This window comes from Pseudomonas sp. MF08831, from assembly GCF_059862645.1.
This window is the reverse complement of record NZ_JCBCUX010000004.1, coordinates 1-57671: the sequence shown is the minus strand read 5'-3', so window position 1 is coordinate 57671 and position 57671 is coordinate 1. Positions and strand designations below refer to the sequence as shown.

48 protein-coding genes and 1 pseudogene (1 of these 49 running past the window's edge) are annotated in these 57671 nt (G+C 60.1%); 32 read left to right on the top strand and 17 right to left on the bottom strand.

Annotated elements, in window-relative coordinates; translation table 11 throughout:
- The 3 genes from AC19YS_RS09235 to gcl all read right to left on the bottom strand — a co-directional run.
- Positions 1 to 14 carry the 5' end (the start) of a 2-hydroxy-3-oxopropionate reductase gene (locus AC19YS_RS09235; protein ID WP_145165023.1) on the bottom strand. It extends 877 nt beyond the left edge of the window, so the window shows 14 of its 891 coding nt (coding positions 1–14); the start codon lies at positions 12 to 14; its stop codon lies off the left edge, out of view.
- Between the two features lie 175 nt (positions 15 to 189).
- Positions 190 to 972 carry a hydroxypyruvate isomerase gene (gene hyi, locus AC19YS_RS09230; RefSeq protein ID WP_124416852.1) on the bottom strand — a complete coding sequence of 261 codons (783 nt, stop codon included), beginning with the start codon at positions 970 to 972 and terminating at the stop codon, positions 190 to 192.
- Positions 973 to 982: 10 nt separating this feature from the next.
- The gene (gcl, locus tag AC19YS_RS09225; protein WP_179607024.1) at positions 983 to 2758 is read right to left on the bottom strand and encodes a glyoxylate carboligase; all 1776 of its coding nucleotides are present in this window, start codon (positions 2756 to 2758) and stop codon (positions 983 to 985) included.
- 256 nt (positions 2759 to 3014) lie between these two features.
- On the opposite strand from gcl, the gene AC19YS_RS09220 reads away from it, so the two are divergent.
- Complete coding sequence (locus AC19YS_RS09220) at positions 3015 to 3455, top strand: GlcG/HbpS family heme-binding protein (protein WP_106576758.1); 441 nt, start codon at positions 3015 to 3017, stop codon at positions 3453 to 3455.
- Between the two features lie 117 nt (positions 3456 to 3572).
- On the opposite strand, the gene AC19YS_RS09215 is transcribed toward AC19YS_RS09220, so the two are convergent.
- Complete coding sequence (locus AC19YS_RS09215) at positions 3573 to 4031, bottom strand: REP-associated tyrosine transposase (RefSeq protein WP_200623032.1); 459 nt, start codon at positions 4029 to 4031, stop codon at positions 3573 to 3575.
- 209 nt (positions 4032 to 4240) lie between these two features.
- Positions 4241 to 4846 (bottom strand): TetR/AcrR family transcriptional regulator, encoded by a 606-nt coding sequence (locus AC19YS_RS09210; RefSeq protein WP_200623023.1) that lies wholly within the window; start codon positions 4844 to 4846, stop codon positions 4241 to 4243.
- Positions 4847 to 5087: 241 nt separating this feature from the next.
- Here AC19YS_RS09210 and AC19YS_RS09205 point away from each other — a divergent pair, with 241 nt between their 5' ends.
- The 6 genes from AC19YS_RS09205 (at position 5088) to AC19YS_RS09180 (ending at position 15861) form a co-directional block, all read left to right on the top strand.
- Positions 5088 to 6215, top strand: coding sequence for an efflux RND transporter periplasmic adaptor subunit (locus tag AC19YS_RS09205; RefSeq protein WP_500601523.1), 1128 nt, complete (start codon positions 5088 to 5090; stop codon positions 6213 to 6215).
- Between the two features lie 13 nt (positions 6216 to 6228).
- On the top strand, positions 6229 to 9291 hold the full coding sequence (locus AC19YS_RS09200; RefSeq protein WP_106576755.1) for an efflux RND transporter permease subunit: 3063 nt from the start codon (positions 6229 to 6231) through the stop codon (positions 9289 to 9291).
- 4 nt (positions 9292 to 9295) lie between these two features.
- Entirely contained in the window at positions 9296 to 12421 is a 3126-nt protein-coding gene (locus AC19YS_RS09195) for an efflux RND transporter permease subunit (RefSeq protein ID WP_500601522.1), read from the top strand.
- Positions 12418 to 13830 (top strand): efflux transporter outer membrane subunit, encoded by a 1413-nt coding sequence (locus AC19YS_RS09190; RefSeq protein WP_169368577.1) that lies wholly within the window; start codon positions 12418 to 12420, stop codon positions 13828 to 13830. The genes AC19YS_RS09195 and AC19YS_RS09190 overlap by 4 nt, the downstream gene beginning before the upstream one ends.
- A 606-nt stretch (positions 13831 to 14436) precedes the next feature.
- Positions 14437 to 15342, top strand: a complete 906-nt coding sequence (locus AC19YS_RS09185; RefSeq protein ID WP_124416856.1) for a DUF808 domain-containing protein — start codon at positions 14437 to 14439, stop codon at positions 15340 to 15342.
- Between the two features lie 147 nt (positions 15343 to 15489).
- Positions 15490 to 15861, top strand: coding sequence for a DUF805 domain-containing protein (locus AC19YS_RS09180; RefSeq protein ID WP_200623016.1), 372 nt, complete (start codon positions 15490 to 15492; stop codon positions 15859 to 15861).
- Positions 15862 to 15925: 64 nt separating this feature from the next.
- On the opposite strand, the gene AC19YS_RS09175 is transcribed toward AC19YS_RS09180, so the two are convergent.
- Together AC19YS_RS09175 and AC19YS_RS09170 are read right to left on the bottom strand one after the other, a co-directional pair.
- Entirely contained in the window at positions 15926 to 16714 is a 789-nt protein-coding gene (locus AC19YS_RS09175) for an MlaA family lipoprotein (protein WP_500601521.1), read from the bottom strand.
- Entirely contained in the window at positions 16707 to 18005 is a 1299-nt protein-coding gene (locus AC19YS_RS09170) for a serine/threonine protein kinase (RefSeq protein WP_106576749.1), read from the bottom strand. Before AC19YS_RS09170 ends, AC19YS_RS09175 begins: the two co-directional genes overlap by 8 nt.
- Positions 18006 to 18239: 234 nt before the next feature.
- Between AC19YS_RS09170 and AC19YS_RS09165 the strand changes: the two genes are divergently transcribed.
- Positions 18240 to 18608: a hypothetical protein gene (locus tag AC19YS_RS09165; protein ID WP_106576748.1), complete on the top strand. Its 369-nt coding sequence runs from the start codon at positions 18240 to 18242 to the stop codon at positions 18606 to 18608.
- Between the two features lie 90 nt (positions 18609 to 18698).
- On the opposite strand, the gene AC19YS_RS09160 is transcribed toward AC19YS_RS09165, so the two are convergent.
- Positions 18699 to 20252 carry a glycoside hydrolase family 17 protein gene (locus tag AC19YS_RS09160; RefSeq protein ID WP_500601518.1) on the bottom strand — a complete coding sequence of 518 codons (1554 nt, stop codon included), beginning with the start codon at positions 20250 to 20252 and terminating at the stop codon, positions 18699 to 18701.
- 331 nt (positions 20253 to 20583) lie between these two features.
- Here AC19YS_RS09160 and AC19YS_RS09155 point away from each other — a divergent pair, with 331 nt between their 5' ends.
- From AC19YS_RS09155 to AC19YS_RS09145, 3 genes are all read left to right on the top strand, one after another.
- Complete coding sequence (locus tag AC19YS_RS09155; protein WP_106576746.1) at positions 20584 to 21435, top strand: glycine betaine ABC transporter substrate-binding protein; 852 nt, start codon at positions 20584 to 20586, stop codon at positions 21433 to 21435.
- A 217-nt stretch (positions 21436 to 21652) separates the two neighbouring features.
- Positions 21653 to 21964 carry a DUF485 domain-containing protein gene (locus AC19YS_RS09150; RefSeq protein WP_106576745.1) on the top strand — a complete coding sequence of 104 codons (312 nt, stop codon included), beginning with the start codon at positions 21653 to 21655 and terminating at the stop codon, positions 21962 to 21964.
- Positions 21961 to 23619, top strand: coding sequence for a cation acetate symporter (locus tag AC19YS_RS09145; RefSeq protein ID WP_106576744.1), 1659 nt, complete (start codon positions 21961 to 21963; stop codon positions 23617 to 23619). The genes AC19YS_RS09150 and AC19YS_RS09145 overlap by 4 nt, the downstream gene beginning before the upstream one ends.
- Before the next feature lie 336 nt (positions 23620 to 23955).
- Here the strand turns inward: AC19YS_RS09145 and gltA are convergent, their stop codons facing one another.
- Complete coding sequence (gene gltA / locus AC19YS_RS09140) at positions 23956 to 25245, bottom strand: citrate synthase (protein ID WP_078047629.1); 1290 nt, start codon at positions 25243 to 25245, stop codon at positions 23956 to 23958.
- Between the two features lie 364 nt (positions 25246 to 25609).
- Here gltA and sdhC point away from each other — a divergent pair, with 364 nt between their 5' ends.
- The 11 genes from sdhC (at position 25610) to AC19YS_RS09085 (ending at position 39682) form a co-directional block, all read left to right on the top strand.
- Positions 25610 to 25984 carry a succinate dehydrogenase, cytochrome b556 subunit gene (gene sdhC, locus AC19YS_RS09135; protein ID WP_106576743.1) on the top strand — a complete coding sequence of 125 codons (375 nt, stop codon included), beginning with the start codon at positions 25610 to 25612 and terminating at the stop codon, positions 25982 to 25984.
- Positions 25978 to 26346 carry a succinate dehydrogenase, hydrophobic membrane anchor protein gene (gene sdhD, locus AC19YS_RS09130; protein ID WP_003172805.1) on the top strand — a complete coding sequence of 123 codons (369 nt, stop codon included), beginning with the start codon at positions 25978 to 25980 and terminating at the stop codon, positions 26344 to 26346. Before sdhC ends, sdhD begins: the two co-directional genes overlap by 7 nt.
- 3 nt (positions 26347 to 26349) lie before the next feature.
- Positions 26350 to 28122 carry a succinate dehydrogenase flavoprotein subunit gene (gene sdhA / locus AC19YS_RS09125; RefSeq protein WP_106576742.1) on the top strand — a complete coding sequence of 591 codons (1773 nt, stop codon included), beginning with the start codon at positions 26350 to 26352 and terminating at the stop codon, positions 28120 to 28122.
- 11 nt (positions 28123 to 28133) lie between these two features.
- Positions 28134 to 28838, top strand: coding sequence for a succinate dehydrogenase iron-sulfur subunit (locus tag AC19YS_RS09120; RefSeq protein ID WP_003172807.1), 705 nt, complete (start codon positions 28134 to 28136; stop codon positions 28836 to 28838).
- 261 nt (positions 28839 to 29099) lie between these two features.
- Complete coding sequence (locus tag AC19YS_RS09115; RefSeq protein WP_106576741.1) at positions 29100 to 31931, top strand: 2-oxoglutarate dehydrogenase E1 component; 2832 nt, start codon at positions 29100 to 29102, stop codon at positions 31929 to 31931.
- Positions 31932 to 31975: 44 nt separating this feature from the next.
- The gene (odhB, locus tag AC19YS_RS09110) at positions 31976 to 33208 is read left to right on the top strand and encodes a 2-oxoglutarate dehydrogenase complex dihydrolipoyllysine-residue succinyltransferase (RefSeq protein ID WP_106576740.1); all 1233 of its coding nucleotides are present in this window, start codon (positions 31976 to 31978) and stop codon (positions 33206 to 33208) included.
- Between the two features lie 99 nt (positions 33209 to 33307).
- Positions 33308 to 34744: a dihydrolipoyl dehydrogenase gene (gene lpdA / locus AC19YS_RS09105; protein ID WP_106576739.1), complete on the top strand. Its 1437-nt coding sequence runs from the start codon at positions 33308 to 33310 to the stop codon at positions 34742 to 34744.
- A gap of 202 nt (positions 34745 to 34946) precedes the next feature.
- Positions 34947 to 36113, top strand: a complete 1167-nt coding sequence (gene sucC, locus AC19YS_RS09100; RefSeq protein WP_003233235.1) for an ADP-forming succinate--CoA ligase subunit beta — start codon at positions 34947 to 34949, stop codon at positions 36111 to 36113.
- Entirely contained in the window at positions 36113 to 36994 is an 882-nt protein-coding gene (gene sucD, locus AC19YS_RS09095) for a succinate--CoA ligase subunit alpha (protein ID WP_003172813.1), read from the top strand. Before sucC ends, sucD begins: the two co-directional genes overlap by 1 nt.
- A 418-nt stretch (positions 36995 to 37412) precedes the next feature.
- Positions 37413 to 38726: a branched-chain amino acid transport system II carrier protein gene (gene brnQ, locus AC19YS_RS09090; protein ID WP_106576738.1), complete on the top strand. Its 1314-nt coding sequence runs from the start codon at positions 37413 to 37415 to the stop codon at positions 38724 to 38726.
- A gap of 215 nt (positions 38727 to 38941) precedes the next feature.
- The gene (locus tag AC19YS_RS09085) at positions 38942 to 39682 is read left to right on the top strand and encodes a DUF599 domain-containing protein (RefSeq protein ID WP_119739564.1); all 741 of its coding nucleotides are present in this window, start codon (positions 38942 to 38944) and stop codon (positions 39680 to 39682) included.
- A gap of 102 nt (positions 39683 to 39784) precedes the next feature.
- Here AC19YS_RS09085 and AC19YS_RS09080 read toward each other — a convergent pair whose 3' ends face one another.
- Positions 39785 to 40042 carry a hypothetical protein gene (locus AC19YS_RS09080; protein WP_106576736.1) on the bottom strand — a complete coding sequence of 86 codons (258 nt, stop codon included), beginning with the start codon at positions 40040 to 40042 and terminating at the stop codon, positions 39785 to 39787.
- A gap of 158 nt (positions 40043 to 40200) precedes the next feature.
- Here AC19YS_RS09080 and AC19YS_RS09075 point away from each other — a divergent pair, with 158 nt between their 5' ends.
- The 4 genes from AC19YS_RS09075 (at position 40201) to AC19YS_RS09060 (ending at position 43914) form a co-directional block, all read left to right on the top strand.
- Positions 40201 to 40677: a PaaI family thioesterase gene (locus AC19YS_RS09075; protein ID WP_106576735.1), complete on the top strand. Its 477-nt coding sequence runs from the start codon at positions 40201 to 40203 to the stop codon at positions 40675 to 40677.
- The gene (locus tag AC19YS_RS09070; RefSeq protein WP_106576734.1) at positions 40674 to 41126 is read left to right on the top strand and encodes a PaaI family thioesterase; all 453 of its coding nucleotides are present in this window, start codon (positions 40674 to 40676) and stop codon (positions 41124 to 41126) included. Before AC19YS_RS09075 ends, AC19YS_RS09070 begins: the two co-directional genes overlap by 4 nt.
- Before the next feature lie 89 nt (positions 41127 to 41215).
- Complete coding sequence (htpG, locus tag AC19YS_RS09065) at positions 41216 to 43120, top strand: molecular chaperone HtpG (protein ID WP_200623007.1); 1905 nt, start codon at positions 41216 to 41218, stop codon at positions 43118 to 43120.
- Between the two features lie 65 nt (positions 43121 to 43185).
- The gene (locus AC19YS_RS09060) at positions 43186 to 43914 is read left to right on the top strand and encodes a dienelactone hydrolase family protein (RefSeq protein WP_106576733.1); all 729 of its coding nucleotides are present in this window, start codon (positions 43186 to 43188) and stop codon (positions 43912 to 43914) included.
- A 98-nt stretch (positions 43915 to 44012) separates the two neighbouring features.
- Here the strand turns inward: AC19YS_RS09060 and AC19YS_RS09055 are convergent, their stop codons facing one another.
- Both AC19YS_RS09055 and AC19YS_RS09050 read right to left on the bottom strand, forming a co-directional pair.
- Entirely contained in the window at positions 44013 to 44879 is an 867-nt protein-coding gene (locus AC19YS_RS09055) for a pirin family protein (protein WP_500601513.1), read from the bottom strand.
- A 64-nt stretch (positions 44880 to 44943) separates the two neighbouring features.
- A complete protein-coding gene (locus AC19YS_RS09050; RefSeq protein ID WP_106576731.1) occupies positions 44944 to 45360 on the bottom strand; it encodes an OsmC family protein in 417 nt (138 codons plus the stop codon).
- A 139-nt stretch (positions 45361 to 45499) separates the two neighbouring features.
- Here AC19YS_RS09050 and AC19YS_RS09045 point away from each other — a divergent pair, with 139 nt between their 5' ends.
- The 3 genes and pseudogenes from AC19YS_RS09045 to AC19YS_RS09035 all read left to right on the top strand — a co-directional run bounded on the left by AC19YS_RS09045 (position 45500) and on the right by AC19YS_RS09035 (position 48245).
- Positions 45500 to 46522, top strand: a complete 1023-nt coding sequence (locus AC19YS_RS09045; protein WP_500601510.1) for an amidohydrolase family protein — start codon at positions 45500 to 45502, stop codon at positions 46520 to 46522.
- Positions 46506 to 47390 (top strand): annotated as a pseudogene (locus AC19YS_RS09040) (MCP four helix bundle domain-containing protein); the annotation flags it as partial. The gene AC19YS_RS09045 and the pseudogene AC19YS_RS09040, both read left to right, overlap by 17 nt.
- Positions 47382 to 48245 carry a methyl-accepting chemotaxis protein gene (locus tag AC19YS_RS09035; RefSeq protein WP_500601750.1) on the top strand — a complete coding sequence of 288 codons (864 nt, stop codon included), beginning with the start codon at positions 47382 to 47384 and terminating at the stop codon, positions 48243 to 48245. The pseudogene AC19YS_RS09040 and the gene AC19YS_RS09035, both read left to right, overlap by 9 nt.
- A gap of 176 nt (positions 48246 to 48421) precedes the next feature.
- Here AC19YS_RS09035 and fabB read toward each other — a convergent pair whose 3' ends face one another.
- The 5 genes from fabB to AC19YS_RS09010 all read right to left on the bottom strand — a co-directional run bounded on the left by fabB (position 48422) and on the right by AC19YS_RS09010 (position 55368).
- On the bottom strand, positions 48422 to 49642 hold the full coding sequence (fabB, locus tag AC19YS_RS09030) for a beta-ketoacyl-ACP synthase I (protein ID WP_106576728.1): 1221 nt from the start codon (positions 49640 to 49642) through the stop codon (positions 48422 to 48424).
- Positions 49643 to 49653: 11 nt separating this feature from the next.
- Positions 49654 to 50169: a 3-hydroxyacyl-[acyl-carrier-protein] dehydratase FabA gene (gene fabA / locus AC19YS_RS09025; RefSeq protein WP_003210552.1), complete on the bottom strand. Its 516-nt coding sequence runs from the start codon at positions 50167 to 50169 to the stop codon at positions 49654 to 49656.
- A gap of 249 nt (positions 50170 to 50418) precedes the next feature.
- Positions 50419 to 52320 carry an ATP-binding protein gene (locus tag AC19YS_RS09020; protein WP_119739576.1) on the bottom strand — a complete coding sequence of 634 codons (1902 nt, stop codon included), beginning with the start codon at positions 52318 to 52320 and terminating at the stop codon, positions 50419 to 50421.
- Positions 52317 to 53246, bottom strand: coding sequence for an ABC transporter substrate-binding protein (locus tag AC19YS_RS09015; RefSeq protein ID WP_106576726.1), 930 nt, complete (start codon positions 53244 to 53246; stop codon positions 52317 to 52319). The genes AC19YS_RS09020 and AC19YS_RS09015 overlap by 4 nt, the downstream gene beginning before the upstream one ends.
- A gap of 1 nt (position 53247) precedes the next feature.
- Positions 53248 to 55368: a TonB-dependent receptor plug domain-containing protein gene (locus tag AC19YS_RS09010; protein ID WP_500601507.1), complete on the bottom strand. Its 2121-nt coding sequence runs from the start codon at positions 55366 to 55368 to the stop codon at positions 53248 to 53250.
- A gap of 195 nt (positions 55369 to 55563) precedes the next feature.
- On the opposite strand from AC19YS_RS09010, the gene AC19YS_RS09005 reads away from it, so the two are divergent.
- The 3 genes from AC19YS_RS09005 to sixA are packed head-to-tail and all read left to right on the top strand — an operon-like array spanning position 55564 to position 57393.
- Complete coding sequence (locus AC19YS_RS09005) at positions 55564 to 56589, top strand: NAD(P)H-dependent glycerol-3-phosphate dehydrogenase (RefSeq protein ID WP_106576724.1); 1026 nt, start codon at positions 55564 to 55566, stop codon at positions 56587 to 56589.
- Positions 56590 to 56599: 10 nt separating this feature from the next.
- On the top strand, positions 56600 to 56947 hold the full coding sequence (locus AC19YS_RS09000; RefSeq protein WP_500601505.1) for a DUF4389 domain-containing protein: 348 nt from the start codon (positions 56600 to 56602) through the stop codon (positions 56945 to 56947).
- Positions 56944 to 57393: a phosphohistidine phosphatase SixA gene (sixA, locus tag AC19YS_RS08995; RefSeq protein ID WP_119739586.1), complete on the top strand. Its 450-nt coding sequence runs from the start codon at positions 56944 to 56946 to the stop codon at positions 57391 to 57393. The genes AC19YS_RS09000 and sixA overlap by 4 nt, the downstream gene beginning before the upstream one ends.
- The last annotated feature ends 278 nt before the right edge of the window (positions 57394 to 57671 follow it).

The window sequence follows — 57671 nt, the reverse complement described above, 5'->3', positions numbered from 1 at the left end:
CCGATTTTAGCCATGATCAAAATCCTCTTTTTATTAGGTGTATGGGCCTGGCACGGCCGTCTAAACACAGGACATCCAATGTGGGAGCGGGCTTGCTCGCGAAGGCAGTCTGACACTCAGCATTGATGTCGACTGATACACCGCTTTCGCGAGCAAGCCCGCTCCCACATTTGGTCCGTGTTTGTTCAATCAGATAGCGTTGTGGCTCTTGAGCCAGCCAAGACCCGCTTCAGTCGTGGTCAACGGCTTGTATTCACAGCCGACCCAACCCGTATAACCAATGCGGTCCAGATGCTCGAACAGGAAGCGATAGTTGATCTCCCCGGTTCCCGGCTCGTTACGCCCCGGGTTGTCCGCCAGCTGGATGTGGTTGATCTCATCCAGGTGCGCGGCCATGGTCCGGGCCAGATCGCCTTCCATGATTTGCATGTGATAGATGTCGTACTGCAGGAACAGGTTGGCACTGCCCACCTGCTCGCGAATCGACAGGGCCTGCGCCGTGTTGTTGAGGTAGAAGCCCGGGATGTCACGGGTGTTGATCATCTCCATGACCAGCTTGATGCCCGCGGCTTGCAGCTTGTCGGCGGCGTACTTGAGGTTGGCGACAAAGGTTTTTTCCACGGTTTGGTCGTCAACGCCTTGCGGCCGGATGCCGGCCAGGCAGTTGATCTGGGTATTGCCCAGCACCTGGGCGTAGGCGATGGCCAGCTTGACCCCGGCGCGGAATTCCTCGACCCGGTCCGGGTGGCACGCCACGCCGCGTTCGCCCTTGGCCCAGTCACCGGCCGGCAAGTTGAACAGCACTTGGGTCAGGCCATTGGCGTCCAGGTGCGCCTTGATCTCGGCGGAGCTGAACTCGTACGGGAACAGGTACTCGACCCCCTGGAAGCCGGCATCGGCAGCCGCTTTGAAACGGGCGAGAAAGTCCTGCTCGGTAAACAGCATGGACAGGTTGGCGGCAAAACGCGGCATAGGGTTCTCCTTAATCGAGCAGGGAAATGGCAGTCGGCGCATCGTTGCCGACCAGGGCCAGATCTTCGAATTCGTTGACGGCGTTGATCTCGGTGCCCATGGAAATATTGGTCACGCGCTCCAGAATAATCTCAACAATCACCGGAACCTTGAATTCTTCGATCATTTCCTTGGCCTTGCGCAGCGCCGGGGCGATCTGGCCCGGTTCGAATACACGCAGTGCCTTGCACCCCAGGCCTTCGGCGACGGCCACGTGATCGACGCCATACCCATTGAGTTCCGGGGCGTTGAGGTTGTCGAAGGACAGCTGCACGCAGTAGTCCATCTCAAACCCGCGCTGGGCCTGGCGGATCAACCCGAGGTAGGAGTTGTTCACCACCACGTGGATGTACGGCAGCTTGAACTGCGCGCCCACGGCCAGCTCTTCGATCATGAACTGGAAGTCATAGTCGCCCGACAGCGCCACCACTTTGCGGCTCGGGTCAGCCTTGACCACACCGAGCGCGGCCGGAATGGTCCAGCCCAAGGGACCGGCCTGGCCGCAGTTGATCCAGTGACGTGGCTTGTAGACGTGCAGGAATTGCGCGCCGGCAATCTGCGACAGGCCGATGGTGCTGACGTAGCAGGTGTCTTTGCCGAACACCTGGTTCATCTCTTCATACACGCGTTGCGGCTTGACCGGCACGTTGTCGAAATGGGTCTTGCGGTGCAGGGTGGCCTTGCGCTCCTGGCAGTCGTGCAGCCAGGCGCTGCGGTCCTTGAGTTTGCCGGCGGCTTTCCACTCGCGGGCCACTTCAATGAACATCGTCAGGGCGGAGCCGGCATCGGAAACGATGCCCAGGTCCGGGGTGAACACGCGGCCAATCTGCGTCGGCTCGATGTCGACGTGGATGAATTTGCGCCCTTCGGTGTACACCTCCACCGAGCCGGTGTGGCGGTTGGCCCAGCGGTTGCCGATGCCCAGCACTACGTCCGATTTGAGCAGCGTCGCGTTGCCATAGCGGTGCGAGGTTTGCAGACCGACCATGCCGACCATCTGCGGGTGATCGTCCGGGATCGTGCCCCAGCCCATCAGCGTCGGGATTACCGGGATGCCGGTCAACTCGGCGAACTCCACCAGCAGTTCGCTGGCATCGGCGTTGATCACGCCGCCACCGCTGACCAGCAATGGCCGTTCGGCCTGGTCCAGCAGCGCCAACGCTTTTTCGACCTGGATGCGCGTGGCCAATGGTTTGGCCAGGGGCAGCGGCTGGTAGGCGTCGATGTCGAATTCGATCTCGGCCATCTGCACGTCGAATGGCAGGTCGATCAGCACCGGGCCTGGGCGGCCGGAGCGCATTTCATAGAAGGCTTTCTGGAACGCGTAAGGCACTTGGCCCGGCTCCAGGACGGTGGTCGCCCACTTGGTCACCGGCTTGACGATGCTGGTGATGTCGACGGCCTGGAAATCCTCTTTGTGCATGCGTGCACGCGGGGCCTGGCCGGTGATGCACAGAATCGGGATCGAGTCGGCCGAGGCGCTGTACAGGCCGGTGACCATGTCGGTGCCCGCCGGGCCCGAGGTACCGATGCACACACCGATATTGCCGGCCTTGGTGCGGGTGTAGCCCTCGGCCATGTGCGAGGCGCCTTCAACGTGGCGAGCAAGGACGTGATCGATGCCACCGACCTTCTGCAAGGCCGAATACAGCGGGTTAATGGCGGCGCCTGGAATACCGAAGGCGGTGTCTACGCCTTCACGGCGCATCACCAGGACGGCGGCTTCGATTGCTCTCATTTTGCTCATGGTTTTGGTGCCTCTTGCGTTTTGTAATTGTATACAAGTGGTTTCTGGTCGAAGTGTATTCACGGCGAGCGGGGCAGGTCAATGCATTTTATAAACTGGCCTTTACGCGAGTCTGGATAGCTTTTTTCGACGTATGGAGCCTTTGTGCGGAAATATTGTATACAAAAAATAATTTCATTGTGTTCTATTTGTTTGATCAAGCTTCTGATCAAACAGACTTCAACCCTTTCCCAATAACAAAAGAAGGACGGCACCCATGAGCGCTTTAACCTTGAAACTCGCCACCCAACTGGCCAGCCAGGCCCTCACCGCAGGCCGCACCATTTGCGCCGCGCCGCTGACCATTGCGGTGCTCGACAGCGGCGGCCACTTGGTCACCCTGCAACGCGAAGACGGCGCCAGCCTGCTGCGCCCGCAAATCGCCATCGGCAAGGCCTGGGGCGCGATTGCGCTGGGCAAGGGGTCGCGTTTGCTGGCGTTGGATGCGCAGCAGCGCCCGGCATTTATCGCGGCGTTGAACAGCCTCGGGCAGGGCAGCGTAGTGCCGGCGCCGGGCGGCGTGTTGATTCGGGATCAGGCGGGGGCGGTACTGGGGGCGATCGGGATCAGTGGGGACACTTCGGATATTGATGAGCAGTGCGCGATTACGGCGATTGAGGGGGTGGGGTTGTTGGCGGATGCGGGGGTGTCTGCTTGATTTGAGATGACTGGGCTGGCCCCTTCGCGAGCAAGCCCGCTCCCACAGTTTTGACCGTGTTCACAGATCAAATGTGGGAGCGGGCTTGCTCGCGAAGGCGACGACTCGGTCCCGGCTCTATACCCAAACCGCATCCCACAGCGGATAGTCGCCAACCCGCGTCACCAACCCGGCCCGCAGAGGGTTGGCGACAACATACCTGGCCATTTTCACCAAGTCGTCTTCCTTGCGCAGCGCACGATCATGAAAGCTGGTCTGCCACAGCCGCCCCTTGCGGCCCGTGGCACCGTTCACAGTCCGAGTGCTTTTGGATTTCACCTGGCACAGAAGGTCCCCCAGCGAGCCTTTTTTCAGTTCGATCAGCCAGTGAAAATGGTCAGGCATCACCACCCAGGCCAGGGAGTTAGCCAGCCCTTGGTACTGGGCCAATCTGAACTGCCAGACCACTAGGCGACCGAGGTGAAAGTCGCTGAATATCGGTACGCGTTTGTGGGTGTTGGTGGTGATCAGGTAGATGCGGTTTGGTTCGCTGAACCGCCCAATGCGCAGGCGGTATGAAGTAGCAAGATCAGGCATTCCATGGCCTCTCTTCAGGTGGGGTTCTGAGAGGCTAGATCTCGATGGTAGATGCTGATCTGTAGGCTTTTGGCAGGATGTGTCTGGGAGGGCGCTTTCGCGAGCAAGCCCGCTCCCACATTGGCTTTGCGGCGTTCATACACTGTGTGTCCAGCGCAAAAACCTGTGGGAGCGGGCTTGCTCGCGAATGGCACAGGCGCCGCGGTCTCTCAGTCCGGCTCACACCCCTTAAGCACCAACCGAATAATCGTCTGCGCCGCCGCTTCATAATCGGCGTCATCCAGCTTGGCCTTGCCGGTCACCGCCGATATCTGCCAATCAAAGTCGGCGTAGGTCTGCGTCGCCGCCCAGATGCTGAACATCAGGTGGTTGGGGTCAATGGCGGCAATCAGGCCGCGATCCACCCAGCTCTGGATGCAGTCGATGTTGTGCTTGGCCTGGGCGTTCAGTTGCTCGACCTGCTGGCTGCTCAGGTGCGGTGCGCCGTGCATGATTTCGCTGGCGAATACCTTGGAGGCAAACGGCAAGTCGCGGGAGATGCGGATCTTGGAGCGGATGTAATTGCTCAGCACCACCGCGGGCTCGCCGTCTGGATTGAATGGCGTGGACGCCGCCAGGATCGGCTCGATAATGCTTTCGAGCACCTCGCGGTAGAGGTTGTCCTTGCTCTTGAAGTAGTAATAGACGTTGGGCTTGGGCAGCCCGGCCTTGGCGGCGATGTCGCTGGTTTTGGTCGCGGCGAAGCCCTTGTCAGCAAACTCCTCGCTGGCCGCCCGCAGGATCATTTCTTTATTGCGCTCGCGAATGGTGCTCATAAACCAGGATTTTCCTTGCCAGGACAGGCGGTCGAGCATGGTAGCACCGGCTTGACGCAGCGCTCAAGAATGCCGGCGCAGCCCTTGTACGCCGGGCCTTGCAGCTGACTTTGTCTGTCTTGATGCTGAACGCATTCACGGTAGTACAGGCACAGGCTGGGCGCGCTGCTAGAGTTCAGAGCAAGGACGCGGCCATCCGGGTCTGCGTTCAGTCCTGTATTCGGCGTTCGAGTGAGAAACCGTGGAGAAAAGCAGACGACGTACGTTCGCCTGGGTTGTTGGCGCGTTATTGCTGGTGGCGCTGTTGATTGGCCTGGGCATGCATTTGTTTGGCGGCGCCCATAAAGGCAAGCCCGTGTCCCCCGGCGAACCGGTGGCAGCAGTGCCGGTGGCCTTGCAGGATGTGCCGGTGTACATCGACGCCCTCGGCACCGTCACGCCCACCCGCAGTGTCACGGTGGTGACCCAGGTCGATGGCATCCTCAGCAGCGTGGAGTTCAAGGAAGGCCAGCACGTCAGCAAAGGCCAGGTCATCGCCCGTATCGACGACCGCGCGCTCAAGGCGCAGCTGGCCGTGGCCAAGGGCACCCTGGCTCACGATCAGGCAGTGTTGAGCAATGCCCAGCGCGACCTGGCCCGTTACCGCGACCTGGTCAAAGCCGGCTCCACCAGCCAGCAAACCCTCGACACCCAAGCCTCGCTGGTGCAGCAACAACAAGGCACCGTGGCCGCCGACCAAGGCAACGTACAAAACCTCGAAGTGCAATTGAGCTACTGCACCATCACCTCGCCGGTGGATGGCGTGGTCGGGCTGCGCCTGGTCGATCCTGGCAACTACGTGACCACCGCCAGCACCACTGGCATCGTGGTGATCACCCAGATGAGCCCGGCCACCGTGGTGTTTGCCGTGCCCGAGGATGACCTGGGCGCGATCAACCAGGCCATGTCCCATGGCAGCGTCACGGTGTTGGCCTACGACCGCAACAAGAAATCCCTGCTTGCCACCGGCGCGCTGCTGGCGCTGGACAACGAGGTGGATACCAGCACCGGCACGATCAAGGTCAAGGCGCAGTTCGATGATTCGGGCAATGCGCTGTTTCCCAATCAGTTCGTCAACGCACGGCTCAAGGCCGACACCTTGAGCCAGATCGCCGTGGTCCCGACTCGTGCGATCCAGCACGGCAGCAAGGGCGACTTCGTGTTTGTGGTCAACGGCAACAAGGCCAGCCTGCGCACGATCAAGACCGGCCCGTCCACCGGCGATGTCTCGGCGGTGCTCGACAATGGCGTCAAGGCCGGTGAGCAGGTGATCACCGAAGGCGCCGACAAGCTCGACGACGGCTCGGCGGTGAAGGTCGTCGCCCAGTGAGGAGCTGCCGAGCATGAATATTTCGCGGCCCTTTATCGAACGCCCGGTGGCCACCACGCTGATGATGGTCGCGGTGTTGTTGCTCGGCCTGTTGGGTTACCACTTGCTGTCGGTGTCGGCGCTGCCGGAGGTGGATTACCCGACCATCCAGGTGTTCACCCAATACCCCGGTGCCAGCCCCGACGTGGTCAGTTCTTCGATTACCGCGCCGCTGGAGCGCCAGCTCGGCGAAATGCCGGGGCTCAAGTCGATGAACTCCACCAGCTCGGACGGCGCCTCGGTGGTGACCCTGCAATTTGACCTGTCGCTGTCGCTGGACGTGGCCGAACAGGAAGTGCAGGCGGCGATCAACGCGGCGGGCACCTTCCTGCCGGCCAACCTGCCGTACCCGCCGGTGTACAGCAAGGTCAACCCGGCAGATGCTCCGGTGCTGACCCTGTCATTGACCTCCGACGTGTTACCGCTGACCAAGGTCGAAGACCTGGCCGACACACGCCTGGCACAGAAAATCTCGCAGATCACCGGCGTCGGCCTGGTCACCATCAGTGGCGGCCAGCGCCCGGCGGTGCGGGTCGAGGCCAACACGTCGGCGCTGAACAGCCTCGGCCTGTCCCTGGATGACCTGCGCACCTCGCTCGGTACGGCCAACGTCAACCAGGCCAAGGGCAATATCGATGGCAAGTTTCAGGCCTATTCCATTGGCGCCAACGACCAACTGCAGTCGGCCGAGGAATACCGTGACCTGGTGATTGCCTACAAAAATGGCGCGCCGATTCGCCTGTCGCAGATCGCCAGTTCCACCCAGGGCGCGGAAAACCCCCGCCAGGCGGCGTGGACCAATGACACGCCGTCCATCGTGTTGAACATCCAGCGCCAGCCCGGCGCCAACGTGATCGAAGTGGTCGACCGCGTGCAGCAACTGCTGCCCAAATTACGCGCCAGCCTGCCGGGCACCTTGAAGGTCGCGGTGCTCACCGACCGCACCCAGACCATCCGCGCCTCGGTCACCGATGTGCAGTACGAGCTGGGGCTGGCGATTTTGCTGGTGGTGATCGTGATCTTCATCTTCCTGCGCAATATTGCGGCCACGATCATTCCTGCCGTCACCATCCCGCTGACGTTGATCGGCACCCTGGCGGTGGCCTACGCGCTGGGCTTTTCGCTGAACAACCTGACGTTGATGGCATTGACCATCGCCATCGGTTTTGTGGTCGATGACGCCATCGTCATGATCGAAAACATCACGCGCTACCTGGAGGCCGGCGACACCCCGTTGCAAGCGGCGCTCAAGGGCGCGGAGCAAATCGGCTTCACCATCATCTCGCTGTCCATCGCGCTGATTGCGGTGATGATCCCGCTGCTGTTCATGGGCGATGTGGTCGGGCGGTTGTTCCGCGAATTCGCCATGACCGTGGCGGTGACCATCGTGATTTCGGCAGTGATTTCACTGACGCTGACGCCCATGATGTGCGCGCGCATGCTCAAGTCCAAGCATGAAGAGCGCCGCCCGGACTTCTTCGACCGCATCAACAACCACTACGTACGCGGCCTGGATTGGGTGTTGGCGCACCGCACCTTGACCCTGATCTCGGTGGTGCTCACCGCCGCGCTGACCTTGTTCACCTTGGTGATCATGCCCAAGGGCTTTTTTCCCGATCAGGACACCGGCCTGATCCAGGGCATTTCCCAGGCCTCGCCGACCATCTCGTTTCAGCAGATGCAGGTTGAACAGCAACGCCTGGCCGCACGCATCCTCAAGGACCCGGCGGTGCTAAGCCTGTCGTCCTTCGTCGGTATCGACCAGACCAACCCGACCATCAACCAGGGCAACTTGCTGATCAACCTCAAGCCGCGTGGCGAGCGAGACAGCAGCACCGAAGTGATCCGCCGCCTGGCCGATGCGAATGCCGACGACGCCGGCATCCGCCTGTACCTGCACTCGGTGCAGGACCTGACCCTGGACGCCACGGTGTCCACCACCAGTTACCGCCTGGGCCTGCAAGCCACCGACCCGGATGAGCTGGAGCAGTGGACCACCAAGCTGCTGGCCGCGATCAAGCAAGACCCGATGTTCACCGACGTGCAAAGCCAGGCCATGCAGTTTGGCAACCAGATCAAGCTGACCTTCGACCGCGCCACCGCCTCGCGCCTGGGGATTACACCGCAGGCCATTGACGATGTGCTGTACGACGCGTTCGGCCAGCGCCAGGTCTCAACCATCTACACCCAGCTCAACCAGTACCACGTGGTGATCGCCACCGACCACCCGCCGCGCAACTTGCCGGACTTGCTCACCGGTTTGTACGTGGACATTCCTGGCGGTGGCGTGGCGCCGCTGTCGAGCATGGCGACCCTGGAGGTGGTGCGTTCGCCGGTCACCATCAACCGGTTGGGGCAGTTTCCCTATGCGGATGTGTCGTTCAACCTCGCGCCCGGCCAGACGCTGGGCGCGGCGGTGACGCGGCTGCAGGACATTGAAGCCAAGGTCGGCCTGCCGTTGTCGGTGCAAGCCAATCTTGAAGGTGCGGCGGCGACGTTCCAGGCATCGCTGTCAAACCAGGTGTTTCTGGTGCTGGCGGCGATTGTGGTGGTGTACCTGATGCTGGGCATTCTGTACGAGAGCTTCGTGCACCCGGTGACCATCCTGTCGACCCTGTTGTCGGCGGCCCTCGGCGCGTTGCTGGCGTTGCTGGTGACGGGCACGCAGTTCGACATCATCGGCCTGATTGGGATTGTGTTGCTGATCGGCATCGTCATGAAAAACGGCATCATGATGGTCGACTTCGCGCTGGAGCTTCTACGTGAGGGCGGCTTGAGCCCGGTGGAAGCAATTCGCCAGGCGGCGGAGTTGCGCTTTCGGCCGATTCTGATGACCAGCATGGCCTCGCTGTTCGGCGCGGTGCCGTTGGCGTTGGGCACCGGCATCGGCTCGGAGCTGCGCCACCCGCTGGGCATCGCGATCATCGGCGGGCTGTTGCTCAGCCAGTTGCTCACGCTGTTTTCCACGCCGGTGATCTTCCTTGCCATGCACGGCCTGGGGCAGCGTTTCAGCCGCCGCCCGGTGGCGTTGGAATGATGCGATGAACCTCAGCGCGCCGTTTATCCATCGCCCGATTGCCACCACGTTGCTGGCGGCCGGGCTGGCGTTGTTTGGTGTGTTGGCCTTCAACCTGTTGCCGGTGGCGCCGCTGCCGGAAGTGGACTTCCCGACCATCAGCGTCAGCGCCTCGTTGCCTGGCGCCGACCCCACCACCGTCGCCAGCTCCGTGGCCACGCCGCTGGAACGCCAGTTCGGGCAGATCGCCGGGGTCACGCAAATGACCTCGGCCAGCAGCCTCGGCTCCACGCGCATCACCCTGCAGTTCGACTTGAGCCGCGACATCGACGGCGCCGCGCGGGATGTGCAGGCGGCGATCAACGCCGCGCGCAGCAACTTGCCCAGCGACTTGTCCGGCAACCCGACTTACCGCAAGGTCAACCCGGCCGATTCGCCGATCCTGATCATCAGCCTGACCTCCGACAGTGCCACGCCGGGGCAGATGTACGACGCGGCCTCGACGGTGCTTGAGCAGCGCCTGTTGCAGACCACCGGCGTCGGCGACGTGACCGTGGGCGGCGGCGCGTTGCCGGCGGTGCGCATTGAGCTGAACCCGGACCGGCTCAGCCAATACGGCGTCAGCCTGGAGCAGGTGCGCCAGGTTATCAGCGCCTCCAACGCCAACTTGCCCAAGGGCAACGTGGCGGTCGGCGACCGCTCGTATGGCATTGGCGCTAATGACCAGTTGCTCGACAGCAACGACTACGGGCCGCTGGTGGTCAAGGCCAAAAACGGCGATCTGATCCACATTGCCGACCTCGGCTATGTGCGCGAAGACGTGCAGGACCTGCGCAACTTCGGCCTGTCCAACGGCAAGCCGGCGGTGCTGCTGGTGGTGTTCAAGCAGCCGGGCGCCAACGTGATCGACACGGTGGATGCGGTGAAAGCCTCGCTGCCATTTTTGCAAAGCTCGATCCCGGCGTCGATCAAGCTCAACCTGTTGATGGACCGCACCACCACCATTCGCGCGTCGTTGCATGACGTGGAAGTGACCTTGCTGGCCTCGATCCTGCTTGTGACGCTGGTGACCTTCGGTTTCTTCCGCGACTGGCGCAGCACCCTGGTGCCCGCCGTGGTGGTGCCGCTGTCGTTGCTCGGCACCTTTGGCGCGATGTACTTCCTCGGCTACAGCCTGAATAACCTGTCGCTGATGGCGCTGACGATTTCCACCGGCTTTGTGGTGGACGATGCGATTGTGGTGGTGGAAAACATCATGCGCCACCTGGAGCGCGGCAAGACACGGGTCGAAGCCGCGCTGGCCGGGGCGCAGGAAGTCGGCTTTACGGTGCTGACCATCAGCGTGTCGCTGGTGGCGGTGTTTATTCCGTTGCTGCTGATGGGCGGGATTGTCGGGCGGCTGTTTCGCGAGTTCTCGGTGTCGCTGTCGGTGGCCATCGTCATCTCGATGGTGATTTCGCTGACAGTGACGCCGATGCTCGCCAGCGTGCTGCTGCGCGCGCCCAAGGAAATCCGCGAAGGCAATGAACACCCGGATTCACGCTTTCACCGCTTTTACGACCGCACGCTGGGCTGGGTCATCGAGCACTCGATTCTGATGGGCGGAGTGACGGTGCTGGTGATCGTGCTCGCGGGCGTGCTGTACGTGCTGGTGCCCAAGGGCTTTTTTCCCCAGGAAGACACCGGCCGCCTGCAGGGCAGCATCATCGCGGCGCAGAGTATTTCCTACGGGGCGATGCAAAAGGACTTCACCGAGATCAACCACAAGGTCATGCAAAACCCCAATGTGCAAACCGCTGCCGGGTTTGTCGGCGGTGGTGGCGGTGGCGGCGGGGCGGTCAACAGTGCGCAGCTGTTTGTGCTGCTCAAGCCGATTGATCAGCGCAAGGACAGTGCCGTCGATGTGATCGGCCAGATCCGCCGCAGCCTCGGCGATCTGCCTGGCACCAAGCTGTTTTTGCAGGCCGCCCAGGACATCACCGTGGGGGGCCGACAAAGCGGCGCGCAGTACCAATACACGCTGACTGCCGACGACCAGCAATCCCTGGATGAATGGGTGCCCAAGGTGGTGGAAGTGCTGCACACGTTGCCGCAACTCACCGACTTGAACACCGACCAGCAAGACAACAGTCTATTGGCCAATGTGAGCATCAACCGCGACACCGCCGCGCGGCTCGGCGTGGGCATGTCGGCGGTGGACCAGACGCTGTACGACGCGTTCGGCCAGCGTCAGGTCTCGACCCTTTATCGCGCCGCCAACCAGTACCACGTGGTGATGGAAATCGCCCCGCAGTACTGGACCGATCCTCAAGCGCTCGAGGGTATTTACGTGCCGGCCGGCAACACGGCAGTGGCGGCCAAGGGCACCACCGTCGCGCCGAACCTGACCACGCCCACGACGTTGGTGCCGCTGTCCGCGCTGGCCGATAACAGCATCTCGCGCACAGCGATTTCGATCAGCCACCAAGGCACTTTTCCCGCCGTGACCGTCTCGTTCAACCTCGCCCCCGGCACCTCGATCGGCCAGGCCACCGCGCTGGTGGAGGACGCGGTGAAACAGCTGCGCATGCCGGCCAGCGTCACCGGCCAGTTTGCCGGCACGGCCCAGGTGTTCCAGTCGTCGGTGGCCAGCGAGCCGCTGCTGATCGTCGCCGCGTTGCTCTCGGTGTACATCGTGCTGGGCATTCTGTATGAAAACCTGATGCACCCACTGACCATCCTCTCCACCTTGCCCTCGGCGGGCGTCGGTGCGTTGATCGCCTTGCTGCTGACCGGCACCGAACTGTCGATCATCGCGCTGGTAGGCGTGATCCTGTTGATCGGCATCGTCAAGAAGAACGCAATCATGATGATCGACTTCGCGATCACCGAGCGGCGTGAGTTCGGCCTCACGGCCAAGGAAGCGATCCGGCGCGCCTGCCTGATCCGCTTCCGGCCGATCATGATGACAACGCTGGCGGCGATTCTCGGCGCGCTGCCGCTGGTGCTCGGCTCAGGTTATGGCTCGGAACTGCGCCGGCCGTTGGGGATTGCGATTATTGGTGGGCTGTTGCTCAGCCAAGTGCTGACGCTCTACACCACTCCGGTGATTTACCTCTGGCTCGACCGGGCGTCGCAACGCCTGGGGCGGCACAAGGAAGCAAGGTCATGAAACTCAGATATAGCGTGCTGTTGGCCAGCCTGGTGCTGGGGGGCTGCATGGTGGGGCCGGATTACCAGAAACCGGCAATGGAGCTGCCGCAGTCGTTCAAGGAAGGCGCGCAGTGGCAGCGCGCGGTGTCCAACCCCCAAGGGGCGCTGGACAGCCAGTGGTGGCTGGCCTATCAGGACCCGGTGCTCAATGATTTGGTGGCGCGTTCGGCCAAGGCCAACCAGTCGATTATTGCGGCCGAGGCGGCGTATCGATTGGCCCAGGCGCAGGTGGCGTCGAGCCGCGCCGGGTTGTGGCCGACGGTGGGCGTGGGCTTGTCCGGTTCGCGCGGCGAGGGCGGCGACGGCAGCACGTCCAGCACCACCACCGCATCGACCGGGGTGAAGAACAGTGTCAGCGCCACCTTGACCGCGAGCTGGGAGCCGGATTTGTGGGGTGAAGTGCGCCGGGGGATCGAATCGAGCCAGGCCACCGCCCAGCAATCGGATGCGCTGCTGGCCGGTGTGCGGTTGTCGATCAGTTCCAGCGTGGCGAGCAATTACCTGGCGTTGCGGCAGATGGATATCGATGTGCGCCTGTTGCAACAGCAGCAGAGCATCAATCAGCAATTGCTCGACATGATCCAGGCGCAGTTCACCCAGGGCGTGGCGACCAATGACCAGTTGCTGGTGGCTCAGGATCAATTGACCACCTCGATAGCCGGCTTGCAGACCTCGCTGCGTGATCGCGAACAGTACGAGCATGCCTTGGCGGTGCTGGTGGGCGTGGCGCCGAGTGAGTTCAGCATTGCGCCACGCACTGATTTTGCATTCGTGGTGCCACGGCCACCGTTGACCCTGGCCTCGACTTTGTTGCAACGCCGGCCTGACGTGGTTGCGGCCGAGCGCTCGGCGGCGGCGGCGAATGCCAAGATCGGCGTGGCTGAGGCGGCGTTTTTTCCGACCCTCGATCTCACGGCTCAATTGGGTTATCGCGGCAGTGCCTTGGGTGGGTTGTTTTCGTTGCCTAACCGCATCTGGACGCTGGGGCCGGCCTTGGCGGAGACGATTTTTGACGGCGGCGCGCGCGAGGCGGCGGTCAAGCAGGCTGAGGCGAGTTATGACCAGATTGCCGCCAACTACCGGGGCACGGTGTTGAGTGCCTTGCAGAATGTCGAGGACAATTTGTCGGCGATCAACCATCTGCAAACCCAGGCGGATGCCTTCCAGCAGGTGTACCAGCGCAATCAGCAGTTGTTCGGCAGTCAGCAAGCGCAGTTGCGCGCAGGCACAGTCAGCCAGGAGACGGTGCTGACCCAGCAACTGGTGTTGCTGCAAGCGGAGCAGAACCTGCGTGATACCCAAGGGCAACTGAGCCAGGGCAGCGTGGCGTTGATCCAGAGCCTGGGCGGTGGTTGGCAGGCGCCCTGATGACTTGATACACCGCAATCAAACTGTGGGAGCTGGCTTGCCTGCGATAGCGGCCTCCGAGCCGCCCAGTATCTTGCTGACCCAACACAATTGAACGGTGGGAGCTGGCTTGCCTGCGATAGCCGCCTCCGGGCCGCCCAGTATTTTGCTGACCTAGCACATTCCAACTGTGGGAGCGGGCTTGCTCGCGAAGGCGATATGTCAGTTGGCTGGGATATTGATTCGGAGTGCATATCCATTGCTGCGGCAACGGCCGCTTAGGGTTCCGCTCTTACAGCAGGTCACTTTTGTAAAGACACAAAAGTAACCAAAATGTCTTCGCCCCACCACTCGGTGCCTCGCCTAGGCTCGGCATGCCCGAACGCAGGCTTGAATCCGTGGGCCGCCGCGCTGGGCCACCCTTGGCCCAGCGCGGCTAACCCGGCGTCCTGTCGAGTTACCCACGGATCCAAGCCTGCGTTCGGCCAGCGTGGTTGACGGGGCGACTCAGATCAAGATCAAGATCAAAAGCCAGATCAATAGCAATCCTTCACGCAGTGGAAACCTATATTCCCTCACGGTCGCCGCGTTATATTCGCGGCACTCTAATTTCAGGATGACCGCGTCATGGCAGGAAGCAGCTTACTGGTACTGATCGACGACATCGCCGCCGTCCTCGATGATGTGGCGTTGATGACCAAGATGGCCGCCAAAAAGACCGCCGGGGTGCTTGGCGATGACTTGGCGTTGAATGCGCAGCAGGTCAGCGGGGTGCGTGCCGAGCGGGAGATCCCGGTGGTGTGGGCGGTGGCCAAGGGTTCGTTTCTCAACAAGTTGATTCTGGTGCCTGCGGCGCTGCTAATCAGCGCGTTTGCGCCGTGGGCGGTCACGCCGTTGTTGATGCTGGGCGGGGCTTATCTGTGTTTCGAGGGCTTTGAGAAGCTCGCGCATAGCTTCATACACAAGCGCACTGAGGAACAGGCGCACTTGGTCGAAGCGGTGGCGGACCCGGCGACTGACTTGGTTGCGTTTGAGAAGGACAAGATCAAGGGCGCGATCCGTACCGACTTCATTCTGTCGGCGGAAATCATCGCCATCACCCTCGGCACGGTCGCCGACGCACCGTTGATGCAGCAAGTGATCGTGCTGTCCGGCATCGCCATTGTCATGACCATCGGCGTTTACGGCCTGGTCGCCGGTATCGTCAAGCTCGATGACCTCGGCCTGTGGCTGACCCAAAAGCCCGGCCAGGCCGCACGTAGCATCGGCGGGGCGATTCTGCGTGCCGCGCCTTACATGATGAAAAGCCTGTCGGTGATCGGCACGGCAGCGATGTTCATGGTCGGCGGCGGGATTCTCACCCACGGCGTGCCGGTGGTGCATCACTGGATTGAGGTGGTGAGCCAGAGCACCGGTGGGCTGGCGTGGCTGATGCCGACGCTGCTCAATGCGGTGGCCGGCATTATTGCGGGGGCGGTAGCGTTGGTGGTGGTTCAAATCTTCGAGAAAATTTGGCACGCAGTAAGACATTGACAGGTGTTTGCCAGGGCGTGTGAGTCAGTCTAGTCGCAGCGCTTTAGGCTTTTCCCTACAGAGGACCCATTCAATCCTTCCTAAGATCTGCGGCTCTGTTTGGCCTATCCAGGCGTTTTACAGAGTCTGTTAATCAGGGAGTTTTAAATGAATTGGTATCTGGACGCACTGAAGAAATCATTTGTATTCGAGGGGCGGTCGAGCAGGAGAGCTTTCTGGTATTTTCAGTTGGTTGATAAGGTAATTGCAGGGGCATACATAGCGATTTGCAGTTGGTTTTTTGAAGATTGGATAAAAATTACCTTGGGTATTGGCTTGGGTTATTTGCTGCTGACGCTGCCAGCCAGGGTCACTCTGTTATGCCGAAGGCTCACCGATAACGGCATTAGCCAGGTCAACTCGTTCTGGACGTTGTTGCCTTTTGTCGGGTCGCTCTTCTGGGTTGGTTTTGGGTTATGCCCGGGCGTTAAAGAACAATCTGGCAGTCGCTCTGTGGATACGTCACGTACTGCTGAGTAATGTTGGAGCATAAACAAAAAAGCCACTCACTTAGGTGAGTGGCTTTTTCGCATCTGGATGGCGTTTACTCGGCAATCTGCAACTTGCGCGATTCGGTGTAGATATACCGCACCTTCTCGTACTCAAACGGCGAGTTCATCTGACCGTAGCGGAAGCTGGTCTGGTAGCGCTTGTCGACGGCGCGCAGAGCCCAGATTTCCGGATGGTTTTCGCTGACCTTGGACACGTTGAGGAAGTTGATCTCGGTTTCCGCGCTGTAGTCGACGATCAAACCGGTGGTGTCGCGCAGGTTCGACGGGCCGAAGATCGGCAGCACCAGGTAGGCGCCGCCGGGTACGCCGTAGAAACCCAAGGTTTGACCGAAGTCTTCGCTCTGGCGCGGCAGGCCCATGGCGGTGGCAGGGTCCCACAGGCCGGCGACGCCAATGGTGGTGTTGAGCAGCAGGCGCCCGGTGGTTTCCAGGGAGCGATGGCCCTTGAGCTGCAGCAGGCTGTTCAACAGGTTGGGCACGTCGCCCAGGTTGTTGAAGAAGTTACTCACGCCGGTGCGCAGAAAGCTCGGGGTGACATAGCGGTAGCCGTCAACCACCGGCAGGAACACCCACTGATCGAAGCGATAGTTGAAGTGGTACACGCGGCGGTTCCACGACTCCAGCGGGTCATACACGTTGAGCGCGGTCAGCGATGAACGCTCGAACTCGCGCTGGTCCAGGCCCGGGTTGAACTTGAGCTTGGTCAGCGGCTCCTTGAAACCGTCGGAATCAACCTTGACCGGTTCATGCGCCTTGCTGTTGTCGGCATTGGCGACGCCCGCGCACATCAGGGCGGCGAGCAGCAGAAGATATTTAGCCACGGAAGAACTCCAGCATGGCGTCGGCGTTGACGCGGTAATTGAGGTTGCCGCAGTGGCCGCCCAGCGGGTAGACGGTCAAGCGATCGCCGAAGGTTTTACGCAGGAAACCGAGGTCGCCAGGGCCGAGGATCACGTCGTCGGCGTTGTGCATCACCGCGATTTTCGGGCTGCTGTGCAGGTAGTCCTTGAGCGCGTACAGGCTCACTTGGTCAACCAGTTGCAGCAGGCTGCCGCCGTCGGAACGCGCGCGCCACATGGGGATCACTTGTTCGGTGAGGTAGCAGTCGAAGTCGCATTGCAGCGCGCGCTTGAGGAACGGCGTGAGGCTGGTGCCTTCGGTGATCGGGTATTTAGGCGGAATGATCAGGCCACGGCGGTTGATCAGGTCTGAGGTAAAGGCAATGTCGGCCGCCGAGAAGCGGAACGAGGTGCCGATCAGCATCGCCATTTGTTCGTTGGTCAGGTGCTGCTTGGAGTTCTGGAAGTCGTAGAGCAGGGCGTCATTGAGGTCGATGTAGCCCTTTTGCTGGAAGTAGCGGGTCAGCTTGCTCAGCACCAGCTCATAGAAAGTGGTGGTGTTGTTGATGCCTTTGACCTCGGTCTGTACCAGCTTGTCGAGGTTGGTGATGGAGGTGTAGAGGTTGACCGGCGGGTTGAGCAGCAGCACCTTTTTGAAGTTGAAGCTGCGACGGGTCTCGTCAAGCTTGCTGACAAACGCCGCATCCAGGGCACCCAGGCTGTAGCCGGTGAGGTAGAAGTCGGTCACCGGCAGCGAGGCGTTCTGCGCGCGCACGGCTTGCATTACGCGGTACATGTCCTCGGCGTCTTCCTGGGTAATCCCCGGGGTGGCGAAGCGCGAGGCGGCGCTGATGAAGTCGAAGCTGGTCGGCGACGACAGCTGCACCACGTGGTAGCCGGCCTGGTAATAGAGTTTTTTCAGGTATTCGTTGATGCTGCTGTCAAACCGCGCGCCGGTGCCCGCGATCAGGAAGATCAGTGGCGCGGCGTGGTCTTGTTTGGCGATGCGATAGGTGAGTTTCTTCACCGCCCAGAAGTTGTCCGGCAGGCTGAACTCGCGCTCGGGGCGCATGTTCAGCGTGTAGTCGGACTGATTGATCTCGTCGTCGGTCGGCAATTTAGGCCGAAGGTCAGGCGGGGTGGTCGCAATGGTCGCTTCGAACGGGTTGGTCAAAGGGTAGCCATAGCTGGCCTGGTCGATGTCGACGGCCAGTGCTGACGCACTCAAAAATAGGCTGCCCAGCAAGGCAGCACAGCGCAAGGAACGGAGCATGACTTAATCCCTAAGAGGAAACGTGCTGAATGAAGTTCGCAGGCTATGACCACCGCGTTGCCACCGAAGTGCCAGCCTTCGGCACTAAAAGTCGGAAAAAGCCACGGAATCGGGGTAATAGTAGCGAGAAGATACACTTTGCGAGGCCTGGATGAACACTTATCTGCGCACACCGCTTGCTAACGGCCGCCGTGGGATTAAGCTGAGCGCCGTTTTTGCCTATCGGAGTGCCTCATGTCCCGTCGTTTGCCGTTGATCCTGCTGCTTATTGCCTTGCCTTTATGGCTGGCCGCCAGTTATGGCGCACGTTACGGCTTTATGGAGGATGGCCAGTGGGTTGGCATCTGCGCCGATGAGGCCAGCCGCTGGGAATGCCAGTTGCGCTCGAACCTGGGGTTGATGATTCACTTCAAGGTGCTGGGCTGGGCTGCATTGGTTACATCGGTGCTGGGATTTTTTGTGCCGGGCCGTGCCGGATGGGGCTTGGCCGTGTTGGGGATGGTGTTCGGCTTGCCGGCGCTGGCGTTGTACAACACCACGTTTGCGGTGTTTGCGGTGGTGATTGCAGGGTTGCGGCTGGTCAGGAAGCCGCGGGCGGCCTGACAGGCGCTCTTCGCCCGCAAGCCCGCTCCCACAGTTTGACCGCGTGAATTCGGCCTTAATGTGGGAGCGGGCTTGCCTGCGATGGCGGCCTTAAGCCTTGCGCATGCGCAAGCAACGCCACAAGGCTACAACCATCAGCACACTCACGATTGCCCAACCCCACGCCTGCTGGTTCTGCACACCTTCGCGATACAGCTGTGGCGCAATGCCAGCGCCGATGATGAAGGCCAGCAGCGCAATCTCCCGACGCGGGCCGGTTACCGGGCGAACCAGGTAAACCAGCGCCGGCAACACCAGCGCCGCACTCGGGAAGCTGCGATAACGCGGGTCAAACACCAGCGCCAGCATCATTACCGCACCGGCGAACCCGGCGATTGCCACCAGCCAGCCCGCGCGTTGCTCCAGCCAATTAAAGGCCCGCTCACGCCAACCGTCGCGCGCGCTCAGGGCCAGGGCGGCGTGGGCCAGCACCAGCAGGTTCAACACCACCAGCAAGCCTGCCCACACCCATTCATCGTTGAAGCGCGCGGTAACGCGGGTCAGTTCGGCCCAGGTGCCGATGGAACAGGCCGCTACGGCACCGAGCAATGGCAGCATGAGTGCTGCGCGCGTGCTGCGAACGCGCCCGCCAAGTACCAAGGTGCCCAGCAGGATAATCCCGCCCACGCCCAGCCACAGCGGCCAGTACGGCACATTGCTGACCGGCCCGGCGAGGATGCCCTTGTCCTGGCGATCAGCATCAAACAGCCCCCAGTAACCCCCGACCGCGCCTTCGCTGGCGCGTTTCCATGGCTGGTCAAAGGCTTCGATCAGGTTGTAATGCCAGCCATTGGCCTCGGCCATGGCCACAAAGCCGCGCATGAATTTGGCCTCATTGACCCGGCTCGGCACGGCGGTTTCGCGCTGGCGGCCTTCGCTGGGCCAGCCAGTCTCGCCGATCAGCACGTCCTTGGGAGCGAACTGGTTGCCGAAAGTCTGACGTACATCACCCACATGCTTGAGCGCCTGGTCGATGCCCGACGGGTCATCTTCCCAATACGGCAGCAGGTGAATGGTCAGGAAATCCACCGCCGGGGCGATTTCCGGGTGCTTGAGCCAGAACTCCCACACGTCGGCATAAGTCACCGGCTGTTTGATCTGGCTTTTGACCTTATGGATCAGCGTCACCAACTGCTTGGCGGTGACTTCCTTGCGCAGCAGCGCTTCGTTGCCGACGATCACCGAGGTGACCACGTCCGGGTTGGCGTTGGCGGCAGCGATCAGCTCGGCGACTTCTTTTTCGGTGGCAACCGGGTCACTGCTGACCCAGGCGCCGGCCATCAACTTCAACCCATGCTTACGTGCCAGGTCCGGCAAGGCTTCCAGGCCGGTCATGGAGTAGGTGCGAATGCATTCAAAGCGGGTGGCCAGCAGGGCCAGGTCGGCGTCCATGCGCTCGGGGCGCAGCTTGAAAGGCTGGTCGAACGGCGACTGGTCCTTGTCGAACGGCGTGTACGAGGCGCATTGCATTTTGTGGCTGGCGCTGGCCACGTCCGGCAACACCACGGGCCGGCCGAGGCCGTACCAATAGCCGACAAGGGCAAGCACGCCGAGGATCAGGGCGAAAATATAGGGCAGGGCAGGGAAGCGGGCAGTCGCGGGCATGGTCGGCTTATCTGGGGAGCAAAGGCGCGCATCTTACCCGGATTTAGCCCGTCCCAGTGCGGTCGCATAATTTAGACATGCAAAGTTCGGGCGGGATTTTGCTGCGATGTCCTACAAATCGTCCTGCTGGCGATGTGATGTCGTTTCTTGCTCACCTGAGGTCGCAGTCAGAGCAGGTCCAAGGCCCCGGCAGGTTGATGATCGAAGTGTCAGCACTCCACTGATGTCTGGGCCGCCGGATCGATGCGCGTGAAGGGGGCGCGGTGCACCACATAACAACAGGTTGACGTCGCTCGGCATCCGCCGGGCGCAGCACTTTCGGGGAAGTACTATGAAGATGCGACGACTCTTGGGCGCAGCTGCCACTCTGGTAGTTGCGATGAGCTCCACACTGGCCAGCGCCGACAGCAAAACCCTGAGCATCGGTTACGTAGATGGCTGGTCTGACAGCGTTGCCACCACCCACGTGGCGGCAGAAGTGATCAAGGAAAAGCTCGGTTATGACGTGAAACTGCAGGCCGTCGCTACCGGGATCATGTGGCAGGGCGTGGCCACCGGCAAGCTCGACGCCATGCTCTCTGCCTGGCTGCCCGTGACCCACGGTGAGTACTGGGCCAAGAACAAGGACAAGGTGGTCGACTACGGCCCCAACTTCAAGGATGCAAAAATTGGCCTGATCGTGCCGGAGTACGTCAAGGCCAAATCGATTGAAGACCTCAAGACCGACACCACCTTCAAGAACAAGATTGTCGGCATCGATGCCGGTTCAGGCGTGATGCTCAAGACCGACGAAGCCATCAAGGCCTATGGCCTGGACTACAAGCTGCAAGCCAGCTCGGGCGCCGCGATGATCGCCGAACTGACCCGTGCCGAAGACAAGCAGGAGTCCATTGCGGTCACCGGCTGGGTGCCGCACTGGATGTTCGCCAAGTGGAAACTGCGTTTCCTGGACGATCCAAAAGGAATTTATGGGGCTGCTGAAACCGTCAACAGTATCGGCAGCAAGGGCCTGGAGAAGAAGGCGCCGGAAGTCGCCGCCTTCCTGAAGAAATTCCAGTGGGCCTCCAAGGATGAAATCGGCGAAGTCATGCTCGCTATTCAAGAGGGTGCCAAGCCGGATGCGGCAGCCAAGGACTGGGTGGCCAAGCACCCTGAGCGTGTGGCCGAGTGGATTGGTAAATAGCCGTCGAGCTGTCTAGCTAGCACCTTGCAAGCCCGCCTGGCGTTTTCGTCAGGCGGGTTTTGTCGTTTCTGGGGAAAAGGCTGTCACTTTAATCAGTTCAAAGTTGGCGCCAACGCTAATGTCGTTCTAATACTAAGGTCGTCTGGAACCTGTTCTGCAGCCGCATACAGTGGATACGTTCCAATAATAAAAAAGCTGTGCTGCGAGGATAAAAACAATGAACGACAGCATTTACCTCTCGATTCAAAACAGCCCGCGTTTCAAGGAGCTGGTGAGAAAAAGGGAAAGGTTCGCCTGGATTCTCTCGGCGATCATGCTAGGGCTTTACTCCGCTTTCATCCTGTTGATTGCCTACGGGCCACAAGTGCTGGGGGCCAAGCTCAGCCCCGGTTCCTCGATTACCTGGGGAATCCCGATCGGGGTCGGGCTGATTGTGTCGGCCTTCATTCTTACCGGCATCTACGTACGGCGCGCCAACGGCGAATTCGACGACCTGAACAATGCGATTCTCAAGGAGGCTGCGCAATGATCCGGCGTTTATTGGCTGTAGGTGGCGCTTCGATCTTCGCGCCCGCCGTTTGGGCAGCGGATGCCTTGACCGGTGAGGTGCACAAGCAACCGCTGAATATCGCAGCGATCCTGATGTTCGTGGCGTTTGTCGGCGCAACGCTGTGCATCACCTACTGGGCGTCCAAGCGCAACAAATCGGCGGCTGACTACTATGCGGCCGGCGGCAAGATTACCGGCTTCCAGAACGGCCTGGCGATTGCTGGCGACTATATGTCGGCAGCGTCTTTCCTGGGCATTTCCGCGCTGGTGTTCACCTCCGGCTACGACGGCCTGATCTATTCGATCGGCTTCCTGGTAGGCTGGCCGATCATTCTGTTCCTGATCGCCGAGCGCCTGCGTAACCTGGGCAAGTACACCTTTGCCGACGTGGCGTCCTATCGCCTCGGGCAAACCCAGATCCGCAGCCTGTCGGCCTGTGGCTCGCTGGTGGTGGTGGCGTTCTACCTGATCGCGCAGATGGTTGGCGCGGGCAAGCTGATCCAACTGCTGTTCGGCCTGGATTACCACGTGGCGGTGATTCTGGTGGGCATCCTGATGTGCCTGTATGTGTTGTTCGGCGGCATGCTGGCGACCACCTGGGTGCAGATCATCAAGGCAGTGCTGCTGCTGTCCGGTGCCTCGTTCATGGCGCTGATGGTGATGAAGCACGTCAACTTCGACTTCAACACGCTGTTTGCCGAGGCGATCAAGGTTCACCCTAAAGGTGAAGCGATCATGAGCCCGGGCGGCCTGGTCAAAGACCCGATCTCGGCGTTCTCCCTCGGGCTGGCGCTGATGTTCGGTACTGCTGGCCTGCCGCACATCCTGATGCGCTTCTTCACCGTAAGCGACGCCAAGGAAGCGCGTAAGAGCGTGCTGTATGCCACCGGCTTCATCGGTTATTTCTACATCCTGACCTTTATCATCGGTTTTGGCGCGATCCTGCTGGTCAGCACCAACCCGGCGTTCAAGGACGCGGCAGGCGCCTTGCTCGGCGGCAACAACATGGCGGCGGTGCATTTGGCCAACGCGGTGGGCGGCAGTATTTTCCTGGGCTTCATCTCGGCCGTGGCGTTTGCCACCATTCTAGCAGTGGTTGCCGGCTTGACCCTGGCGGGTGCTTCGGCGGTGTCCCACGACCTGTATGCCAGCGTGATCAAGAAGGGCAAGGCCAACGAGAAGGATGAGATTCGCGTGTCGAAGATCACCACCATCGCCCTGGCGGTGCTGGCAATCGGCTTGGGTATCTTGTTCGAGAGCCAGAACATTGCGTTCATGGTCGGCCTGGCGTTCTCCATTGCTGCCAGCTGTAACTTCCCGGTGCTGCTGCTTTCCATGTACTGGAAAAACCTCACCACCCGTGGCGCGATGATTGGCGGCTGGCTGGGCTTGATCAGTGCCGTTGGCCTGATGATCCTCGGCCCGACCATCTGGGTGTCGATCCTGCACCACGAGAAAGCTATCTTCCCGTACGAATACCCGGCGCTGTTCTCGATGATCATTGCGTTCATCGGCATCTGGTTCTTCTCCATCACCGACAAGTCGGCGGCGGCAGAGAAAGAGCGTGCGCTGTACTTCCCGCAGTTTGTGCGTTCACAAACGGGCCTGGGGGCGAGTGGGGCGGTTAACCACTAAGCGTCGTAACGGTTACAAAAAAAATGCCCCGGTCGCGAGATCGGGGCTTTTTTTTGCTTTTATTGGTAACGGATTTCACAAAACTGTTTCTCAAGTCTGGCATCAATAAAAGCAGATAGTTGATCGTTCCCACGCAGCGCGTGCGAACGATCAGTCGGTGGCTGGGGTTTCTGGGGTGTCTTGGCTGGCCTCATCGCGGGCAAGCCCGGCTCCCACCTTTGAAATGCATTCTCCCGTGGGAGCTGGCTTGCCTGCGATGGCGCCGGGCCTGGCGACACAAACAAAAACGGCCTCCACAAAGGAGGCCGTTTTCAGTACAGCTAAGCGCTTGATGGCTTACTTGCGGTCTTCCAGCTTGGTGATGTCACGCGACTCGTAGCCGGTGTACAGCTGGCGCGGGCGGCCAATCTTGTACGGGCTGGAGAGCATTTCTTTCCAGTGGGAGATCCAGCCCACGGTCCGCGCCAGGGCGAAGATCACGGTGAACATGCTGGTTGGAATGCCGATCGCCTTGAGGATGATCCCCGAGTAGAAGTCGACGTTCGGGTACAGCGAGCGCTCGATGAAGTACGGATCGGTCAGCGCGATCTCTTCCAGGCGCATGGCCAGTTCGAGTTGCGGATCGTTCTTGATGCCCAGCTCCTTCAACACTTCGTCGCAGGTCTGCTTCATCACGGTGGCGCGCGGGTCACGGTTCTTGTAGACGCGGTGACCGAAGCCCATCAGCTTGAACGGATCGTTCTTGTCCTTGGCCTTGGCGATGAACTTGTCGATGTTCGAGACATCGCCGATTTCATCGAGCATGGTCAATACGGCTTCGTTCGCACCGCCGTGGGCAGGGCCCCAGAGTGCGGCGATACCGGCGGCGATACAGGCGAACGGGTTGGCACCCGAGGAGCCTGCCAGGCGTACGGTAGAGGTGGAGGCGTTCTGCTCGTGGTCGGCGTGGAGGATGAAGATCCGGTCCATGGCCTTGGCGAGTGTCGGGCTGATCGGTTTGATCTCGCACGGGGTGTTGAACATCATGTGCAGGAAGTTTTCCGCGTACGTCAGGTCGTTGCGCGGGTACATCATGGGTTGACCCATGGAGTACTTGTAAACCATTGCGGCCAGGGTTGGCATCTTGGCAACCAGGCGGATCGCGGAGATTTCGCGATGCTGCGGGTTATTGATGTCCAGGGAGTCGTGATAGAAAGCCGACAGGGCGCCAACCACGCCGCACATCACGGCCATCGGGTGGGCGTCGCGACGGAAGCCGTTGAAGAAGGTCTTCAACTGCTCGTGAACCATGGTGTGGTTCTTCACGGTGCTGACGAACTGGGCTTTTTGCTCGGCTGTTGGCAATTCGCCATTTAGCAGCAGGTAGCAGGTTTCGAGGTAGTCCGATTGCTCGGCCAGCTGCTCGATCGGGTAGCCCCGGTGCAGCAGAATGCCATTGTCGCCGTCGATATAGGTGATCTTCGACTCGCAAGAGGCGGTCGACATGAAGCCTGGGTCGAAAGTGAAACGGCCCGTGGCCGTCAGGCCCCGTACGTCGATAACATCGGGACCAACGGTGCCGGTTAAAATGGGCAGCTCGACGGGGGCTGCGCCCTCGATGATCAACTGCGCTTTTTTGTCAGCCATGTGGCCTCCTATTTATGCTTCAAATCATCAGACAGACCCCCCACGCAGGGCCCGCACCACTATAGTGAGATAAATTCAGATGTCAATTTGCCTAAAGTCTTGCTCCAGAAGGCTTTAACCGTACTTTTTCGTCGAAATTGACTGCCATTTACGCCTTTTATCCCGCCAGCGCAATCAGCTATTAGGGTGAGGAGCGCGCGTTGTCATTAGTAACCTAACTGTCTATACTCGGCCACCGACCGCCAAGGGCTTTTGGGCTTGCTTTCATTGGGGGTCGCACTCCCTGGGTGGTGCTTACCTGACCAGTGCACTCCCCAACAACTTTGCCCTGATTGTTAGGGGCTCTTCAGTGTGAAAAAAAGCCGTGAATAGCCAACGACCTGTAAACCTAGACCTAAGGACCATCAAACTCCCCATCACCGGCGTTACGTCGTTCCTGCACCGTGTTTCCGGCATCATCCTGTTCCTGGGCTTGGGCATCATGCTTTATGCATTGAGCAAATCCCTGGGTTCCGAGGAAGGTTTTGCCGAGGTGAAGGCATGCTTGACCAGCCCGCTGGCCAAGTTCGTAGCATGGGGCCTCCTGTCCGCTCTGCTTTATCATCTGGTAGCCGGCGTGCGCCACTTGATCATGGATATGGGCATCGGTGAGACGCTGGAAGGCGGCCGCCTGGGCTCGAAAATCATCATCGCCATTTCCGTGGTGCTGATCGTTCTGGCAGGAGTTTGGATATGGTAACCAGCGTTACGAACCTTTCGCGTTCAGGCCTCTATGACTGGATGGCGCAGCGTGTGTCTGCGGTCGTTCTCGCGGCTTATTTCATTTTCCTGATCGGATACCTCGTCGCAAACCCGGGCATTGGCTATGAGCAATGGCACGGCCTGTTTTCCCACAATGCGATGCGAATCTTCAGTCTGCTGGCACTTGTAGCTCTGGGCGCTCACGCCTGGGTCGGCATGTGGACCATCGCGACTGACTACCTGACGCCGATGGCGCTGGGCAAGTCCGCGACTGCAGTCCGTTTCCTCTTCCAGGCAGTATGCGGCGTTGCGATGTTCGCTTACTTCGTCTGGGGTGTGCAGATTCTTTGGGGTATCTGATTCATGGCTAACATTCCAACTATTTCCTTCGACGCCATCATTATTGGTGGCGGCGGTGCTGGCATGCGCGCAGCGCTGCAGCTGGCCCAGGGCGGTCACAAGACTGCCGTGATCACCAAAGTGTTCCCAACGCGTTCCCACACCGTATCGGCCCAGGGTGGCATCACCTGCGCCATCGCGTCCGCCGACCCGAACGATGACTGGCGCTGGCACATGTACGATACCGTCAAGGGTTCCGACTACATCGGTGACCAGGACGCTATCGAATACATGTGTCAGGAAGGCCCGGCCGCCGTGTTCGAGCTGGACCACATGGGTCTGCCGTTCTCGCGTACCGAGCAGGGTCGTATCTACCAGCGTCCATTCGGCGGCCAGTCGAAGGATTACGGTAAAGGCGGCCAGGCTGCCCGTACGTGTGCTGCGTCCGACCGTACCGGTCACGCGCTGCTGCACACCCTGTATCAGGGCAACCTGAAAGCCGGCACCACGTTCCTGAACGAGTACTACGCAGTTGACCTGGTAAAAAACGCTGACGGCGCATTCGTTGGTGTGATCGCCATCTGCATCGAAACCGGTGAAACCTCCTACATCCGCGCCAAGGCTACCGTTCTGGCGACTGGTGGTGCAGGCCGTATCTACGCATCGACCACCAATGCCCTGATCAACACCGGTGACGGCGTTGGCATGGCACTGCGTGCAGGCGTACCGGTGCAAGACATCGAAATGTGGCAGTTCCACCCAACCGGCATTGCCGGCGCCGGCGTACTGGTAACCGAAGGTTGCCGTGGTGAAGGTGGCTACCTGATCAACAAGAACGGCGAGCGCTTCATGGAGCGTTATGCTCCGAACGCGAAAGACCTTGCCGGTCGTGACGTTGTAGCGCGTTCGATGGTCAAGGAAATCATTGCCGGTAACGGCTGTGGCCCCAATGGCGACCACGTACTGCTCAAGCTCGATCACCTGGGCGAGGAAGTACTGCACAGCCGCCTGCCGGGTATCTGTGAGCTGTCCAAGACCTTTGCTCACGTTGACCCGGTGGTTGCTCCGGTTCCGGTTGTTCCGACTTGCCACTACATGATGGGCGGCGTGCCGACCAACATTCATGGTCAGGCGATCACTCAGAACGCCGACGGCGTGGACGAGATCATTCACGGCCTGTTCGCGGTAGGCGAAGTGGCGTGCGTATCGGTTCACGGCGCCAACCGCCTGGGCGGCAACTCGCTGCTCGACCTGGTGGTATTCGGTCGTGCTGCCGGCCTGCACCTCGAGAAGGCATTGACCGACGGCATCGAATACGATGACGCGACCGACGCCAACATCGAAACTGCCCTGGCGCGTCTGAACGCTCTGAACGAGCGTACCGATGGCGAAGACGTGGCAACCCTGCGTCGCGAGCTGCAAAACTGCATGCAGAACTACTTCGGTGTATTCCGTACCGGCGAATACATGCAGAAGGGTATTGCCCAGCTGGCCGATCTGCGCAAGCGCATCGCCAACGTCAAGATCAACGATAAGAGCCAGGCGTTCAACACCGCTCGTATCGAGGCCCTTGAGCTGCAAAACCTGTTGGAAGTGGCTGAAGCGACTGCGATCGCCGCCGAGGTTCGTAAGGAATCCCGTGGTGCTCACGCTCGTGAAGACTTTGAAGACCGCGACGACGAGAATTGGTTGTGCCACACCCTGTACTTCCCGGGTGACAAGCGCGTGACCAAGCGTGCCGTGAACTTCTCGCCGAAAACGGTTCCGACGTTTGAACCGAAGATTCGGACTTACTAAGGGTGGCTGCCATGTTGAAAGTCAGTGTTTATCGCTACAACCCTGATCAGGACGCTGCGCCGTTCATGCAGGAATTCCAGGTTGATACCGGTGGTAAAGACCTGATGGTGCTGGACGTACTGGCCCTGATCAAAGAGCAGGACGAGGGTTTCTCCTATCGTCGCTCTTGCCGTGAAGGTGTGTGCGGTTCCGACGGCATGAACATCAACGGCAAAAACGGCCTGGCGTGCATCACGCCGCTGTCTGCCGTGGTGAAAGGCAACAAGCTGATCGTTCGTCCTCTGCCAGGTTTGCCGGTTATCCGTGACCTGGTCGTCGATATGAGCATCTTCTACAAGCAATACGAGAAAGTTAAGCCGTTCCTGCAGAACGACACGCCGGCTCCGGCCATCGAGCGTCTGCAGTCCCCGGAAGAGCGTGAAAAGCTCGACGGTCTGTACGAGTGCATCCTGTGCGCTTGCTGCTCGACTTCGTGCCCGTCCTTCTGGTGGAACCCGGACAAGTTCCTGGGTCCAGCTGCCCTGCTGCAAGCGTATCGCTTCCTGGCAGACAGCCGTGACACCAAGACGTCCGAGCGTCTGGCTTCACTGGATGACCCGTTCAGCGTATTCCGCTGCCGCGGGATCATGAACTGCGTCAACGTATGTCCCAAAGGCCTGAACCCGACTAAGGCCATTGGTCACATCCGTAACATGCTGCTGCAAAGCGGCGTGTAACCGACGTTGTAACAAAGCAGGACCGTTGTGCCCGTAAATGCTACGGCGCAGGCTTCAACCGGCGCCGTAGTTTTAACTTGAGCAGCGACTTACAAAGCCGCGGCTCTTATTTTGAAGAAATGAGACAAGCAGGGGCATTCGGGTTGGTACCCGAACTATCAGCGTGATCCTAAGTGGCTTGTTTTGGTCGCTGCACTTGGCCTTTTGCAAGCAAACTCGGTGTTTTCGCCGGTGGTGTCCCCAAATCGAGGGTGACCAAGCATGCAAGAAAGCGTGATGCAGCGCATGTGGAACAGCGGCTATCTTTCAGGTGGTAACGCTGCCTATGTGGAAGAGCTTTATGAGCTCTACCTGCACGACCCTAACGCTGTGCCAGAAGAATGGCGCACCAAATTTCAGACGTTGTCTTCAGACGGCAACGCTGCCACCGATGTATCGCACGCAACAATTCGCGATCAGTTTGTGCTGCTGGCAAAGAACCAGCGCCGCGCTCAGCCGGTTTCCGCCGGGAGCGTGAGCAGCGAGCACGAGAAGAAGCAAGTTGAAGTACTGCGACTGATCCAGGCTTACCGGATGCGTGGCCACCAGGCGGCCCAGCTTGACCCGCTGGGGCTCTGGCAGCGTCCTGCACCTGCTGACCTGTCGATCAATCATTACGGCTTGACCAATGCCGATCTTGATACGACCTTCCGTGCCGGCGACCTGTTCATCGGCAAAGAGGAAGCGAGCCTACGCGAAATTCACGAAGCGTTGCAGCAGACATATTGCCGCACCATCGGCGCTGAATTTACGCACATCACCGATTCCGAGCAGCGCCACTGGTTCCAGCATCGTCTGGAAGGTGTGCGTGGCCGTCCGGTTTTGTCTGCCGACGTACGCAGCCACTTGCTGGAGCGCGTGACCGCAGCCGAAGGTCTCGAGAAATACCTGGGTACCAAATACCCGGGCACCAAACGTTTCGGCCTGGAAGGCGGCGAAAGCCTGATTCCAATGCTCGACGAGCTGATCCAGCGTTCCGGTTCCTACGGCACCAAGGAAATCGTGATCGGCATGGCTCACCGTGGTCGCCTGAACGTGTTGGTCAACACCTTCGGCAAGAACCCGCGCGAGCTGTTCGACGAGTTCGAAGGCAAGAAGAAGGTCGAGCTGGGTTCCGGTGACGTTAAATACCACCAGGGCTTCTCGTCCAACGTGATGACCACCGGCGGTGAAGTTCACCTGGCCATGGCCTTCAACCCATCCCACCTGGAAATCGTTTCTCCAGTGGTCGAGGGTTCGGTTCGTGCTCGCCAGGATCGTCGCAACGATTCCACCGGTGAAAAGGTTCTGCCGATTTCCATCCACGGTGACGCGGCATTTGCCGGTCAAGGCGTGGTTCTGGAAACGTTCCAGATGTCGCAGACGCGCGGCTTCAAGACCGGCGGTACGGTTCACATCGTCATCAACAACCAGGTGGGTTTCACCATCAGCAACCCGCTGGACGCGCGCTCTACCGAGTACGCCACCGACGTTGCCAAGATGATCCAGGCGCCGATCCTCCATGTGAATGGTGATGATCCGGAAGCCGTGCTGTTCGTGACCCAACTGGCCATCGACTACCGCATGCAGTTCAAGCGTGACGTGGTGATCGACCTGGTCTGCTACCGTCGTCGCGGCCACAACGAAGCGGATGAGCCTAGCGGCACCCAGCCGTTGATGTACCAGCAAATCACCAAGCAGCGCACCACCCGTGAGCTGTACGCCGAAAGCCTGATCAAGGCCGGTGTGGTTGACGACGCGCGTGTTCAGGCGAAGATCGATGAATACCGCAACGCGCTGGACAACGGTCTGCACGTAGTAAAAAGCCTGGTTAAAGAGCCGAACAAAGAGCTGTTCGTTGACTGGCGTCCGTACCTGGGCCACGCCTGGACTGCGCGTCACGACACCTCGTTCGATCTGAAAACCCTGCAGGAACTGTCCGCCAAGCTGCTGGAAATTCCAGATGGCTTCGTGGTGCAGCGCCAGGTTGCGAAGATCTACGAAGACCGTCAGAAGATGCAAGCCGGCGGCCTGCCGATCAACTGGGGTTACGCTGAAACCATGGCGTACGCGACCCTGGCGTTCGAAGGTCACCCGATCCGCATGACCGGCCAGGACATCGGCCGCGGTACGTTCTCGCACCGCCACGCGGTATTGCACAACCAGAAAGACGCGGGCACCTACATCCCGTTGCAGAACCTGTACGAAGGCCAGCCACGTTTCGACCTGTACGATTCGTTCCTGTCCGAAGAAGCCGTACTGGCGTTCGAATACGGTTACTCGACCACCACGCCAAACGCGCTGGTGATCTGGGAAGCCCAGTTCGGCGACTTCGCCAACGGTGCCCAGGTGGTTATCGACCAGTTCATCACCAGCGGCGAGCACAAGTGGGGCCGTCTGTGCGGTCTGACCATGCTGCTGCCACACGGTTATGAAGGTCAGGGTCCGGAGCACTCTTCGGCCCGTCTGGAGCGTTACCTGCAGCTGTGCGCCGAGCACAACATCCAGGTGTGCGTGCCGACTACTCCGGCCCAGATCTACCACTTGCTGCGTCGCCAGGTGATCCGCCCGCTGCGCAAGCCGCTGGTAGTGCTGACCCCGAAATCGCTGTTGCGTCACAAATTGGCCATCTCGACCCTGGAAGATCTGGCCGACGGTTCGTTCCAGACCGTGATTCCAGAAATCGACACCCTGGACGCGGCCAAGGTCACTCGCCTGATCCTGTGCAGCGGCAAGGTTTACTACGACTTGCTGGAAAAACGCCGTGCCGAAGGCCGCGAAGACATCGCCATTGTGCGTATCGAGCAGCTTTACCCGTTCCCGGAAGACGACCTGATGGAGGCCATCGCGCCTTACACCAACCTCACCAACGTGGTGTGGTGTCAGGAAGAACCGATGAACCAGGGCGCGTGGTACAGCAGTCAGCATCACTTGCGTCGCAGCATCGGTAACCACAAAACAGGCCTTGGCCTTGAGTATGCCGGTCGTGATGCTTCTGCTGCACCTGCGTGTGGTTATGCGTCGATGCACGCCGAGCAGCAGGAAAAACTGCTGCAAGATGCTTTCACTGTTTAACGCCTTCGCGCTGACTGAAACCGAATTTTAAGGACCCACAGATAATGGCTATCGAAATCAAAGCCCCGTCATTCCCGGAATCGGTTGCCGATGGCACCGTTGCCACCTGGCACAAGAAACCAGGCGACGCCGTAAAGCGTGACGACCTGATCGTCGACATCGAGACCGACAAAGTCGTTCTGGAAGTGTTGGCTGAGGCTGACGGCGTACTGGGCGCAATCGTTGCCGAAGAAGGCGCTACCGTTCTGTCGAACCAGATCCTGGGCTCGATTGAAGAGGGCGGCGCTGCTGCTCCTGCTCCAGCCGCTGCCCCAGCCGCTGCTGCTGCACCGGCTGCTTCGGCTCCAGCTGCACCGGCTGCTGCTGGCGAAGATCCAATCGCTGCACCGGCTGCGCGTCAGCTGGCTGAAGAGAACGGCATCAACCTGGCGTCCATCAAAGGCACCGGCAAAGACGGCCGTGTCACCAAGGAAGACGTGGTGGCTGCAGTTGAAGCCAAGAAAAACGCTCCAGCTGCCGCACCTGCCAAGGCTGCTGCCCCGGCTGCCGCTGCGCCTGTGTTCGCCGCTGGCGACCGCACCGAGAAGCGTGTACCGATGACTCGCGTACGTGCCACCGTGGCCAAGCGTCTGGTCGAAGCACAGTCGAACATGGCGATGCTGACCACCTTCAACGAAGTCGACATGACCGAAGTCATGGCCCTGCGTTCGAAGTACAAGGACCTGTTCGAGAAGTCCCACAATGGCGTGCGCCTGGGCTTCATGTCGTTCTTCGTGAAAGCGGCCACCGAAGCGCTGAAACGCTTCCCGGCAGTCAACGCTTCGATCGACGGCAGCGACATCGTTTACCACGGCTATGCAGACATCGGCGTTGCCGTGTCCAGCGACCGTGGCCTGGTGGTACCGGTTCTGCGTAACGCCGAACTGATGAGCCTGGCTGAAATCGAAGGCGGCATCGCCGGCTTCGGCAAGAAAGCCCGTGACGGCAAGCTGACCATCGACGAGATGACCGGTGGTACCTTCACCATTACCAACGGTGGTACCTTCGGTTCGATGATGTCGACCCCGATCGTCAACCCGCCACAAGCTGCGATCCTGGGCATGCACAACATCATCCAGCGTCCGATGGCCATCAACGGCCAAGTCGTGATCCGCCCAATGATGTACCTGGCACTGTCTTACGATCACCGCCTGATCGATGGTAAAGAAGCCGTGACTTTCCTGGTGACCATCAAGAACCTGCTGGAAGACCCGGCTCGTCTGCTGCTGGACATTTAAAGACGCAGCGGCAAGTTGCGAGCTACAAGCTGTAGGAAAAAGCAGCTTGGCTTGCGGCTTGTCGCTTGAAGCTTGTCGCTGAATAGAGGAACTATTTTCATGTCGCAGAAATTTGACGTTGTAGTGATTGGTGCAGGTCCTGGCGGCTACGTTGCCGCCATCAAGGCCGCACAACTGGGCCTCTCGACTGCTTGCATCGAAAAATACACCGACAAGGAAGGCAAACTGGCGCTGGGCGGTACTTGCCTGAACGTAGGTTGCATTCCTTCCAAGGCGCTGCTGGACAGCTCCTGGAAATTCCACGAAGCCCAGAGCGGTTTCGCGATCCACGGCATCAACCATGCTGGCGTGACCATGGACGTGCCAGCAATGGTCGGCCGTAAAGCCAACATCGTTAAAGGCCTGACTTCCGGCGTTGCCACCCTGTTCAAGGCCAACGGCGTTACGTCCCTGCAAGGTCACGGCAAACTGCTGGCCGGCAAGAAAGTTGAAATCACCAAGCCGGACGGTTCGGTAGAAGTCATCGAAGCCGAGAACGTGATCCTGGCTCCAGGCTCGCGTCCAATCGACATTCCACCGGCTCCAGTTGACCAGAACGTGATCGTTGATTCGACCGGCGCCCTGGAATTCCAAACTGTTCCAAAGCGTCTGGGCGTGATCGGCGCTGGCGTCATCGGTCTGGAGCTGGGTTCGGTATGGTCCCGCCTGGGTTCTGAAGTCACCGTTCTGGAAGCCCTGGACACGTTCCTGCTGGCTGCCGACACCGCGGTGTCCAAAGAAGCGCTGAAAACCCTGACCAAACAAGGTCTGGACATCAAGCTGGGCGCCCGTGTTACCGGTTCCAAGGTCAACGGCGAAGAAGTCGTGGTGACCTACACCGATAAAGAAGGCGAGCAGACCATCACCTTCGACAAGCTGATCGTAGCCGTTGGTCGCCGTCCAGTGACCACCGACTTGCTGGCTTCCGACAGCGGCGTGAACATCGACGAGCGTGGTTTCATCCACGTTGACGATCACTGCGCTACCACCGTGCCTGGCGTGTACGCCATCGGCGACGTGGTGCGCGGCATGATGCTGGCGCACAAGGCTTCCGAAGAAGGCATCATGGTTGTCGAGCGCATCAAGGGTCACAAAACCCAGATGAACTACGACCTGATCCCGTCCGTTATCTACACCCACCCGGAAATTGCATGGGTCGGCAAGAACGAACAGCAGTTGAAAGCTGAAGGCGTTGAAGTTAACGTCGGCACCTTCCCGTTTGCCGCTTCTGGCCGTGCCATGGCAGCCAACGACACCGGTGGTTTTGTCAAAGTCATCGCTGATGCCAAGACTGACCGCGTTTTGGGCGTCCACGTGATTGGCCCGAGCGCTGCAGAACTGGTTCAGCAAGGCGCGATCGGTATGGAATTCGGCACCAGCGCCGAGGACCTGGGCATGATGGTCTTCTCCCATCCGACCCTGTCCGAAGCGCTGCATGAAGCCGCGTTGGCTGTGAATGGCGGCGCCATCCACATCGCCAACAAGAAGAAGCGCTAAGCGAGATAATAAGAAACCACGGCGGTTGCCCGTCGTGAGCCTTGCGCGCAAGACTCACCGCGGAATATCCGCTGGACGCAGTCTTGCGCAGCTTTACGGGCGTTAAGCCCTGGAAGTTGTGCAAGCAGCAGTCACAGGTGGCGCGGCACTCATAATGAGCGCAGCGCCGAATGCGCAGTACCTAACGAAGACGGTAAAAAGCATGAATCTTCACGAGTATCAGGGTAAGCAGCTGTTCGCTGAATACGGCCTGCCAGTATCCAAGGGTTACGCAGTAGACACCCCGGAAGCAGCAGCAGAAGCTTGCGACAAAATCGGTGGTACCGAGTGGGTTGTCAAAGCCCAGGTCCACGCTGGTGGTCGCGGTAAAGCGGGCGGCGTTAAGCTGGTTCGCAGCAAAGAAGACGCCAAGGCCTTCGCACAGCAGTGGCTGGGCAAGCGTCTGGTGACTTACCAGACTGATGCCAATGGCCAACCAGTCACCAAGATCCTGGTTGAATCGTGCACTGATATCGCTAAAGAGCTGTACCTGGGCGCTGTCGTTGACCGTTCGAGCCGTCGCATCGTGTTCATGGCTTCCACCGAAGGTGGCGTGGACATCGAGAAGATCGCTCACGAAACCCCAGAAAAAATTCTGAAAGCCACTATCGATCCACTGGTTGGCGCTCAGCCATTCCAGGGTCGCGAGCTGGCTTTCCAGCTGGGCCTGGAAGGCAAGCAAGTTGCCCAGTTCGCCAAGATCTTCGTAGGTCTGGCCAAACTGTTCCAGGATCACGATCTGGCCCTGCTGGAAGTGAACCCGCTGGTGATCAAGGCTGACGGCGATCTGCACTGCCTCGACGCCAAGATCAACATCGACGCCAACGCCATGTACCGTCAGCCTAAGCTGAAGACTTTCCACGATCCGTCGCAAGACGATCCGCGCGAAGCGCACGCTGCCAAGTTCGAACTGAACTACGTAGCGCTGGAAGGTAACATCGGTTGCATGGTCAACGGTGCTGGCCTGGCCATGGGTACCATGGACATCGTCAACCTGCATGGCGGCAAACCAGCCAACTTCCTCGACGTGGGCGGCGGTGCTACCAAAGAACGCGTGACCGAAGCGTTCAAGATCATCCTGTCCGACTCCAACGTCGCTGCAGTATTGGTTAACATCTTCGGCGGCATCGTTCGTTGCGACATGATTGCCGAAGGCATCATCGGTGCAGTGAAAGAAGTCGGCGTTAAAATCCCGGTTGTTGTTCGCCTTGAAGGTAACAACGCTGAACTGGGCGCTAAAGTACTGGCAGAAAGCGGTTTGAACATCATCGCGGCTACCAGCCTGACCGACGCTGCTCAACAAGTTGTCAAAGCTGCGGAGGGCAAATAATGAGCGTCCTGATCAATAAAGACACCAAAGTTATCTGCCAGGGTATTACCGGTTCGCAAGGTAGTTTCCACACCCAGCAAGCCATCGAATACGGCACCAAGATGGTTGGCGGCGTAACGCCGGGCAAAGGCGGCACCGAGCACCTGGGTCTGCCAGTGTTCAACACCGTGAAAGACGCTGTAGCTGCCACTGGCGCCACCGCCAGCGTGATCTACGTTCCAGCTCCTTTCTGCAAGGATTCCATCCTGGAAGCAGCATTCGGCGGCATCAAGCTGATCGTTTGCATCACCGAAGGCATTCCTACCCTGGACATGCTGGACGCTAAAGTTAAGTGCGACGAGCTGGGCGTAGTCCTGATCGGCCCTAACTGCCCGGGCGTGATCACCCCAGGCGAATGCAAGATCGGCATCATGCCAGGTCACATTCACTTGCCAGGCAAGGTCGGTATCGTTTCGCGTTCCGGCACCCTGACCTACGAAGCTGTGAAGCAAACTACTGACGCCGGTTTCGGTCAGTCGACTTGCGTCGGCATCGGCGGTGACCCGATCCCAGGCTCGAACTTCATCGACATCCTGAAGCTGTTCCAGGAAGACCCGAAGACCGAAGCGATCGTGATGATCGGTGAGATCGGCGGTTCGGCTGAAGAAGAAGCGGCTGCCTACATCAAGGCACACGTGACCAAGCCGGTTGTTTCCTACATCGCTGGTGTGACTGCCCCTGCGGGCAAGCGCATGGGCCATGCTGGCGCAATCATCTCTGGCGGCAAAGGCACTGCAGACGAGAAATTCGCTGCACTGCAAGACGCAGGCGTTAAAACCGTGCGTTCGCTGGCAGACATCGGCAAAGCCCTGGCTGAGCTGACGGGTTGGGCTGTCAAGTAAGCCTCGCGCTTAGCTGACGCTTCACCCACACAAAGGCCACCTTCGGGTGGCCTTTGTGCGTTCTAAAGATTGTTGAAGATCAAAATGTGCGAGTGGGCTTGCTCGCGAATGCGCAGGATCAGTCGGTAAATTGGGTACTGACAGACCGTATTCGCGAGCAAGCCCGCTCCCACATTGTTCTGTATTAACAACGTTAAGTATGAAAACGCGACATTTGGATGTCGCTTATCGGACAGTTCGCCCCGCAACAGTGCGTTTGTCAGCCCAATTCTGTACTCTAGCCGCCTCTTTATGCGTCCGCATCCCAAAAGGAAGCCGCGCGCCAGACCGGTCGGTCCCCATAAGGACCGGCAGCAGTTCCCTCATCCACAGGGAATCCCTCTCTAAATTCCGATTCAGTAGTGTGGTATTTCCTGAAATGAAAGTGTTGAAAAGCCAGGATATCCTGGCGTTAGGCTTTATGACTTTTGCCCTGTTCGTGGGCGCCGGCAACATCATTTTCCCGCCTATCGTTGGTTTGCAGTCCGGGCCTCACGTCTGGATGGCAGCGCTGGGCTTCCTGATCACCGCGGTCGGTCTGCCGGTGGTCACCGTCATCGCCCTGGCCAAGGTCGGCGGCGGTATGGACGCGTTGAGCAGCCCGATCGGCAAGATCGCCGGCGGCCTGCTCGCGGCGGCGGCATACCTGGCGGTAGGGCCGCTGTTCGCCACCCCGCGTACCGCCACCGTTTCGTTTGAAGTGGGCCTGGCGCCGCTGACTGGCGAAAGCCCGCTGGCGCTGTTCCTATACAGCTCGGTGTATTTCCTGGTGGTGTTCTTCGTGTCCCTGTACCCGGGCCGCCTGCTGGACACTGTCGGTCGCTTCCTGGCGCCACTGAAAATCATCGCCCTGGCCATTCTGGGCATCGCTGCATTTGCCCTGCCGGCCGGTGATGTCGGCGTGGCGACACCGGAATACGTGGCCGCACCGTTCTCCCAAGGCTTCATCAATGGTTACCTGACCATGGATACCCTGGGCGCGCTGGTGTTCGGGATCGTCATCGTCAATGCCATCCGTTCCCGTGGCGTCGAATCGCCACAGCTGATCACCCGCTACGCAATCATTGCCGGGTTGATTGCCGGCGTGGGCCTGGCGCTGGTGTACGTCAGCCTGTTCCGCCTGGGCTCGGGCAGCCATGCCGTGGCCGCCGGTGCGAGCAACGGTGCGGCGGTGCTGCACGCTTACGTGCAACACACGTTCGGCTCTCTGGGCAGCGGCTTCCTCGCCGTGTTGATCTCCCTGGCGTGCCTGGTCACCGCTGTGGGCCTGACCTGCGCGTGTGCCGAGTACTTCAGCAAAATCCTGCCGCTGTCCTACAAGACGCTGGTAGTGATCCTGGCGCTGTTCTCGCTGTTTGTGTCCAACCTGGGCCTGACCAAGCTGATCGCCTTCTCGATTCCGGTGCTTACCGCAATCTACCCGCCGTGCATCGTGCTGGTGGCCCTGAGCTTCTGCAAAGACTTCTGGCTGGAGCAGGGCCGTATCGTTGGCCCGGTAATGCTGGTGTCGTTCATCTTTGGTTGCATCGATGCGCTCAAGGGCGCGGGCCTGGCCGATTGGTTGCCTGCCCAGCTGGCGCACCTGCCGCTGAGCGAGCAAGGCCTGGCATGGCTGGTGCCGTCGGTGATGACGCTGGTCGTTGCATTTGTGGTTGATCGCATGCTCGGCAAGCGTAGCGAAGCCATCGCGTAAAGAGCGGTTTCACGCGGCATCGAAATGCCCCGTATCAATCGATACGGGGCATTTTTTATGCCTGTGAGACTACTCCCCTCTAAAGTTGAAGCACGGTCAGTGTGGGAGCTCGTTTGCCTGCGATTGCTGCATCACCCGATCTACCGCTATCGCAGGCAAGCCAGCGCCCACATTTGAACCGAGTTCGTCCCCATTCACTGCGTATAAGGCCCCGCATGTCGTTCATCGAAACCCATCAGGTCCACCTGCTCGCCGCCCTCTGGTTCGTCCTGTGCTGGGGGGGTTACACCCGATACGCCACTTGGAAAGCCCGTGACACCGCCTGCCTGGCCAGCGTGCTGCATTTGTATCGTGAGGACTGGATGCGGCGCATGTTGCTGCGCGACAACCGCATCGCCGACGCCAGCGTGATCGGCAACCTGGAGCGCAACGCTTCGTTCTTCGCCTCCAGCACGTTGATCATCCTCGCCGGCATTCTTACCGTGCTCGGTGCGTCCGAGCGGGCGGTGTCGTTGCTGGCGGACATACCCATGGTGCAGCAGGCGTCCCAAGGCATGTCGGAAATCAAGCTGCTGTGCCTGGCGCTGGTGTTCGTCTACGCGTTTTTCACCTTCAGCTGGTGTATGCGCCAATACAACTTTGCCGCGGTGCTGGTGGGGTCGGCGCCGATGATCGGTGAGCGGCATGTATCGGAGCAGGAGCGCAAAGCGTTTGCGCTGCGAGCAGCCAGAGTGATCTCCATGGCCGCCAACCAATTCAACTTTGGCCTGCGCGCTTATTATTTCGGCATGACCATGCTCGCCTGGTTTGTCAGCCCCTGGTTGTTCATGTTGATGAGCGGTGGGGTAGTGGTGGTGTTGTACCGTCGGGAGTTTCATTCCGACGTACTGCAGGTGATGGTCTATACCCCGACCGATACGCCGGCATCCGAAGTGGCTAAAGACGCAGTGTCTTAACTAGGGCCTCCGGTTAGTCCAACTTTTGACCCACGACTAAACAGCAGGCAAAGAAAAGCCCGCTATGTAAGCGGGCTTTCTTTCGCAGCACTTGCCAGGCTATTAAGGCTTGGCAGGTGCTACTGGAGTAGCGGTACCGTCTTCTTTCGCTTTTTCAGCGTTTGCATCAGCCTGAGCTTTGGCAGCATCGGCGTTTTCTTTTGCAGCGTCGTTCACTTTATCCTGTGCTTTCGCCATGTCCTTCTGAGCTTGCTCAGAATGCGACTGTGCATCTTGGGCTTTGTCTTCGGATTTTTTATCGCAGGCAGCGAGGCCGAGGGCAGCGGCGAGCATCATGGAAATAGCTAAAGTCTTGCGCATGGGGTGTTTCTCCTTATTGAAGATATCTACTGGCCTTTCGAGCCTAGGGGGTCAGCATTAGTTCCTTTTATTCCCCAGATATATAAACACCGGTGATCAAGGAACTTTCAACCGCACGACATACTCCGCGGATCAACACTAATAAGAGTCTAGACCACATGACCGAAAATCCCCTGTTAGCCCGTGCCACGCGCTTTGTTTCGGCGCTGCGCCATTGCCAGGTGCTGGGCATCACCGTCCATGCTGCCAGCGACGAAGGCATGACGCTGTGCCTGCCTTACGCCCCGCATATCGTCGGTGATCCCCAGACCGGCGTGATTCACGGCGGCGCATTGACCTCCTTGATGGACACGGCCTGCGGCATGGCAACCCTGTGTGTATTGCCCGAGTTCGAGGTGTGCCCAACCCTGGACCTGCGCGTTGACTACATGCACCCCGCCGAACCGCACACACCAGTTTATGGCTTTGCGCAATGTTACCGAGTGACCACCGACGTGATCTTCACCCGTGGTTTCGCTTATCAGGATGACCCGCAACAGCCGATTGCCCATGTGGTGGGCACATTCATGCGCATGGGCAAGCGCCTCAAGGGCACCCAAGGGCTGGGCAGCACCATCAAGGGAGAGCGAGCATGACACACCGATTCAAAACCCGTCTCGAACAGGCCCATGAGCGCGGTAACTATGAAGCGCTGCTCGACCTGATTCCCTACGCCAAGCTGATCGGCATTGAGTGCACGCGTCTGGGAGATGAATTGCTGTTTCGCATGCCGGCCAACAAGGACAACATTGGTAACCCGATATTGCCGGCGCTGCACGGTGGCGTGATTGCCGGGTTCATGGAGTTGTCGGCGGCGTTGCACCTGCTGGTATTTACCGGCTCGCCCGGCATTCCGAAAATCATCGACTTTTCCCTCGATTACCTGCGCGCCGGCCAGTTTCGCGACACTTACGCCAAATGCCAGGTTTGGCGCCAGGGCCGCCGAGTTGCCAATGTGGCAATCACCGCCTGGCAAAGTACCCCGGCCGAACCGATTGCCACCGCCCGTGCACATTTCAAAATCGAGGAATCGGCGCGCCCTTGAAATCCTGGTCTTAGCCCCCAACTTTGATGACAACCCGCCGCCAACCCTCAAGGGCGCGGCCACTGCCATCCAATTGGAGTTTGATGACCATGAGTGTGGAAACTCAAAAGGAAACCCTGGGCTTCCAGACCGAGGTGAAGCAGCTGCTGCACCTCATGATCCATTCGCTGTATTCCAACAAGGAAATCTTCCTTCGCGAATTGATCTCGAACGCCTCAGACGCTGTCGACAAATTACGTTTCGAAGCCCTGTCCAAGCCTGAGTTGCTGGAAGGTGGCGCCGAACTGAAAATTCGTGTGAGCTTCGACAAAGACGCCAAGACCGTCACCCTCGAAGACAACGGCATCGGCATGAGCCGCGAAGACGCGATCACCCATTTGGGCACCATCGCCAAATCCGGCACCGCCGATTTCATGAAAAACCTGTCGGGCGACCAGAAAAAAGATTCGCACCTGATCGGTCAGTTCGGTGTGGGCTTCTACTCGGCCTTCATCGTCGCCGACAAGGTTGAAGTGTTCAGCCGTCGCGCCGGCCTCGACGCCAGCGAAGGCGTACATTGGTCCTCCAAAGGTGAGGGCGAGTTCGAAATCGCCACCATCGACAAGGCTGACCGCGGCACCCGCATCGTGCTGCACCTCAAATCCGGTGAAGATGAATTCGCCGACGGTTACCGCCTGCGTAACATCATCAAGAAGTACTCCGACCATATTGCTTTGCCAATCGAACTGCCTAAAGAACAGGCGGCTGTCGAGGGCGAAGAAAAACCTGCCCAGGAATGGGAAGTGGTCAACCGTGCCAGCGCCCTGTGGACCCGTCCTCGCACCGAGGTGAAGGACGAGGAGTACCAGGAGTTCTACAAGCACATCGCTCACGACTACGAAAACCCGCTGAGCTGGAGCCACAACAAGGTCGAAGGCAAGCTGGAATACAGCTCGCTGCTTTACGTACCGGCCCGTGCGCCGTTCGACCTGTACCAGCGTGAAGCGCCAAAAGGCCTGAAGCTCTACGTGCAGCGCGTGTTCGTGATGGACCAGGCGGAATCCTTCCTGCCGTTGTACCTGCGCTTCATCAAGGGTGTGGTCGACTCCAACGACCTGTCGTTGAACGTGTCGCGCGAAATCCTGCAGAAAGACCCGATCATCGACTCCATGAAGTCGGCGCTGACCAAGCGCGTACTCGACATGCTGGAGAAACTGGCGAAGAACGAGCCAGAGCAATATAAGAGCTTCTGGAAAAACTTCGGCCAGGTCATGAAAGAAGGCCCGGCGGAAGATTTTGCCAACAAGGAAAAAATCGCCGGCCTGCTGCGCTTTGCGTCCACCCTGGGTAATGACGGTGAGCAGGTTGTGTCGCTGGCCGAATACCTGGCGCGCGCCAAGGAAGGTCAGGACAAGATCTACTACCTGACCGGTGAAACCTACGCGCAGGTCAAAAACAGCCCGCACCTGGAAGTCTTCCGCAAGAAAGGCATCGAAGTGCTGCTGCTGACCGACCGTATCGATGAATGGCTGATGAGCTACCTCAGCGAGTTCGACGGCAAAACCTTCGTCGACGTGGCCCGTGGTGACCTGGACCTGGGTAACCTGGACTCCGAAGAGGAGAAAAAAGAAGCCGAAGAAGTCGCCAAGGCCAAAGAAGGCCTGGTTGAACGAATCAAGACCGCCTTGGGCGATGCCGTCAGCGAAGTGCGGGTTTCCCACCGTCTGACCGACTCGCCGGCGATCCTGGCCATTGGCGAGCAGGACCTGGGCATGCAGATGCGTCAGATCCTCGAAGCCAGCGGTCAGAAGGTTCCGGATTCCAAGCCGATCTTCGAATTCAACCCGGCTCACCCGCTGATCGAGAAACTCGATGGCGAGCAAAGCGAAGAGCGTTTTGGCGACCTGTCGCACATCCTCTTCGACCAGGCGGCGCTCGCCGCTGGCGACAGCCTGAAAGACCCGGCCGCCTACGTGCGCCGACTGAACAAGCTGTTGGTTGAACTGTCGGTTTAACACCGTTGTAGAAAAACCCGCTTCGGCGGGTTTTTTCGTTCTACGCATCTCAACTGGAGTAAATGATGAGCCAAGTCACTGTGCGTTCCGTGGTCTATCAGATTGATGGCCAGTCTTATGAAAGCCGCCTGGCGTTCGATGCCAGCCACCAGGGCCCGCTGCCGGGTCTGCTGATGGCGCCGAACTGGATGGGTGTGAGTGCAGGAGCTGAAGAAATTGCCAAAAGCGTGGCTGCCAAGGGCTACGTGGTGCTGATCGCCGACCTGTACGGCCAAACCGTGCGCCCCTCCAATGGCGATGAAGCCGGCGCGGCCATGATGCCGTTGAAGAATGATCGCCCGTTGCTCAACAAGCGCATGCAGGCGGCCTTCGAGCAACTGCAAGGCCAGACCGAGGCGGCGGTGGATACCTCCAGGCTTGCGACCTTTGGTTTTTGCTTCGGCGGTTGCTGCTCCCTGGAGCTGGCGCGTACCGGCGCCCCGTTGAAGGCTGCTGTGTCGTTCCACGGCACTCTCGACACGCCGAACCCGGCCGATGCGAAGAACATCAAAGGCTCGGTGTTGGTGCTGCACGGTGCGTCCGATCCCTTGGTGCCGAAAGAGCAACTGCCAGCGTTTGAAGATGAAATGAACGCGGCCGGTGTGGATTGGCAACTGCTGAGCTACGGCGGCGCCGTGCATTCCTTCACCGACCCGCACGCCAATGTGCCGGGCAAGATGATGTATGACGCAAAGACCGCTGCGCGTGCGTTCCAGTCGATGCACAACTTGCTGGATGAAGTGTTCAAGGGCTGAATCTTCGGCGCCTGTTAGGGCTTCATCGGGGGCCAAGCCCCTCCCACACTTGAAGTGTGAATACATTCAAAATGTGGGAGGGGGCTTGCCCCCGATGGCTATCTCCCAGGCAACTCAATTCTTTCAGTTTCCCCCGGCACCGTCGGCCAATCCCCGGCCGCCCATCGTTGCCGCGCCTGTTCGATCATCGCCGGGTCGCTCGCGACAAAATTCCAATTGATCCACCGTGGCCCGTCCAACGGCGCGCCGCCAAACACCACCAGGTGGCAATCACTTTCAGCAAACAGCGTCATTTCCTGGCCGGCAGGCAGCACCGCCAGGCTATGCACCGCCAAGGCCTCACCGTCCAATTGCGCTTCGCCCTCCAGCACATACACCGCCCGTTCCTCGTATTCATCCGGGATCAGTAGCGTCGTGGCCGTCTGCATCTGCACGTCGGCATACACGGTGGGCGAGAGCACTGGCACGGGCGATTTGAGGCAGAAGCCGGCGCCTGCGATCAGGCGAATCCGCACGCCCAGGTTGTCACTGACCGGTAAGCTCGCCGCCGCGTGATGGCTGTAATGCCCGGGTCCGGTTTCATGGTCCTTGGGGGAGGCCAGCCACACTTGCAGCCCATGCAGGCTGAGACCGTCGGCCTTGAGCGCCGCAGGCGTGCGTTCAACGTGGGCAATCGCGCTGCCGGCGGTCATCCAGCTGACGTCGCCGGCCTGCACCACCTGGTCCGAGCCGAGACTGTCCTTGTGTTGCAACGCGCCCTCAAACAAATAGGTCAGCGTGGACAACCCGATATGCGGGTGCTGGCGGATGTTCATGCCGGTACCCGGCGCATAGCGCGTGAGAAGCATGTGATCGAAAAACACGAACGGCCCGACGCTGCGGCATTCGCGCGATGGCAGCGGGCGCAGGATCGGCTGGCCCTCGACCTCTTCGGCGCGCGGGCGGATCACGGTGAGGATGGGCATGGTGCGTCCCTGTCTGAGCGGGTTAGGGGAACAAGAGCATAACCCGCTTGACGGGAGGTTGGCGCTATTGGCTGAAAGCGCCTTCGGACAACGTGGTCTCGATGGTGACCTCGGCGGTGGTCATCAGTTTGTGCACCGGGCAGCGGTCGGCCACGTGGTGCAGCTCGTCGCGCTGCGCGTCGGTGAGCACGCCCTTGAGGGTCAGCTTGACGTTGAGTTTGTATTTGCCTTTTTGCTCCTCGGTGCTGTCATGGGTGACTTCAACGGTCACGCCGGTCAGCGGAATATCTTTTTTCTGGGCGTAGAGCTTGACGGTCAAAGCCTTGCACGAGGCTAGGGCAGCATCGAAATAGTCGTGGGGGGAGGGCGCCGAGTCGTCGCCGCCCAGGCTCTTGGGCAGGTCGGTGAACAGTTCGTGGTTATTGATATTCACACTGTGGCGAAAGTTGTCGTGGTTCAGGGTGTTGACGGTAACGGGCATGGTGAACCTCAGGTTGGCAGGATGAAGGTCATGCAGTTATAGAACATGCTGGCACTTAGGTGTTCCGCGTTTTTCGGCCGATGAACCGTGGCGCAGTGCACACGGTCTACCCGTTCTTAGCCAATAGCGAGGTTTTACCGTGCCCCTGACCCGCCTGAGTGTCGCCCTGCTGCTCGCCGCCGCCAGCGTTGCGGTGCAGGCGCGCGACTATGCCTACAGCGACGCGCACTTGCACTACGTGGATTTTTTCCAGGAAACGGCGGGCATGGATACATTGCTCAAGGCGATGGCCGACGCTCACATCGAACACGTGATGATTTCCGGTATCCCCGTCGCCAAAAAATGGCACGAAGATGAACCCAAGCGCCCGCGTTACTACGCCGGTGACGATGCCGATGCCTATTGGTACAGCGCCACTGACGTAATCGTTGCGGCTGCGGTGAACAAACTCATGCCTGAGCAGCGTCGGCACTTTCACCCGTTTCTATCCGGCTTCAACCCTAACGACAAAAACTCCGCGGCCCATATCCAGCGCATGCTGGATCTCAACCCCGGGCTTTGGCAGGGCATCGGTGAGGTGTTCACGCGCCATGATGACCTCACCGCCTTGACCGCTGGCGACACCCCGCGCGCCAACAACGAAGCCATGACGCGCATCTATCACCTCGCCGCCGAAAACGATCTGCCGGTGATGCTGCACGCCAACATTACGTCCAAGCGCGAGCGCAACCCGCTGTACCTGCCGGAGGTGGAAGAATCGCTGCGCAACCACCCGCATACCCGCTTTATCTGGGCCCATGCCGGCACCAGCAAAGAGATTCATCGTCATCAGGTGCAGATGGACTTTCTTCTGCCGACCTTGAGCCGCCTGCTTGAGGCATACCCCAATCTCTACATTGACCTGTCCTGGAGCATGCTCACGCCGTACTTGCTCGATGAGGCGGGTAAGCCTCGGCCCGAGTGGGTAAAGCTGGTAGAGCGCTTCCCGGAGCGTTTTATGCTGGGTTCGGATGTTGTAGGGCGCTTCAACAAGCTCGGTAAGGAAATGCATCGCTTTGCACCCTTTCTCGACGCACTGCCTGAGGAGGTAGCCCGCAAGGTGGCGCGAGACAATTTCCTGGCGGTTCTGCCGAAATCAGTTCGCGATGAGCAGGCACATTGATATCGCTTTTTCGTCTTACGCAATATTGACCACGGGCCGATACCTTTCAGGAGACCCGCTGCAGGTGAATGCAGCGCATTTGGAAGGAATCCAGGCAATGAGTATCCGTAGTCTGAATATCGCCCCCCGCGCCGGTTTGGGCTTTGGCGTGCTGGCAATGATGGTGTTCGCCTTGGGCGGCTTTGCCCTGTTGCAGATGGCCAATATGCGCCAGCAGTCGGATCAGGTCGAAAACAACTGGTTGCCCAGCGTGATGGCGGTGGGGGAGATGAGCCAGGACCTGTTGCGGGTTCGTGCGCTGACCCTGCGCTTGCTGGTCAATCGTGACCCACAGGCGCTGGCGCAGAACGAGCAAAAGCTCACCGAGCTCAAAAGTGGCCTGCACCATGCGCAAACCCTCTATGAAGCGCTGATTGTGTTGCCCGAAGAGCGCACGCTGTTTGATCGCTTCAAGGCCGAGGAGCAGCAATACCTGCAGCGCCAGGAACAGGTCATGGCGTTCTCCAAGGCCGATCAATTGCAAGACGCGATCAAGGTGGTCAACGGCGAGATGAATCAACTTGCCGATGAGATGGCCGGGACGCTGCACGACCTGTTGGCCTTGAACAAGGCCAGTGCCAATCAGGCTGCGAGCCTGGCGCAACGGGTGTTCGCTCAATCTCGCACTTGGGTGGTCGGCATGATCGTGGTCACCGCGCTGATCACCATCGGGCTGGCGGTGTGGCTGACCCGCAGTATCGTGCTGCCGCTGGCACAGTCGTTGAAAATCGCCCAAGGCGTGGCCAGTGGCGACTTGACGGGTGAAATCAGCGTGACGGGCAGCGACGAGCCGGCGCGTTTGCAGCAAGCGCTCAAAGGCATGCAGGAGAACCTGCGCGATACCATTCGGCGCATTGCCGAATCGTCCAACCAATTGGCCTCGGCGTCCGAGGAGCTCAGTTGCGTCACCGAGGACGCTACCCGCGGCTTGCACCAGCAGAATCAGGAAATCGAACAGGCGGCGACGGCGGTTAATCAGATGACGGCGGCGGTGGAGGAGGTGGCGAGCAACGCCGTGACGACGTCACAAGCCTCCCGTGAGTCCGACCGCATTGCCCAGCATGGGCGTGAACAGGTGCACCAGACGGTCGAGTCGATCGAGGCCCTGGCCACGGATGTGACCGCCAATGCGACCCAGGTCGAGGAACTGGCGCAAAAGGTGTATGGCATCAGCAAAGTGCTGGATGTGATTCGCTCAATTGCCGAACAGACAAATTTGCTGGCCTTGAATGCAGCCATTGAAGCGGCCCGCGCCGGCGACGCCGGGCGTGGGTTTGCGGTGGTCGCCGATGAAGTGCGGGCCTTGGCCCACCGCACGCAACAGTCGACCCAGGAAATCGAGCAGATGATCAGCGCCATTCAACAGGGCACCGATCAGGCCGTGAGTTCGATGCAGCAGAGCAATACGCGGGCACGGTCCACGCTGGGCATCGCCAAGTCGGCGGGCACGGCGCTCGAAGAGATTGCGTCCGCGTTTACCCTGATCAACGAGCGGAACCTGGTAATTGCCAGCGCGTCGGAGCAGCAGGCCGCGGTGGCGCGCGAGGTGGATCGCAACTTGATGAATATTCGCGATTTGGCGCATCAGACGTCAACCGGGGCAAACCAGACCAGTGCGGCAAGCCAGGAGTTGTCGCGGTTGGCGGTGGACCTGAACACGATGGTGGCGCGGTTTTCGGTATAGGGCCATACACCGAGTTGACGCCATCGCAGGCAAGCCAGCTCCCACATTTGACTGCGTTCACACATCAAAGTGTGGGGGCTGGCTTGCCTGCGATGCGCGACTCGGTCTCAAATCCAGCCACGCATAAAAAAGCCCCGAACCAGTCGGGGCTTTTTTACACGCTCAGCTTACAGGTCTTACTTACCCTGCCAGCGTTTCAGCACCAGGGTAGCGTTGGTGCCACCAAAGCCAAAGCTGTTGCTCATCACGGTATCGATTTTTGCGTTTTCAACGGTCTTGGTCAGAATCGGCATATCGGCAACGACCGGGTCGATCTCTTCAATGTTGGCCGAACCGGCCATGAAGTTGCCTTCCATCATCAGCAGGCAGTAGATCGCTTCGTGCACGCCAGCGGCGCCCAGGGAGTGACCGGACAGGCTCTTGGTGGAGCTGATCGCCGGAGCCTTGTCGCCGAATACCGCACGCACGCCTTCCATTTCCTTGGCATCGCCGACCGGGGTCGAAGTGCCGTGGGTGTTCAGGTAGTCGATTGGGGTATCCACGGTCGACATGGCCATCTGCATGCAACGGATAGCGCCTTCACCGCTTGGCGCAACCATGTCGTAGCCGTCGGACGTGGCGCCGTAGCCAACGATTTCCGCGTAGATCTTCGCACCGCGGGCCAGAGCGTGTTCCAGCTCCTCGACCACGACCATGCCGCCACCGCCGGCGATGACGAAACCGTCACGCTTGGCGTCGTAGGCGCGGGAGGCCTTTTCCGGGGTTTCGTTGTACTGGGTGGACAGCGCGCCCATGGCGTCGAACAGGAACGATTGGCTCCAATGCTCTTCTTCACCGCCGCCGGCGAAGACGATGTCTTGCTTGCCCAGCTGGATCTGCTCGACCGCAGTGCCGATGCAGTGAGCACTGGTGGCGCACGCGGAGGAGATCGAGTAGTTCACGCCCTTGATCTGGAATGGCGTGGCCAGGCAAGCCGAAACGGTGCTGCCCATGGTCCGCGTTACACGGTACGGGCCAACGCGCTTCACGCCTTTTTCGCGCAGGATGTCCAGCGCTTCCATCTGGTTGAGGGTCGATGCGCCGCCGGAGCCGGCGATCAGGCCAGTGCGTACGTTCGATACCTGGTCTTCGCTCAGGCCGGAATCGGCGATGGCGTCTTTCATGGCCAGGTAGGCGTAGGCGGCAGCGTGGCCAACGAAGCGATAGATCTTGCGATCGATCAGTTCTTCGAGGGGCAGGTCGATGGAGCCGGAAACCTGGCTACGCAGACCCATTTCGGCATATTCCGGGTTGAAGCGGATGCCAGGGCGACTTGCACGCAGGTTAGCGGTGACGGTCTCTTTGTCATTGCCCAGGCAAGAAACAATGCCCAGACCAGTGATAACGACGCGGCGCATGCGGATAACCCTTAAAAGTTGTCAGTGGAAGTGAATACGCCGACCCGAAGGCCTTCGGCAGTATAGATCTCGCGACCGTCGACAGTGACCGAACCATCGGCGATTGCGAGGTTCAGCTTGCCCTTGAGGACGCGCTTGATTTGAATGTTGTAGGTGACTTTCTTGGCGGTCGGCAGGACCTGGCCGAAGAACTTCACTTCGCCCGAACCCAGTGCCCGGCCGCGGCCCGGCAGGCCTTGCCAGCCCAGGTAGAAGCCGACCAGTTGCCACATGGCGTCGAGGCCCAGGCAACCTGGCATGACAGGGTCGCCTTCGAAATGGCAGGCAAAGAACCACAGGTCAGGGGTGATATCCAGCTCGGCGACCAATTCACCTTTGCCGTACTTGCCACCCTCTTCGCTGATATGGGTGATGCGATCCACCATCAGCATGTTCGGGGCGGGCAGTTGCGCGTTACCTGGGCCGAACAGCTCACCGCGACTGCAGCGCAGCAGGTCTTCCCGAGTAAAGGCGTTTTGTTTGGTCATGCGAGCTCCTCAATAATCCCATGCGGCAGGGTAGGGCAAATCTTCCCGAACCGAATGAAGCGTTCATGCCTCATGTCGGCAGCCTACACATAGACTATTGCGTTGTAGTGAAAGTCACAGCGTCAAGGCACTGAATGTACACTTGTTCACTGAAATTTTAAACCGAGCCTGTTTATAGGCCCGTTCGGGTGCCTAAGACTGCCGCACTTTCGTGTTTCACGCCAGTCGCAGTTGGTTGATGGCGCAGCGCTATTGCACCCAACGTTGCAGTATTTGCTGCAAATCCGTGCGTTTGAACGGCTTGGCCAGGTAATCGTTCATTCCGGCTGCCAAACAGGCCTCGCGATCGCCCTGCAACGCGTTGGCGGTGAGCGCGATAATCGGCAGATTGGCGCAGCCGGGCAGTTGGCGAATCTGGCGGGTGGCTTCATAGCCGTCGATCAGCGGCAAGCGGCAATCCATCAGGATGGCAGTGAATATCAGGCTCTCGGCACTGCGGATCGCCTCGGCGCCGTCGGTGGCCAGGCTCACTTCAAAACCCAGGCTGCGCAACATGGCTTCGACCACGGTGCGGTTGACCGGGTTGTCTTCCACCAGCAACACATGGCGGCCGTCACCGGCGCTGGTTTTGCCTTCGGCGCGCAGGTCGATGGTCGGCAGGCTTTGCTGGTCGATGGCCAGCGGGATTTCCAGGGTAAACACCGAGCCTCGGCCTTCTTCGCTCTGGGCGCGCAACGTGCCGCCCATGCGTTCGGCGAGGGTGCGGGCGATCGGCAAGCCCAGCCCGGTACCGCCGTAACGTCTTGAAATGGAACTGTCGGCCTGCTGGAACGCGTCGAACATCAGTTCAAGACGCTCGGCGGAAATGCCGATGCCGCTGTCGCGCACGGTGCATGTGAACCACACCAATTCATGGTCGAGGGTTTGCCAGTGAGGCTCGACAGTGACGGTGCCATGCTCGGTGAACTTCAGCGCGTTGCCGATCAGGTTCACCAGGATCTGCCGGATACGCGTCGGATCGCCCTGCACTCGCAAGGACTCCATGCCCGCCGGAATCGGCAACGCCAGCGCCAGGCCGCGCTGCTGGGCGCTGTGCTGGAAGGCCTGGGCGCAGCTGCTGATCAGGTCCGCCAGATTGAACGGGATATGCTCCAGCTCCAACGCGGCGCGCTCGATGCGCGAGAAGTCGAGGATGTCGTTGATCACCTTGAGCAAGTGCTCGGTGGACTCGGAGGCCAGCGCCGCGTACTCGGTCTGCTCCTCGGTCATCTCGGTGGTTTCCAGCAGTTGCAACATGCCCAGCACGCCGTTCATGGGCGTGCGCAACTCGTGGCTCATCATCGCCAGAAAGTCCGATTTGGCATTGTTCGCGCGCTCGGCTTCTTCGCGGGTCTGGATCAACTGGGCCATGGCCTGGTGTTGCTCGCGGCTGGCCTGGTTGAGGCCCTCGGCGAGGTTGTTGATATGGCGCGACAGGTCTCCTAGCTCCGAGTCGTCGACGATCGGCAGCGGCGTCTTGTAGTCGCCTTGCTGGATCGCTTTGACCGCGTGGCCCATGGCGCTGATCGGCTGCGACAGGCTGGCGGCCAGACGCCGTGCGAGCAGGAAGGTAAACAGCAGAGCGAACAGGGCGAGAATCCCGGCCTTGAACAGAATCTCCTGTTGGCGCTGGCTGAACGCGTCATTGGACATGCCGACAATTACCCGTCCCAGGTAATCCGCCCGCGGCGCCTTGGGTTCGTTGAGGTTGTCCTGGAAAAAGTCATTGCCCAGCTGGATATGTTGCAGACGGATCGGTGCCTGGAACACTTTCACCGACAGCGAATGGTCGTGCTTCTCCGACGGCTGTTCGACGTACAACAGGATTTTCTCGGTGCTGTCCTGAATCTCCAGAAAGCGCACGTGCGGGGTGGCCAGTGTCGCGCGCAGCAAGCTGTCGAGCACATCGATGTTGCCGGAAATGACGCCGTATTCGGTGGCGGGGGCCAGTTGGTTGGCGATCAGCTGGCCGGTGTGGTCCAGTTCCTGGCGCAGATCCTGAATACGCACGAAGGTAAAGAAGCTGATCAGCAGCAGGGTCAGCAACAGTGCCGGGCCCAATGTGATGAGCTGGGTGCGGGTGTTGATGTCCCAACGACGACGCAAGGTCATGGGCGTTTTTCTCCTTCGGCCAGTCCGGCGGCGACGGCGACTTCGTCAACCTGTTCGATGCCCAGTGAGCGCGCGACTTGCGGGTTGCCCACGACTTTGAAGTGTTCCGGGTACAAGGTGCGTGGCCAACTGGCCGGCGGATGGTTCAGCAGTCGGTCGAGCACGTCGAGCCAGTCAGCCTGGTCGCTGTAGGTGCTCGCCAGGCTACCGGCCTTGACGAACCCGGCGTTGGGGCCCACCAGCGGCAGTTGCTGGGCATAGCTGCTGAGCAACAGGTTCTTCACTGTTTTGGGGTTGTACAACTGCGGGTCGTCAAGGCCGAGCAACACATCACTGTTCTTGAACAGGTTCAGCAAGGGGCGACTGTCATTAATGTTGTCCCAGCGCTGCGGCACGATTTCCAGCCCCATGGGCGCCGCATACTGACGCAGCTCCTGCAGCATGAATTCACTGTCGATGCCGTAAAGCACGCCGATGCGTCGGTCTTGGGGCAGGATGCTGGCGATCAGCTTCAGCTGACGTTCCAGCGGCGGGTCGCTCCACAACAGGCTGATTCTGGCCGGATGTGTATTGCCCAGCCGCTGGCGGGCTTGCAGGCGGCTGATGCGCAGCACCAGGGTCGGCGGGCCCTGGGCATCCTGCAGGCGCCAGTCAAGACCGGGCAGGTCCAACAGGATCAGGCGGGTGCTGGCCGGCAACTGGCTGGGCGCCGGCAAGTCTTTGAGCGGGGTGAAGGTCACATGGTCGTCGGGGCGGCGCTGGGCAAGGGCCTGGACGAAGGCCTGGACGCCGGCACCGTCTTCGGCGGCGGTCAGCAGGATGTCGGCGCTCCACGCCGGCGCGGTCAGCAACAGGCACGCCAACAGCACGCCTCGCCGCCAGAGCCGGGAGAAAAACAGCAGGATCATCCGTGACTGATCGCCCATGTCAGAACTCTAACTCCGCGCTGAAGTAGAGCACGTGGCGACTGTCGTAATTGTTGTCGGCCCAGGTGGTGGGCTGGTTATCGAGGCGTTGTTGCAACATGCCGGCCAGCTCCACGTTGGCGTTGCCCACGGCAATGCGCTTGGCCACCCGCAGGTCGACCCGTTCGAAGCGATACCTGTTGAGCGCGTCGTCGCCATAGTAGAACAACGCACTGGACCAGCCCTGGCCCCATTCACGCAGCCAGCCGGCCGAGCCGCTGTTGCGCGCGGTTTGTGCCTTGTCCAGCGGGTTGCTGGAAGCGGCGTCGACGTAAGCATAGGTCAGCCGCAGGCGGTCGGCGTTGCTCATGCGCCAGTCGAACTGCGACTCGGCGCCGGTAAACCGTGCGCTGTTGGCGTTGCTGGCAATGTATTGGTTGTTGCGCAGTGGCGAGCTGATCATGTCGGTGATTTCGTCGTAGAACAGTTTCACGTCGACATTCAGCCCAAGGTCGGCAAAGAAGCCGTTGTAGCCCAGCTCGCGCGAGCGCATCAACTCTTTATCGAGGTTGCCGGGGCCACGAGTTACCACAAAATATTGCCCGGAGTTTTGCCCATAGGTCGGGGAACTGAGGTTGGTGACGCGATAGCTCCAGTTGACGTTGTTCTCGAACATGTCCGGCGAGCGAATCGCCTCGGAATACACCGCGCGCAGGCCGTGGCGCGGGTTGATCAGGTAGTTGACCGCCACTCGCGGCGTCAGCGAGTTGCCGCTCAAGTGGGTGTCTTCGTACATCGCGCCGCCTTGCAGCAGCCAGTGTTCGCTGGCGCGCCATTCCAGGTGGCCGAACAGGCGCCAGGTGGTGTCGTCGAGTGTGCCGTTGAAGTAAGTGTCGGAATCGGCGCGGTCGTAGCGGTAATTCATGCCGCTGACCAGGCGCAGGCTGTCGGACAGGCTCAGGGTGTCCTGAAGCTCAATGTCATAGCGGCTTTCGCGGGTGCTTTGGTCGATATTGCCGCATACGCTCTGGCTGGCGCCCTGGCGCCACTGGTCCAGCACCTGGTTGCCGAGTGCTTGCTCGGCGGCGGTGCCGGACGGGGCCGTGCCCTTGCTGTAAATGTCCATGTGGCGGGCCAACTGTTCGGCATAGTTGGGGTTGAGCTGCCACAGTTGGGTCAGTTCCGGGCTGAACGACACTTTGGCGTCACAGGCTTTCCAGACCTGCTGGCGGTCCCATTGCTGGGCCGATCCCTGGATATACAGGCTGTGTTCGGGGTTGAACTCGACGTTCCAGCGCACGGAGCCGGCATAGTCCTTGGCCGTCACGTCGGAATTGGTGCCACCTTCGGTAATCCCGGCGAATACCGGCGTGTAGGTGTAAGGGCGCTGGTTGCTGCCTTCCTTGGCGTCGAGTTGCAAATCGATGCTCTGCTGCGCGTTCAGGGTCTGGCTCACCGCCAGGCTGAAACGGCTGAGGCGGCGGCTGTCACGGCGGTCGGCGCCGACGGCGTCGCTGTCAAAACCATCGTCCTGTTGCCCGGACATCGACAGGCGCAAGTCACCGGTTTCCCAGCCCATGCCCTGGCTGGCATAGAAGTCATTGATCCCACGTTCGCCACGGATCACTTTGACCCGCGAACCGTGGCTGTTGGACGGCGAGCGCGTAAGGATATTGACCACCGCCATCAGCGCATTGGCGCCATAGCTGACTGTGTTGGGGCCGCGAAACACTTCGATACGCTCGATGTCTTCCATCGCCACCGGAATATCGCTCCAGTCCACCGTGGCCAGGCCCGCGCGGTACACCGAACGCCCATCGATCAACACCTGCATGCGCCGCGCATCGCTGGCGCTGGTGCCGTGGTAGTTCACCGCCGCCTGGTTGCCGGTGGTGTAGCCGACCATCATCCCCGGCACCAGGCGCAGCAGCTCGGCGATGTCCCGCGCGCCGCTGGCCTTGATCAGCTCGCTGTCGATCACGGTCATGCTGCCGGGCACGGCGGCGGCCGATTGCTTGAGGCGCGTGGCCGTCAGCACCTGTGGCAGCGGCTGACTGTCCAGAAACAGGTCATCAGCCACGGCAGGCACACTGCACAACAGCATCAACAATAGAGATGAGCGAGGAGGAGGGCCCAGATACACGGCACGGCCTTGATAATTACGGATAGCCGCCCATGTTAACTGAGGTGGGGCCATTTGCCAGTCGTGGCCGGCGCAATTACTTCACACATCGGCGGCATTTTCCGACAAGCGCGGGAATTGATACGGGGGCTGGCCGCAAGCGGGTCGCCCCGTATAATGCCGCCATCGCCACTGGTATGGATTAACGGATTGCATATGACTGAACAGCGCCCTATTGCGGTCCTGGGAGGCGGAAGTTTTGGTACCGCCGTGGCAAACCTGCTGGCCGAGAACGGCCACGCGGTGCGCCAATGGATGCGCGATCCCGAGCAGGCCGAGGCCATCCGCGTGCATCGGGAAAACCCCCGTTACCTTAAAGGCATCAAGATTCATGCGGCGGTCGAACCGGTGACCGATCTGCTGGCCACGCTGACTGAATGTGACCTGTGCTTTGTCGCACTGCCTTCGAGCGCCTTGCGCTCAGTGCTGGCGCCTCATGCCGAACGCCTGGCGGGCAAGCTGCTGGTGAGCCTGACCAAGGGCATCGAGGCGCACACCTTCAAGCTGATGAGCGAAATCCTCGAAGAGATCGCCCCTCAGGCGCGCATTGGCGTGCTGTCCGGGCCGAACCTGGCGCGGGAAGTCGCCGAGCACGCGCTGACGGCCACTGTGGTCGCCAGTGAAGATGAAGCGTTATGTGAACGCGTCCAGGCGGTGTTGCATGGCCGCACCTTCCGCGTCTACGCCAGCGGCGACCGTTTTGGTGTCGAACTGGGCGGGGCGCTGAAGAACGTCTATGCGATCATCGCCGGCATGGCCGTGGCCCTGGGCATGGGCGAGAACACCAAGAGCATGTTGATTACGCGCGCGCTGGCGGAGATGACCCGCTTTGCGGTGAACCAGGGCGCCAACCCGATGACTTTCCTGGGCCTGGCGGGCGTGGGTGATTTGATCGTGACCTGCTCGTCGCCGAAAAGCCGCAACTACCAGGTCGGTTTCGCGCTGGGCCAGGGCTTGAGCCTGGAAGACGCGGTCACGCGCCTGGGCGAAGTGGCCGAAGGCGTCAACACGCTTAAAGTGTTGAAAGCCAAGGCTCAGGAGGTCGGCGTGTATATGCCGCTGGTCGCCGGGCTGCACGCGATCCTGTTTGAAGGGCGCACCTTGAACCAAGTCATCGAGTTGCTGATGCGCGCCGAGCCCAAGACCGATGTCGACTTTATTTCCACCAGTGGTTTCAACTGAGGAACGCGCCATGAACGATCCCAAAGCGGCCCCGAAATACGAGTCCATTCTCCTGCGTATCCTGTGGATGCTGATGTTTGCCCTGGTGTGGCAAGTCGCGCAGTTCCTGCTGGGGGCGCTGGTGGTGGTGCAGTTGGTGTATCGCCTGGTCTACGGCGCGCCGAACCTGGGCTTGATGAACTTTGGCGACAGCCTCAGCCAGTTCCTTGCGCAGATCGGCCGTTTCGGCAGCTTTCACACCGAGCAGAAGCCCTGGCCGTTCGCCGATTGGCCGACCCCGCGTGCTCCTGAAGGCGAGGCCGCCCACAGCGTGCCGCCGGCGCCGCACCCGGTGCGTGATGAAGAGCCAAAGCTGTGAAGCTGTGGATTTTGCGTCACGGTGAAGCCGAAGGGCATGCGCGCACCGACGCCGAGCGCAACCTCACCGAGCATGGTCGCGGTGAAGTGTTGCGCAGCGCCGCGCACCTGATCGGCCAGCCGATCAGCGCCATCCTCGCCAGTCCGTATGTGCGTGCGCAGCAAACTGCACACTTGGTACGTGACGCGTTGGGGTTTGAGCCGCAGATTCGTACTGTGGCGTGGTTGACGCCTGACAGCAGTCCGTTGCAGGTATTGGAAAAGCTCGACACCGATGACAATGTGCTGCTGGTCAGCCATCAGCCGTTGGTGGGGAGCTTGATCAGCTTTTTGCAGCATGGGCATTTGCGTCAGCCGCAACCGATGCACACTGCCAGCCTTGCGGAGCTTGAGGGGGATTTTCCGTTGGCGGGGTTGATGAGTTTGGTTGGTGTTGAGAGCCCTTAGGGTCGGGGGCATATCCGTTGCTGCGGTAACGGCCGCTTAGGGTTCCGCTCTTACAGCGGGTCACTTTTGGCAAACGCCCGGAATGCCGGCCCAGCCAAAAGTAACCAAAAGGTCTGTGCCCCACCACTCGGTGCCTCGCCTAGGCTCGGCATGCCCTCACTCCGGCTTGAATCCGTGGGCCGCCGCGACGGGCCATCCATGGCCCAACGCGGCTAACCCGGCGTCCTGCCGGGTTACCCACGGATTCAAGCCTGCGTTCGGCCAGCGTGGTTGACGGG

Coding starts and splice junctions, on each gene's coding strand:
- gltA (WP_078047629.1), bottom strand. CDS start 25,245: ATGGCTGACAAAAAAGCGCAGTTGATCATCGAGGGCGCAGCCCCCGTC.
- AC19YS_RS09050 (WP_106576731.1), bottom strand. CDS start 45,360: ATGCCCGTTACCGTCAACACCCTGAACCACGACAACTTTCGCCACAGT.
- AC19YS_RS09200 (WP_106576755.1), top strand. CDS start 6,229: ATGAATATTTCGCGGCCCTTTATCGAACGCCCGGTGGCCACCACGCTG.
- AC19YS_RS09070 (WP_106576734.1), top strand. CDS start 40,674: ATGACACACCGATTCAAAACCCGTCTCGAACAGGCCCATGAGCGCGGT.
- lpdA (WP_106576739.1), top strand. CDS start 33,308: ATGTCGCAGAAATTTGACGTTGTAGTGATTGGTGCAGGTCCTGGCGGC.
- AC19YS_RS09215 (WP_200623032.1), bottom strand. CDS start 4,031: ATGCCTGATCTTGCTACTTCATACCGCCTGCGCATTGGGCGGTTCAGC.
- AC19YS_RS09195 (WP_500601522.1), top strand. CDS start 9,296: ATGAACCTCAGCGCGCCGTTTATCCATCGCCCGATTGCCACCACGTTG.
- AC19YS_RS09020 (WP_119739576.1), bottom strand. CDS start 52,320: ATGACCTTGCGTCGTCGTTGGGACATCAACACCCGCACCCAGCTCATC.
- fabA (WP_003210552.1), bottom strand. CDS start 50,169: ATGACCAAACAAAACGCCTTTACTCGGGAAGACCTGCTGCGCTGCAGT.
- sucC (WP_003233235.1), top strand. CDS start 34,947: ATGAATCTTCACGAGTATCAGGGTAAGCAGCTGTTCGCTGAATACGGC.
- AC19YS_RS09055 (WP_500601513.1), bottom strand. CDS start 44,879: ATGCCCATCCTCACCGTGATCCGCCCGCGCGCCGAAGAGGTCGAGGGC.
- htpG (WP_200623007.1), top strand. CDS start 41,216: ATGAGTGTGGAAACTCAAAAGGAAACCCTGGGCTTCCAGACCGAGGTG.
- AC19YS_RS09115 (WP_106576741.1), top strand. CDS start 29,100: ATGCAAGAAAGCGTGATGCAGCGCATGTGGAACAGCGGCTATCTTTCA.
- AC19YS_RS09035 (WP_500601750.1), top strand. CDS start 47,382: ATGCAGGAGAACCTGCGCGATACCATTCGGCGCATTGCCGAATCGTCC.
- hyi (WP_124416852.1), bottom strand. CDS start 972: ATGCCGCGTTTTGCCGCCAACCTGTCCATGCTGTTTACCGAGCAGGAC.
- gcl (WP_179607024.1), bottom strand. CDS start 2,758: ATGAGCAAAATGAGAGCAATCGAAGCCGCCGTCCTGGTGATGCGCCGT.
- AC19YS_RS09180 (WP_200623016.1), top strand. CDS start 15,490: ATGAATTGGTATCTGGACGCACTGAAGAAATCATTTGTATTCGAGGGG.
- AC19YS_RS09000 (WP_500601505.1), top strand. CDS start 56,600: ATGAACGATCCCAAAGCGGCCCCGAAATACGAGTCCATTCTCCTGCGT.
- AC19YS_RS09015 (WP_106576726.1), bottom strand. CDS start 53,246: ATGGGCGATCAGTCACGGATGATCCTGCTGTTTTTCTCCCGGCTCTGG.
- AC19YS_RS09210 (WP_200623023.1), bottom strand. CDS start 4,846: ATGAGCACCATTCGCGAGCGCAATAAAGAAATGATCCTGCGGGCGGCC.
- AC19YS_RS09170 (WP_106576749.1), bottom strand. CDS start 18,005: ATGCTCCGTTCCTTGCGCTGTGCTGCCTTGCTGGGCAGCCTATTTTTG.
- AC19YS_RS09060 (WP_106576733.1), top strand. CDS start 43,186: ATGAGCCAAGTCACTGTGCGTTCCGTGGTCTATCAGATTGATGGCCAG.
- AC19YS_RS09160 (WP_500601518.1), bottom strand. CDS start 20,252: ATGCCCGCGACTGCCCGCTTCCCTGCCCTGCCCTATATTTTCGCCCTG.
- AC19YS_RS09080 (WP_106576736.1), bottom strand. CDS start 40,042: ATGCGCAAGACTTTAGCTATTTCCATGATGCTCGCCGCTGCCCTCGGC.
- AC19YS_RS09190 (WP_169368577.1), top strand. CDS start 12,418: ATGAAACTCAGATATAGCGTGCTGTTGGCCAGCCTGGTGCTGGGGGGC.
- brnQ (WP_106576738.1), top strand. CDS start 37,413: ATGAAAGTGTTGAAAAGCCAGGATATCCTGGCGTTAGGCTTTATGACT.
- sdhD (WP_003172805.1), top strand. CDS start 25,978: ATGGTAACCAGCGTTACGAACCTTTCGCGTTCAGGCCTCTATGACTGG.
- AC19YS_RS09085 (WP_119739564.1), top strand. CDS start 38,942: ATGTCGTTCATCGAAACCCATCAGGTCCACCTGCTCGCCGCCCTCTGG.
- AC19YS_RS09185 (WP_124416856.1), top strand. CDS start 14,437: ATGGCAGGAAGCAGCTTACTGGTACTGATCGACGACATCGCCGCCGTC.
- AC19YS_RS09155 (WP_106576746.1), top strand. CDS start 20,584: ATGAAGATGCGACGACTCTTGGGCGCAGCTGCCACTCTGGTAGTTGCG.
- AC19YS_RS09120 (WP_003172807.1), top strand. CDS start 28,134: ATGTTGAAAGTCAGTGTTTATCGCTACAACCCTGATCAGGACGCTGCG.
- AC19YS_RS09145 (WP_106576744.1), top strand. CDS start 21,961: ATGATCCGGCGTTTATTGGCTGTAGGTGGCGCTTCGATCTTCGCGCCC.
- AC19YS_RS09005 (WP_106576724.1), top strand. CDS start 55,564: ATGACTGAACAGCGCCCTATTGCGGTCCTGGGAGGCGGAAGTTTTGGT.
- AC19YS_RS09150 (WP_106576745.1), top strand. CDS start 21,653: ATGAACGACAGCATTTACCTCTCGATTCAAAACAGCCCGCGTTTCAAG.
- AC19YS_RS09220 (WP_106576758.1), top strand. CDS start 3,015: ATGAGCGCTTTAACCTTGAAACTCGCCACCCAACTGGCCAGCCAGGCC.
- sucD (WP_003172813.1), top strand. CDS start 36,113: ATGAGCGTCCTGATCAATAAAGACACCAAAGTTATCTGCCAGGGTATT.
- AC19YS_RS09165 (WP_106576748.1), top strand. CDS start 18,240: ATGTCCCGTCGTTTGCCGTTGATCCTGCTGCTTATTGCCTTGCCTTTA.
- sdhA (WP_106576742.1), top strand. CDS start 26,350: ATGGCTAACATTCCAACTATTTCCTTCGACGCCATCATTATTGGTGGC.
- fabB (WP_106576728.1), bottom strand. CDS start 49,642: ATGCGCCGCGTCGTTATCACTGGTCTGGGCATTGTTTCTTGCCTGGGC.
- odhB (WP_106576740.1), top strand. CDS start 31,976: ATGGCTATCGAAATCAAAGCCCCGTCATTCCCGGAATCGGTTGCCGAT.
- AC19YS_RS09075 (WP_106576735.1), top strand. CDS start 40,201: ATGACCGAAAATCCCCTGTTAGCCCGTGCCACGCGCTTTGTTTCGGCG.